Annotated in this window: 52 protein-coding genes (1 of these 52 cut by a window edge); 37 read left to right on the top strand and 15 right to left on the bottom strand. The window is 41.0% G+C overall.

Annotated features, from left to right (window positions below; all coding sequences use genetic code 11):
* Together J690_RS18610 and J690_RS18615 are read right to left on the bottom strand one after the other, a co-directional pair.
* Nucleotides 1–820 carry the 5' portion of an MFS transporter gene (locus J690_RS18610; RefSeq protein WP_005803081.1) on the bottom strand. 566 nt of this gene lie to the left of the window's left edge, so 820 of the gene's 1,386 nt are visible here — the first part of the coding sequence; it begins with the start codon at nucleotides 818–820; its stop codon lies off the left edge, out of view.
* A gap of 172 nt (nucleotides 821–992) precedes the next feature.
* Nucleotides 993–1,937, bottom strand: a complete 945-nt coding sequence (locus J690_RS18615; protein ID WP_032037435.1) for a dihydrodipicolinate synthase family protein — start codon at nucleotides 1,935–1,937, stop codon at nucleotides 993–995.
* A 187-nt stretch (nucleotides 1,938–2,124) separates the two neighbouring features.
* Here J690_RS18615 and J690_RS18620 point away from each other — a divergent pair, with 187 nt between their 5' ends.
* From J690_RS18620 to J690_RS18660, 9 genes are all read left to right on the top strand, one after another.
* Nucleotides 2,125–3,015, top strand: coding sequence for a LysR family transcriptional regulator (locus J690_RS18620; RefSeq protein WP_032037437.1), 891 nt, complete (start codon nucleotides 2,125–2,127; stop codon nucleotides 3,013–3,015).
* A gap of 136 nt (nucleotides 3,016–3,151) precedes the next feature.
* Nucleotides 3,152–3,673, top strand: a complete 522-nt coding sequence (locus J690_RS18625) for a sigma-70 family RNA polymerase sigma factor (protein ID WP_081405242.1) — start codon at nucleotides 3,152–3,154, stop codon at nucleotides 3,671–3,673.
* Nucleotides 3,674–4,690, top strand: coding sequence for a FecR family protein (locus J690_RS18630; protein ID WP_032037440.1), 1,017 nt, complete (start codon nucleotides 3,674–3,676; stop codon nucleotides 4,688–4,690). It abuts the gene before it with no gap.
* Between the two features lie 138 nt (nucleotides 4,691–4,828).
* Nucleotides 4,829–8,002, top strand: coding sequence for a hemophilin receptor HphR (locus tag J690_RS18635; protein ID WP_032037441.1), 3,174 nt, complete (start codon nucleotides 4,829–4,831; stop codon nucleotides 8,000–8,002).
* Nucleotides 8,003–8,193: 191 nt separating this feature from the next.
* Nucleotides 8,194–8,985 (top strand): Slam-dependent surface lipoprotein, encoded by a 792-nt coding sequence (locus J690_RS18640; RefSeq protein WP_032037442.1) that lies wholly within the window; start codon nucleotides 8,194–8,196, stop codon nucleotides 8,983–8,985.
* Between the two features lie 79 nt (nucleotides 8,986–9,064).
* A complete protein-coding gene (locus tag J690_RS18645; protein ID WP_032037444.1) occupies nucleotides 9,065–10,555 on the top strand; it encodes a hemophilin secretion modulator in 1,491 nt (496 codons plus the stop codon).
* A gap of 10 nt (nucleotides 10,556–10,565) precedes the next feature.
* Complete coding sequence (locus tag J690_RS18650; protein WP_032037446.1) at nucleotides 10,566–11,486, top strand: energy transducer TonB; 921 nt, start codon at nucleotides 10,566–10,568, stop codon at nucleotides 11,484–11,486.
* A gap of 32 nt (nucleotides 11,487–11,518) precedes the next feature.
* Nucleotides 11,519–12,118: a biliverdin-producing heme oxygenase gene (locus J690_RS18655; RefSeq protein WP_002062720.1), complete on the top strand. Its 600-nt coding sequence runs from the start codon at nucleotides 11,519–11,521 to the stop codon at nucleotides 12,116–12,118.
* 28 nt (nucleotides 12,119–12,146) lie between these two features.
* Nucleotides 12,147–12,587: a YbaN family protein gene (locus tag J690_RS18660; RefSeq protein ID WP_032037447.1), complete on the top strand. Its 441-nt coding sequence runs from the start codon at nucleotides 12,147–12,149 to the stop codon at nucleotides 12,585–12,587.
* 2 nt (nucleotides 12,588–12,589) lie between these two features.
* Here J690_RS18660 and J690_RS18665 read toward each other — a convergent pair whose 3' ends face one another.
* On the bottom strand, nucleotides 12,590–12,865 hold the full coding sequence (locus J690_RS18665; RefSeq protein WP_000061143.1) for a hypothetical protein: 276 nt from the start codon (nucleotides 12,863–12,865) through the stop codon (nucleotides 12,590–12,592).
* Nucleotides 12,866–13,186: 321 nt separating this feature from the next.
* Here J690_RS18665 and J690_RS18670 point away from each other — a divergent pair, with 321 nt between their 5' ends.
* On the top strand, nucleotides 13,187–13,894 hold the full coding sequence (locus J690_RS18670; protein ID WP_014206013.1) for a YoaK family protein: 708 nt from the start codon (nucleotides 13,187–13,189) through the stop codon (nucleotides 13,892–13,894).
* A 110-nt stretch (nucleotides 13,895–14,004) separates the two neighbouring features.
* Nucleotides 14,005–15,918 (top strand): lipase family alpha/beta hydrolase, encoded by a 1,914-nt coding sequence (locus J690_RS18675; protein ID WP_032037449.1) that lies wholly within the window; start codon nucleotides 14,005–14,007, stop codon nucleotides 15,916–15,918.
* A gap of 55 nt (nucleotides 15,919–15,973) precedes the next feature.
* On the opposite strand, the gene J690_RS18680 is transcribed toward J690_RS18675, so the two are convergent.
* The 7 genes from J690_RS18680 to betI form a co-directional block, all read right to left on the bottom strand.
* Nucleotides 15,974–17,308: a basic amino acid/polyamine antiporter gene (locus tag J690_RS18680; protein ID WP_032037450.1), complete on the bottom strand. Its 1,335-nt coding sequence runs from the start codon at nucleotides 17,306–17,308 to the stop codon at nucleotides 15,974–15,976.
* 5 nt (nucleotides 17,309–17,313) lie between these two features.
* A complete protein-coding gene (locus J690_RS18685) occupies nucleotides 17,314–18,192 on the bottom strand; it encodes a homocysteine S-methyltransferase family protein (protein WP_032037451.1) in 879 nt (292 codons plus the stop codon).
* Nucleotides 18,193–18,408: 216 nt separating this feature from the next.
* The gene (locus J690_RS18690; protein WP_016806446.1) at nucleotides 18,409–18,879 is read right to left on the bottom strand and encodes a hypothetical protein; all 471 of its coding nucleotides are present in this window, start codon (nucleotides 18,877–18,879) and stop codon (nucleotides 18,409–18,411) included.
* Nucleotides 18,880–18,970: 91 nt separating this feature from the next.
* Nucleotides 18,971–20,611: a malate dehydrogenase (quinone) gene (gene mqo, locus J690_RS18695; RefSeq protein ID WP_002117610.1), complete on the bottom strand. Its 1,641-nt coding sequence runs from the start codon at nucleotides 20,609–20,611 to the stop codon at nucleotides 18,971–18,973.
* Nucleotides 20,612–21,121: 510 nt separating this feature from the next.
* Nucleotides 21,122–22,780: a choline dehydrogenase gene (betA, locus tag J690_RS18700; protein WP_017481348.1), complete on the bottom strand. Its 1,659-nt coding sequence runs from the start codon at nucleotides 22,778–22,780 to the stop codon at nucleotides 21,122–21,124.
* Between the two features lie 95 nt (nucleotides 22,781–22,875).
* Nucleotides 22,876–24,348, bottom strand: coding sequence for a betaine-aldehyde dehydrogenase (gene betB, locus J690_RS18705; protein ID WP_032037452.1), 1,473 nt, complete (start codon nucleotides 24,346–24,348; stop codon nucleotides 22,876–22,878).
* Complete coding sequence (gene betI / locus J690_RS18710; RefSeq protein ID WP_005070763.1) at nucleotides 24,341–24,964, bottom strand: transcriptional regulator BetI; 624 nt, start codon at nucleotides 24,962–24,964, stop codon at nucleotides 24,341–24,343. The genes betB and betI overlap by 8 nt, the downstream gene beginning before the upstream one ends.
* A gap of 264 nt (nucleotides 24,965–25,228) precedes the next feature.
* Between betI and J690_RS18715 the strand changes: the two genes are divergently transcribed.
* The 4 genes from J690_RS18715 (at nucleotide 25,229) to J690_RS18730 (ending at nucleotide 30,431) form a co-directional block, all read left to right on the top strand.
* Complete coding sequence (locus J690_RS18715) at nucleotides 25,229–26,851, top strand: BCCT family transporter (protein WP_032037453.1); 1,623 nt, start codon at nucleotides 25,229–25,231, stop codon at nucleotides 26,849–26,851.
* Between the two features lie 121 nt (nucleotides 26,852–26,972).
* Nucleotides 26,973–29,039, top strand: coding sequence for a choline transporter (locus J690_RS18720; RefSeq protein ID WP_032037455.1), 2,067 nt, complete (start codon nucleotides 26,973–26,975; stop codon nucleotides 29,037–29,039).
* Nucleotides 29,040–29,050: 11 nt separating this feature from the next.
* Complete coding sequence (locus tag J690_RS18725; RefSeq protein ID WP_002117499.1) at nucleotides 29,051–29,665, top strand: MarC family protein; 615 nt, start codon at nucleotides 29,051–29,053, stop codon at nucleotides 29,663–29,665.
* A 250-nt stretch (nucleotides 29,666–29,915) separates the two neighbouring features.
* The gene (locus tag J690_RS18730) at nucleotides 29,916–30,431 is read left to right on the top strand and encodes an acyl-CoA thioesterase (RefSeq protein ID WP_005070756.1); all 516 of its coding nucleotides are present in this window, start codon (nucleotides 29,916–29,918) and stop codon (nucleotides 30,429–30,431) included.
* Between the two features lie 131 nt (nucleotides 30,432–30,562).
* Here the strand turns inward: J690_RS18730 and J690_RS18735 are convergent, their stop codons facing one another.
* The gene (locus tag J690_RS18735; RefSeq protein WP_000761577.1) at nucleotides 30,563–30,763 is read right to left on the bottom strand and encodes a hypothetical protein; all 201 of its coding nucleotides are present in this window, start codon (nucleotides 30,761–30,763) and stop codon (nucleotides 30,563–30,565) included.
* A gap of 501 nt (nucleotides 30,764–31,264) precedes the next feature.
* Between J690_RS18735 and J690_RS18740 the strand changes: the two genes are divergently transcribed.
* Nucleotides 31,265–32,263, top strand: a complete 999-nt coding sequence (locus J690_RS18740) for a CobW family GTP-binding protein (RefSeq protein ID WP_032037456.1) — start codon at nucleotides 31,265–31,267, stop codon at nucleotides 32,261–32,263.
* Nucleotides 32,264–32,308: 45 nt separating this feature from the next.
* Here the strand turns inward: J690_RS18740 and dctA are convergent, their stop codons facing one another.
* Nucleotides 32,309–33,571 (bottom strand): C4-dicarboxylate transporter DctA, encoded by a 1,263-nt coding sequence (dctA, locus tag J690_RS18745; protein ID WP_032004182.1) that lies wholly within the window; start codon nucleotides 33,569–33,571, stop codon nucleotides 32,309–32,311.
* 189 nt (nucleotides 33,572–33,760) lie between these two features.
* On the opposite strand from dctA, the gene J690_RS18750 reads away from it, so the two are divergent.
* The 5 genes from J690_RS18750 (at nucleotide 33,761) to pgaD (ending at nucleotide 38,731) form a co-directional block, all read left to right on the top strand.
* On the top strand, nucleotides 33,761–34,291 hold the full coding sequence (locus J690_RS18750) for a YaeQ family protein (protein ID WP_032037457.1): 531 nt from the start codon (nucleotides 33,761–33,763) through the stop codon (nucleotides 34,289–34,291).
* Nucleotides 34,292–34,378: 87 nt separating this feature from the next.
* Nucleotides 34,379–34,717 (top strand): FKBP-type peptidyl-prolyl cis-trans isomerase, encoded by a 339-nt coding sequence (locus J690_RS18755; protein ID WP_002117532.1) that lies wholly within the window; start codon nucleotides 34,379–34,381, stop codon nucleotides 34,715–34,717.
* A gap of 243 nt (nucleotides 34,718–34,960) precedes the next feature.
* Nucleotides 34,961–36,955 (top strand): poly-beta-1,6-N-acetyl-D-glucosamine N-deacetylase PgaB, encoded by a 1,995-nt coding sequence (pgaB, locus tag J690_RS18760; protein ID WP_032037458.1) that lies wholly within the window; start codon nucleotides 34,961–34,963, stop codon nucleotides 36,953–36,955.
* Between the two features lie 13 nt (nucleotides 36,956–36,968).
* Nucleotides 36,969–38,228, top strand: coding sequence for a poly-beta-1,6-N-acetyl-D-glucosamine synthase (gene pgaC / locus J690_RS18765; protein WP_002117710.1), 1,260 nt, complete (start codon nucleotides 36,969–36,971; stop codon nucleotides 38,226–38,228).
* Nucleotides 38,229–38,311: 83 nt separating this feature from the next.
* Nucleotides 38,312–38,731 (top strand): poly-beta-1,6-N-acetyl-D-glucosamine biosynthesis protein PgaD, encoded by a 420-nt coding sequence (gene pgaD, locus J690_RS18770; RefSeq protein ID WP_005075401.1) that lies wholly within the window; start codon nucleotides 38,312–38,314, stop codon nucleotides 38,729–38,731.
* 102 nt (nucleotides 38,732–38,833) lie between these two features.
* Here pgaD and J690_RS18775 read toward each other — a convergent pair whose 3' ends face one another.
* Nucleotides 38,834–39,622, bottom strand: coding sequence for a crotonase/enoyl-CoA hydratase family protein (locus J690_RS18775; protein ID WP_032037459.1), 789 nt, complete (start codon nucleotides 39,620–39,622; stop codon nucleotides 38,834–38,836).
* A gap of 246 nt (nucleotides 39,623–39,868) precedes the next feature.
* Here J690_RS18775 and pnuC point away from each other — a divergent pair, with 246 nt between their 5' ends.
* Together pnuC and J690_RS18785 are read left to right on the top strand one after the other, a co-directional pair.
* The gene (gene pnuC / locus J690_RS18780; RefSeq protein ID WP_005070736.1) at nucleotides 39,869–40,450 is read left to right on the top strand and encodes a nicotinamide riboside transporter PnuC; all 582 of its coding nucleotides are present in this window, start codon (nucleotides 39,869–39,871) and stop codon (nucleotides 40,448–40,450) included.
* A gap of 14 nt (nucleotides 40,451–40,464) precedes the next feature.
* Complete coding sequence (locus J690_RS18785) at nucleotides 40,465–40,764, top strand: hypothetical protein (RefSeq protein ID WP_032037460.1); 300 nt, start codon at nucleotides 40,465–40,467, stop codon at nucleotides 40,762–40,764.
* Nucleotides 40,765–40,808: 44 nt separating this feature from the next.
* Here the strand turns inward: J690_RS18785 and J690_RS18790 are convergent, their stop codons facing one another.
* Nucleotides 40,809–41,621 carry an IclR family transcriptional regulator gene (locus J690_RS18790; RefSeq protein ID WP_017399043.1) on the bottom strand — a complete coding sequence of 271 codons (813 nt, stop codon included), beginning with the start codon at nucleotides 41,619–41,621 and terminating at the stop codon, nucleotides 40,809–40,811.
* Nucleotides 41,622–41,894: 273 nt separating this feature from the next.
* Between J690_RS18790 and J690_RS18795 the strand changes: the two genes are divergently transcribed.
* The 14 genes from J690_RS18795 to J690_RS18860 all read left to right on the top strand — a co-directional run bounded on the left by J690_RS18795 (nucleotide 41,895) and on the right by J690_RS18860 (nucleotide 55,349).
* Nucleotides 41,895–42,200 carry a non-heme iron oxygenase ferredoxin subunit gene (locus J690_RS18795; protein ID WP_002117586.1) on the top strand — a complete coding sequence of 102 codons (306 nt, stop codon included), beginning with the start codon at nucleotides 41,895–41,897 and terminating at the stop codon, nucleotides 42,198–42,200.
* A 27-nt stretch (nucleotides 42,201–42,227) separates the two neighbouring features.
* Nucleotides 42,228–42,527, top strand: coding sequence for a recombinase-like helix-turn-helix domain-containing protein (locus J690_RS18800; protein ID WP_005070730.1), 300 nt, complete (start codon nucleotides 42,228–42,230; stop codon nucleotides 42,525–42,527).
* A gap of 16 nt (nucleotides 42,528–42,543) precedes the next feature.
* A complete protein-coding gene (locus J690_RS18805) occupies nucleotides 42,544–43,611 on the top strand; it encodes an aromatic ring-hydroxylating oxygenase subunit alpha (RefSeq protein WP_032037462.1) in 1,068 nt (355 codons plus the stop codon).
* Complete coding sequence (locus J690_RS18810) at nucleotides 43,604–44,368, top strand: SDR family oxidoreductase (protein WP_005303273.1); 765 nt, start codon at nucleotides 43,604–43,606, stop codon at nucleotides 44,366–44,368. Before J690_RS18805 ends, J690_RS18810 begins: the two co-directional genes overlap by 8 nt.
* 11 nt (nucleotides 44,369–44,379) lie before the next feature.
* Complete coding sequence (locus tag J690_RS18815; protein ID WP_032037464.1) at nucleotides 44,380–45,309, top strand: VOC family protein; 930 nt, start codon at nucleotides 44,380–44,382, stop codon at nucleotides 45,307–45,309.
* A 28-nt stretch (nucleotides 45,310–45,337) separates the two neighbouring features.
* The gene (locus tag J690_RS18820; RefSeq protein ID WP_017387113.1) at nucleotides 45,338–46,549 is read left to right on the top strand and encodes an NAD(P)/FAD-dependent oxidoreductase; all 1,212 of its coding nucleotides are present in this window, start codon (nucleotides 45,338–45,340) and stop codon (nucleotides 46,547–46,549) included.
* 42 nt (nucleotides 46,550–46,591) lie between these two features.
* On the top strand, nucleotides 46,592–47,815 hold the full coding sequence (locus J690_RS18825) for an MFS transporter (RefSeq protein WP_017399048.1): 1,224 nt from the start codon (nucleotides 46,592–46,594) through the stop codon (nucleotides 47,813–47,815).
* A gap of 23 nt (nucleotides 47,816–47,838) precedes the next feature.
* Nucleotides 47,839–48,360, top strand: coding sequence for a cupin domain-containing protein (locus tag J690_RS18830; RefSeq protein WP_002117566.1), 522 nt, complete (start codon nucleotides 47,839–47,841; stop codon nucleotides 48,358–48,360).
* A 36-nt stretch (nucleotides 48,361–48,396) separates the two neighbouring features.
* Nucleotides 48,397–49,221: an alpha/beta fold hydrolase gene (locus J690_RS18835; protein ID WP_032037467.1), complete on the top strand. Its 825-nt coding sequence runs from the start codon at nucleotides 48,397–48,399 to the stop codon at nucleotides 49,219–49,221.
* Between the two features lie 15 nt (nucleotides 49,222–49,236).
* Nucleotides 49,237–50,031, top strand: coding sequence for an SDR family oxidoreductase (locus tag J690_RS18840; RefSeq protein WP_032037469.1), 795 nt, complete (start codon nucleotides 49,237–49,239; stop codon nucleotides 50,029–50,031).
* A gap of 15 nt (nucleotides 50,032–50,046) precedes the next feature.
* Nucleotides 50,047–50,838 (top strand): aspartate dehydrogenase, encoded by a 792-nt coding sequence (locus tag J690_RS18845; RefSeq protein ID WP_032037471.1) that lies wholly within the window; start codon nucleotides 50,047–50,049, stop codon nucleotides 50,836–50,838.
* A gap of 13 nt (nucleotides 50,839–50,851) precedes the next feature.
* Nucleotides 50,852–52,318 carry an aldehyde dehydrogenase gene (locus J690_RS18850; protein ID WP_032037473.1) on the top strand — a complete coding sequence of 489 codons (1,467 nt, stop codon included), beginning with the start codon at nucleotides 50,852–50,854 and terminating at the stop codon, nucleotides 52,316–52,318.
* 38 nt (nucleotides 52,319–52,356) lie between these two features.
* Nucleotides 52,357–53,997: a thiamine pyrophosphate-binding protein gene (locus tag J690_RS18855; protein WP_032037475.1), complete on the top strand. Its 1,641-nt coding sequence runs from the start codon at nucleotides 52,357–52,359 to the stop codon at nucleotides 53,995–53,997.
* 155 nt (nucleotides 53,998–54,152) lie between these two features.
* Nucleotides 54,153–55,349, top strand: a complete 1,197-nt coding sequence (locus J690_RS18860; RefSeq protein WP_032037476.1) for a hypothetical protein — start codon at nucleotides 54,153–54,155, stop codon at nucleotides 55,347–55,349.
* A 61-nt stretch (nucleotides 55,350–55,410) separates the two neighbouring features.
* Here the strand turns inward: J690_RS18860 and J690_RS18865 are convergent.
* Nucleotides 55,411–56,499 (bottom strand): MFS transporter (locus J690_RS18865; RefSeq protein WP_032037477.1); only part of this gene is annotated, 1,089 nt, incomplete at its 5' end.

A 56,499-nucleotide genomic window follows, 5' to 3' on the forward strand; every position in this document is an offset into this window, starting at 1 on the left:
TAAAGGTACGTTTGCGGTAGATGCCACGGAACAGCTCGCGCCAGTCGGTTTTTGCCATGCCTTGCGGGTTAATTTCTTTAACTACTGGTTCAGGCAAAGTTTTACCGCTTTTGATGGCACCGTCTTCAAAGCTTTTGACGACTTGATCGGCTTCTTTAAAACGGCCTTTGGAAGCCAGCCAGCGTGGTGACTCAGGCAAGAAAAACCGTAAAGGAATGACCAGTAAAGATGGAATTAGGCCCACAATAAACATGACTTTCCAGCCGTAAATTGGCATCAGAAAAAATGCCGCCATGCCTGCAAACATAAGACCGAGTGGGAATAAAACTTCATAGAGCAAGAAAAACTTACCGCGCTTTTCTGCACCAATAAACTCGTTAATGTAGGCACTCGCAACAGGCACTTCGCCACCTGTGCCAACACCTTGCAAGAAACGGAAAATTAACAGCGACATTCCGCTCCACGCAAACAGACAGGAAATGTCCATTGCCACAAACAGTAAAATAGTAAACGACAGTACTTTTAAACGGCCGACTTTTTCGGCAAGAGAACCAAAGAAGATTGCACCGACCAGTTGCCCGACATAGCCCGCGGCAATGATCGCACCGACATAGGCGGGCGTCAGGTGCCATTCGGTAATCAGTTGGGGTAAAGCAAAGGCAATCGCAAGAACAGTATAAGCGTCAAAAAAGGTCGCGATACCAATGGTAATACGCATAAATTGCAATCGACCAGTGACGGGTAGCCGTTCAAGTCTTGCAATAATTTCCGCATTTTTTTGATGATGACTAATTTGTTCTACATCCGCTAGATTTGTCATCTTCTATCTCCTTATTACTACATTCCTCGTAGTTTTGTTGTTCTATTTCGCACTACCTGTTCACCACAGTTTGCATGCTTTTTATTATTATTTTTAAGAGACATGCCCGATGTTTGGCCTCAGGCAGCGTACAGGAAAAAAAGGCTAGCGTACATGCTAGCCCGAATAGAATTTAAGCAACGGCTTGGGTTAAGTCGACCTTGCCAATTCCGGCTTGGCGCATCGCATCATGAATTTCTTGCTCAGCACCATCTGCCAGTGGAAGCAGAGGCGAACGCACAGTGGCATGGTCCAAAATTCCGCGAGCAACCAGTGCATGTTTAAGCGCGACCGTACCTTCCATGTGTGAACCGCGGTGATAAACGTTGCGAGTCACTGGTAATAGTTGATCGTGAATAGCACGAGCTTTAGCATAATCTTTGGCTTTACCTGCTTTAATCATTTCAATTAAAAGTTCAGGGGCAATGTTGCCATAGCCAACCAATGCGCCGTCTACATCAAACATGGTGTGAAGCAAATATTCATCGTGGCACGTCAACACCTGTAAGTCTGGGCGTTCACGGCGAATAATCGGAATTTCGACATCCCAGCGGCGCATGTTGCGCACACCATTTTTCATGGCAAATACGCCTGGCTGTGCAGAAATATCGAGTAGAGTTTCAAGGTCGTAAGTGGCCTTCGTTGCATCTGGATATTGGAATAAAATACATGGCAAACCACTTTCTTCATAAATCGCTTTATAGCGGTCTTGTGGCGCGCCTTTTTGATAGCCAAAACGCAACCAGCCATGTGAAGGGTAAATCAAACCTGCCGAAGCACCTGCGCTGACTGCACGTTTTGCTTCTTCTGCTGCAACCGAAGTACCTTCGAGTGTAATCCCTGCGATTACCGGAATTTTGTCATCTACCGATTTAACAAAGCTTTCAATGACCTGCATTTGTTCTTTTTGCGACAAGAATGTTCCTTCACCTGCATGCCCAAGAACAACCAAGCCTTTCACACCATCAATACTGCCTAACCATGAACCTAAACGTTGAATTGCATTATGGTCTACTTGTCCGTCACGGGTAAAAGGAGTCACAGGTGCTGGGGTTAATCCACGTAAATCTAAACTCATAATCGTACTTCCTATACAGTGTAATTAAATATTCTCTGGTTCTTAATCTGATTTAAATCGTGTTGTAGAGAACATGATTGGAGTATAGAAATAGGTGAGCTATGTAGGAATTACCAATTCTTGAATTTCAGTTATACTGAAAATGTATAGCTAAAAATGCTGCCTATTTACGATTTAGGAAGAATCGATGAATTATGAATTATGGAAAATATTTTTAGACGCGGTGGAACTCGGTAGTTTAAGCAAAGTCGCCATGTTGCATAACACCAACCAACCGCAAATCAGTCGGCAAATGAACGAGCTTGAAGCCCAATGTGGTGGTCGTTTATTTAACCGAACTGGACGCGGCGTTGAGTTGACCGATTTAGGTCAGCATTTACTTCCTAAAATTCGTTCATGGCTGAACGTGACCGACCAACTGAATAATGAAATTTTGCACTCGACCGATACGCCGATTGGTACGGTGCGCATTGCCAGTTTGCCGTCTACTGCACATCCCTTGTTATCGACTTTGTATAAAGTGCTTCAAGAGAAATATCCCTTAATTAAACTGTCGGTGCGTGAAGGGCAAGGGGTGCATTTAGAAAAATGGCTCGAAGATGGCAGCGTCGATTTAGCCATACTCTATCGGTTTAACCCAACGCCTAAACAGGGTGATGTTTACCTTACCGAAGCCGATACCTATTTGGTGGGCTGTGAAGGAGATGCACTTACTCAGGCAAATGAAGTCGAATTTAAAGAAGTAAGTGAGTTACCACTGGTCACGTTTTGCAGGCCAAGTAACTGGCGCAATTTTTTAGACCACATGGCTTATGAAAATGGGGTAGACCTGAACATTGTGTTTGAAGCCGACTCGATTAGTTTGCAAACCCATTTGGTTTCCGAATCTCGCATGTACACCATGCTGGGGCCGCAAGCGTTAAAGAAGGCCAGCCAATACACCTCAATTCAATCCGCAAAAATTATTAACCCTGCGCTAAAGCGTTATATTTCTTTGTCTATCTCTAAGCATGGCTATTTAACACCTGCGTGTAAGGCGGTGATGGAAGAAATTAGAAATCTTGCCGATTTGCTTTAAGAGAAGTACCTCAAAGCGAGCGGATAATTAATTCAATTTATTAAACAGTGATTTAAGTTTTACTTGAATTATTGCTTGACTTGTTTAAATGATAATTATTATCATTTGTAAGTTCCTTGTTTTGAGTCCAATTGCTGTGAACAAAACTTCTTTGCTTGTAGATCAGTTATATAGAAGTCACCAAAGCTGGCTTCACCAATGGTTGAGACAAAAATTAGGTAATACTGATCAGGCTGCAGATCTGGTTCAGGACACATTTATTAAACTGCTACAAACGCGTGACGAACTATTCGGCATTAAGGAACCGCGTGCCTATTTAACCTCGATTGCTAAAAACCTGCTCATTGATCAAGTGCGCCGTAAACGCATTGAACAGGCTTATTTAGATGGCTTGAGTCAAATGGAATATATGCTTGATGCGGTGGCTTCACCCGAAGACCAGATGCAAATTATTCAAGCGATTAACCAGCTTTGCAAAGCACTCGAAGGGGTTTCTGAAAAAGCACAGCGAGCTTTTATTTTGCATTACCTCGAAGGCTATACCCATAAAGAAATTGCCGAGCGTTTAAATGTGTCGACCAAAATGATTCAAAAATATTTGGCGAGCTGTTTAATTCAGTGCTACCAAAACCGACAAGACATGGACGCTTACATTTAAATGGCCATGGATAAAAGCAAACATCACCAACTGGTTGAAGAAGCCGCGCATTGGATTGTTCAACTGAGTTCGGATGATGAAAGCTCACGAAAAACCGCCAAACAAAAATTTGAACAGTGGAAAAAAACCAGTGAGCAACACCGCCAAGTGGCTGCCGATATTGAACAGTGTATTGGATCAATTCAAAAACTTTCCCAAACCAGCGGACATAAAAAAGTCACTAAAGTTGCCCTTAAAGCTGGCCTAAGCTCAGGCAAAGCTTATAAACATTTACGTGCAGGAACAGCTTTTGCCGTTGTGTTTGTTGCCATGAGTGGGGCGCTATTTTATTTAACTGACACTACCGTGGCCTATGTGACTGCCGACATTCAAGGACAATCAGGGCAGTGGACCACGCAAACCTTACCAGATGGTTCACGTTTAATTTTACGTGGTAAAAGCGCGGTCAATCTTGATTTTAAAACCAACCAGCGAGTGGTTGAGTTGGTGCAAGGTCAAATTTATGTTGATGTTGCCAAAGATAAGACTAGACCGTTTTTGGTCAAAACCAGTTATGGGCAAATTCAGGCACTCGGCACAGCTTTTAGCGTCAGTTATGACCCTTCGGCAACCGAGCTCAACATGTTGCACTCAAAGGTAAAAGTAGAAGCCACACAGGTTAAAACCATCCAATTGCATGCGACTCGTCAGGCCATTGTTGAAGCAGGGAAAGCCATTAAAATGGACCAAAATGGCGTACAAAAATTGCCTGAACTGAATGTTTATAACGAACAACAAAAATGGCAAAAGCATCAGCTTATGGTAGAAACCCTGCCATTAAATCAAGTGCTACAAGAGCTAGACCGTAACTACAAAGGCAAAATTATTTTTAATGATGCGGCGCTGCAACATGTGCGGGTCAATGCGGTGTTGCCTTTAGACCAAACCACAGAGTCTCTTAAGCTTTTAGCTACGGTTTTTCCAGATCTGAAAATTAAGCAAATCACGCCGTTTGTGGTTATGGTTTCTTTAAAATAATAAAAAATTAAATTTATTTTCGATTTTAGGTTCCACTTTTTTGAAAGTCGTTCGTCATAGTAAGTAGAAGCAATAAATATGGATCATTTTAATTTGTTGTATTGAATGATTCTTATTACGATTTACTGGGGCAGGCAAATGAAAAAAGCAGGAACGGGACAAAAGCGGAATCGATCGATTTTTCGATTCTCAACACTGGCGTTTGCCATACATGCTGTGTCGATGGGTGGGCTTGTTGTGATTCCTATGCAGCAGGCCTATGCAGAAACAGCCAGAGTGAAAAGCTATAACATTCCTGCCGGCCGTCTTGCTAACGTACTCAACCAGTTTGCCGAACAATCGGGTACTTCAATTGCAATGGATGCCCAGCAACTTCAAGGGTTACATAGCCTAGGCTTAAAAGGTAACTTTGCCGTCGAACAAGGTTTTGAGCAGCTTTTAAAAGCAACCGAATTTAATGCTGTAAAAGTTGGGCAGGGCTACACACTCAGCAAAAAATCTACACCACGAGACACTCCCGCTAAGGTTCAGGCCGCTAGCCTGCCGCCAAGTAGTGCCGTAATTGAAGAAGATGCATCGGTACGACTTACGCCAATTGTGGTATACGGCAAAGAAGACCGTGACACAGAAGGCTATAACAAAGTTTATGACGCAAACCGTTCGTCGGTCTATGCGGGCAAAGACTATGTTGAGCGATTTAAAGGAACCACCCCTGCCGATGTTTTACAAGGCATGGTGGGAGTCTATAGCGGCGATGCCCGCAACAGTGGCGCACTCGACCCAAGTGTACGTGGTGTGCAGGGTGTTGGCCGTGTGCCTTTAACCATTGATGGCACCGAGCAGTCGATTGCCGTGTGGCGTGGCTACAACGGGGTAAATAACCGAAACTATATCGACCCCAATCTGATTGCGGGCATTGAAGTCATTAAAGGCCCGTCTTTAGAGCGCAATACCACAACTTCTGTAGGTGGTGGTGTAGTCGTTAAAACGCTAGAGGCCGATGACATTGTTCGTCCGGGTAAGTCTTTTGGTGCCGAGTTAAAAGTAGAAGGCTCAACCAACTCAATCGATCCATCTTTGCCGGACATGAGTAAAGTGGGTCAAAACTACGATGATACAACGCCTTGGATCGACATGAATGGGTCAAAATATGACCCCGATATTTATAAAAAGAACCGTACCAGAAGTGATAACTCTCATTTTTCGGGCGATGACTTAGCGGGCCGACTGGCAATTGCCACCAAGCAAGACAAATTCGATTTACTGGCAGTTTATGCAGTACGTGAGCGCGGCAATTATTTTTCTGGCACACATGGCGCGGGCTACTATAAACGAGCGACGCCAGACAGCAGCCTCGATTTTATTCCTTACTTTGCCTATGCCTATCAGCCGGGCGATGAAGTTCCCAACACTTCAAGTCATATGGAGTCGTGGTTGTTAAAAGGGACCTATCGCCCAACAGATGATCAGACCCTTAAACTGACTTACCGAGATACCAAAAATATTTTTGGTGAAATTATGCCGTCTCGAATTGTTTGGGGTATTACGCCTGACTTGGGTGTTCCGCAGTGGCCTTTAAGCAATATCCACTCTAAAGCTTATAGCCTCGAATATAAATTTAAGCCTGAGAATAATCGCTGGATTGATTTCTATGCCAATATTTGGCAAACCGACACCGAAAGCCAGACATACACACGTGGTGGATGGCCAACCACAATCGATTTTAGAGATAACACCATTATTAATACGGCAATAAGCCATTCTGACAATACGCGTAAGGGTATTACAGTCAGTAATAAAACCCGTTTATTAGACCAGCTTGATTTGACGCTCGGCGGAAGTTTCTTAAAAGAAAAATTAACATCTGACGATGTGTATGGTGAATTTGGCCCAAGTTATTCGCTCTATCAGGCACTGCCACGAGCAGGGCGCCGTGAGGAAAAAACGTTCGACTTTAACTTTAATTATAGACCGCTATCTTGGTTAAGTTTTGATGCGGGCATGCGTTATCGTTCGTATTGGGCTGTTGATGACTTTTTAAATAAGTCTTTGCAAAGCGAGATTGACCCGAGTTTAAATCCGCTATTTACCAAAAAAAGTAGGCTTAAAGAATATACCTTTGAATATCAGACCATGCCTGAGAGTTACACCTCGACTCAGCAGCGTTTAATCAATGTTTTAAAACAGCGCTATGCCACAAAAAATCCTGAGTGGGATGGGCAGCTCGACACTGTACCTGCATCAGAGAGCACGTTGTATAACATGATCTGGTCACAGAAAAATACGCTGAGCTGGAAAGCAGATGCGAATGGACAATTGTCGCTTGCCGATAATCCTTTAAACCAGCTTAATGCCTCTGGACAAAAGTACGTCGTAACTGGTGGGAACTTTATGTCGGTGGTAGACCAAGTTCCGGTTGAGTCTGCCGACAAAGTTAAAGATAGCGGCTGGGCACCGCAGTTAGGTGCCTCAATTCACCTTACGCCAAACAGCAGAATCTATGCACGCTATGCAGAGGAATATCGCTTACCAAGTTTGTTTGAAAGCACTGTCGGTTTTTCTGCCATGTTGCCATATCAAGCAATCAAGCCTGAACACGCTTTTAACTACGAAGTGGGTTATGTCTATGACATGCGCGATTGGTTCAGCACGGCACGCAATGCCGACATTAAGCTCGCCTATTACTACAACAAAACCAAAAATGTGATTGAGCGTGACCAAAACCTTATTTTTACCAATATGGATGAGCAAAAGCTATCAGGTCTAGAGTTACAAAGCCGTTTTGATAATGGCGGTTTCTTCACAGACTTGAGCGTGGCCTATAACTTAAAAAATGAAGTGTGTGACACCAATAGTGCCATTAACAAAATGATTTTAGGCGGCACGGTTCAAACCGAGCAGCGCCTTGAGTTCCGTGAACCGTATCAGCGTTGTGTTGATGATGGTTTTCCAAATGGCTACTTGGTGACTATGGCCACTCCTGAACTGAGTTTTCACGGTTTACTTGGCGCACGCTTTTTTGATGAAAAGTTAGAACTCGGTGCACGTGCAACATTTTATAAAGCTTATGAAAGCCCGCTACGCAAAAACAATGATGCTAGCGTCAATAAAGGCTATTACCTCAATGTGCCTTTGGCTTGGGATGACACGTGGATTTTTGATGCCTATGCACGTTATCAGGTCGATGACTACAACACGGTTGAGTTTGTCGGCAGTAATCTTTCTAACCAGTTTTATATCGATCCTTTAACTCGTAGTGCCATGGCCGCACCCGGCCGAACGATGAAAATTAGTTGGACCACTAAATTTTAAAAAGAATTTGATTCCCTCTATACATACATAAAAGGGGAGTCAGGTAACGGTAAATAATAAGATTGAATGATTATTATTTACAAAAAAGCCGAGTAGGTTTTCAGCTGGGCCTACTCAATAAACTAAAAATAGCGAAATCGTTATTTTAAATTAAACAATAACTTAGTTTTAAAAAGATGGAGTAACAACAAATGAAAATCTCTCAATTGTTCTTGGGTCTCGTTGCTTGTTCAACTGCATTTGCTTATGCAGGAATTGATGGTATTTCGAGTAATGAAAGTAATATCAAAATCGGTGCTGCTGCCAATGCAAGCCATCCGGGTGGTGTAGCAGCGGTGTCGGTTCAAGCTGCGGGTGCGCCATATAACGCTTTTACAGGTTTTAGTTCGTTAAAAGGTTTGGCTCAGGCTTTTGCTGCTCAGGGAACGAGTAACACCAATGTAACGGTTGGCAGCAAAACCTTTAATATTTCGCATATTCCAGTGTCTGCAATGCCACCTTCACACAGTGCATTAGGTAATTTTAACTTTGGTCAGGTGGGCACACAGGAAGTCTATTTTGGTGAATGGTGGAAAGCGGGCGACACGCCGGCAAGCGCGAGCCATACCGTTTACTACGCGGGTGATAACACCAATACTAGTGTTCCAACCGCGGGTACTGCAACCTATACCGTTGCAGGAGTTAACGGCTCTGGAAGCAATCTGTTAAGCGGTACGTTCACCGCAAATTATGGCGCGGGTACACTTGAAGGAACGCTTACAGGAACTGGTACGGCTGTTTCATCATTAAGCCTAGATGGTGTGGCATTTAACCCGGGTACTGCTGCGTTTGCAGGTTTGGCAACGGCTAATGGTACAGCTGGTGTCGACAACTCTGGTGTGGTGCAAGGTCAATTCTTCGGTGCAAATGCTTCGGCTTTAGCGGGTATTGCCCAGTTTGATAACGTGTCTTACAACACTGCATTTGGCGGTGCTAAAAATTAATGAATGCAAAAGGAATCTACATACGTAGGTTCCTTTTGTTTTTTGGGCTTTTGCTTGGTTGCTTCAGGTTTATTGTTTTATGAAACGAACGCTTTTGTGCTGTCTGACATTGTTGAGTTGTCCATTTTTATATGCCGACGAAGACACACAGCTTCGTCTCAATCAAAGCTTGGACCAAACGCTTTTACAAGAACAGCGCCAGTTTCACGAGCAGGGAACCATTCGTAGTACCGAGCAATTACCAAAACTTCAAATTAATGGACAAGAATATAGTGTTGAGCAAAATCCGAATGATCTTGCCAAGGCGTTATATTTGGCAGTCATGCAAAAACAGTGGCTCAAAGCCACGGTTTATTTAGAACATTATAAAAAATATGTTGGCTACGATCGGGCTTTAACCGACTTTGCCGAAGGGGCAGTTGCACGTTCTCAGGGTCAACTGAAATTGGCTGAACAAAAATTTCAAAGCAGCCTAAAACAACAACCTCATAATTTAATTTGTGAACTTGAGTTAGCGCGCGTGCTGTTTGAACAACAGAAGAATAAGGAAGCAGCACTCCTTTTTATTTCCATTCAAGACCAACTGAAACAAAGTGACCCTGCGGTAATCCCGTCTGGTGTTTTAACCACAGTGAATACCTTTGTTCAGGCACTAAAAAAACGAGACTCTTGGCAAGGCTCGGTTTCAGCGGGTTATACCTATGTCAGTAATTTAAATAGTGCGTCTAAACAGACTAAAACTTGGATGTTTTATCAGACAGATAAGGACGGTAATGTTACTGGGGGGCAGGAAGTTACTAGTAAAAAGCAAAAAGCTGAGTCGGCAACGGGATTAGATTACGAAGCCAGTCTTATCAAACGCTATGCCATTGAAGGACATCATGGTGTGGCTTTACGTGCGCTGGCTTTTGGACAGTCCTATAACGACCACGCGACATTTAATGAATCTACCATTAACATTAATGCAGGCTATAGCTACTTTGACTTAAAAAATCAAATAGGGGTGAGTCCACTTTTTGAACATAAACGTTATGGCAATGATGGTCTTTACAATGCGTGGGGTGCGCGTGCCGAGTGGATGCATTTTATCTCGTCAGATAAAGCCTTTAAGCTTGAAGTTGAGAGAAAAGATTTTAATTATCAGAAATATAAAAGCTTTGATGGTATAGAAAATTCAGCTTTTGCTACTTTCTGGAAAATTTTTCCAGACCAATGGACTGTTTTTGGTGGTCTAGATGTAGTTGACCATTCTGCACAAGAAAAATATGTAGCTGCCTACGAACAGCAAGGCGTACGATTAGGCTTAAGCAAATCTTGGAGCACCGGATTTAACACCACTTTGTTAAGTTCTTACCGTTGGCGTCAGTTTGACAAATACGCTGTAAGTTACTTAGCTCGTCGTCATGATTTTGAACAGAACTATACCTTTGTTGTGCAAATGCCGCGCTTTGAGTTTTATGGCATGACGCCTAATTTAACCTATCGTTATAACCAAAATAAAAGCAATGTCGATTGGCTGTATTCCTACGATAAACACAACATTAGTCTCAAGCTTGAGCATCGTTTTTAGGGAATAAGCCATGAAATCAAAATCTTTATTCCCTACACATAAGCCGATGGTTATGTTGCCTTTACCACAAGGGCCGAAGCATTTTTATAAGTGCCTAACCGTAGTGGTGGTGATTGGTCTGCATGTATTTGCTGTCTGGATGCTGGGTCATTTAATTGAACCTTATACTTTTAAAGCAACACCCAAAGTAGATGCCTTAAAAGTAAGTTTTGTGTCATTGGCACCTGCTAAAAAGCCATCGGCTGAAAAGATCGAAAGCCAACCTAAAAAAAGTGTAACGCCTCAATCTACGTTAAGCAGTTCGGTATCTTCAGTACCTGAAGAATCAAAAAACTCGCCTACAAATGTTCAAATATTAGCGTCAAAAACTGCCCCTAAAGAGGTTGTGCAAAATAATTTAAATGACAAACAGCAAGCACAACCAAAAACGACTTTAAACAATTCAGCTTCAATCCAATCAGCGCAGCTTACAGAAAGGCGAGTGGCTCATACCGATAAATCACTCAATTCAACCGCTCTTGAACAAACGCAAACTGAGCAGTTGCCACAAAACACCAATAGCGAAACCAAAAGTGGCGGCGTCAAAACACCCGCAATGCAGCAAGAATATTCCAAAGCACCGAGTACTCAAGTTGAACATGATGATGTTGTTCAGGTGAGTAGCGTGGATATGCTGAGTTTTGGCGGGCTTGACTATGATGACCGCGAGTTAAAACACCAAAATCGTTTGGTTGAGCTTCGTATTCGCATTAATGAAAAAGGGCAGCCCATCAACATCCAATTACGTCAAAGTTCGGGTATTCAAAGCCTTGATGAACGGGTCATGCAAGCTACACGTAAATCCAGATTTAAACCCCACAAAATTAACGGTCGAGCCGTGACTATTGTTGTGGATTTTCCAGTCCAACTCAAACTCAATCGGGGCCGCTAACCGATGAGTAATATCTATTTTGCAGGAGAAAGATGATGAATTCATCTACAGAACAAATCATTAGCAACAGTTTGTCTTTACGTTTGAAACAAGAAACTGCTGCTGAACACGAACGTATGCATCAATTAATGTCAGAGGCAAAGGTGTTTTCAAGTAAAGAAAAATACGCGCAATTTACTTTGTCTCAATATTACTTTCAGCGTGAAATTGAACATCTTTTTGAAAAAGAGGGTGTAGCTGGACTGATTCCGGACTTAGACATTCGTGGCCGCTCAAAACAAGCACTTGCCGATTTAAATGATTTAGGTATTCAACCCAACGGGCAGCAATTACAGAGTGAAAACGTACAGCTACCCGAAGCTTTAGGCTGGATTTATGTGTCTGAAGGTTCAACTTTAGGGGCCGCATTTTTATTTAAAGAAGCTCAAAAGCATTTAGGTTTTTCTGAAACGTTTGCTGCACGTAATTTAGCGGCATATCCCGAAGGGCGCGCGAAAGTCTGGAAACGTTTTGTACAAGCACTGGATGAAGCAGGCTTTGACCAAACCCAGCAAGACCGAGTCGTTCAAGGAGCTTTAGATGCCTTTGGATATTTTGGTCAAGCGCTTGATCAGCTTGATGAATTGAAGTAGTAAAAAGTGGATAAAGGGAATACCCGATATGGATAAACTTAATCAAGTAAATGTCATGGTAAAACATGAGCAGTCGTTAGCACCCGCTCAACCAGTCAGTAAGCTTGCCCGTTCTATGTGGGCACGCTGGGTGTTTATTGGTTTGGCTTGGTTGTGTATTGCGCTTGGCATATTGGGTATTTTTATTCCGGGTTTACCTACCGTTGATTTTATAATTTTGGCGGTTTTCTTTGCGGCTCGAGGGTCTGAAAAACTTCATCAATGGTTTCGAAATCATCGCTATATCGGCCCACTTATTTGTGAGTGGCAAGAACATCGTCGTATTCCCAAAAAGGCAAAATACATCTCGACGTTGAGTATGAGCCTGGCTGCGGGACTGATGATTTGGACCATTCCTCACCCATGGTTTGTCTATCCGGCAATTTTATGTATGGCTGGGGTATTGGCGTGGATGTGGCTTAAAAAATAAAATTATGACTGGCATTTTTGCATGGTACGCATCATGGATTTTACAAAATCACGCGGTATTTCAGGACTTTGTAAACTCAAACTTCCAAGTTTATGCATGAGCTTAGGGGAGTATTGGCGTTCTAAACGATGATAAATGCATGTACAGCTTGCACGGCTATGACCAGCCGCAATACATTTTAGATAGAAATCACGATGAGGACTGTTTTTTTGACCCGCGAAGGCAACAGATACAAATAATAATCCCCCTAAAAAAACTGAAAAATTATAAAGTGACATATATCTACTCGTGATTGTTGTTATTGATTATCCATATTTTGGCATAACTTTTTCAGGTCCAAAACCAGTTGATGTCAACTAGCGGCTTCATCATAGTTAGAACAGTTTTGGAGGTCAAATTGATTTAAGGATGATAACAGTTTAGTGTTTTAAAAATAGTCAATTTTGATTGTTGCCATTTTAAAGACAGTGTTACGACATTACGCACCCTATTTTTTTACATGATTTTTTGTTTTCATAAACGCTTTAGTATTATTCATTTTTAAATCATTTATATACAACTTGCTTACTTTAAAGTTTTAATTTAACAGGATATTTTTTATGACAGATACCCCAATTAAAAAAGACACAGAAAGTACCTGGGCAATATGTCGAGATCCTGTTTTACTCACCATGGTGGGTGGGGCAATTGATACTATTGGCTTTATTGCATTGTTTGGTTTTTTCACCGCGCATGTGACGGGAAACTTAGTGTTGGCAGGGGCAGCATGGGTTAAAGGTGGCTCGGGTTTATGGATTAAGCTCGCAGCAATCCCACTATTTATTTTGACTGTTGTCATTACCAAACTGTTAATTGACCGCAGTCAGGTCAAGCACAAGACGCTGTCTTATTTATTTTTATTTGAAGCTATTTTTCTATGTGCCTTCATGGTGGCAGGACTTTACTTTGAGCCATTTAAAGATCCGGATGCATTAACAGTTGCAGTAACAGGAGGGTTGGGTTTAATTGCTTTGGCTATTCGTAATACTTCAAGCAAAACCCTCATTAAAAATATTAGCCCAAGCACCATGATGACAGGTAACACTACTCAGCTCGGGATTGATATTGCCAACTTACTTAAAAACAATAATGCAGCCAATCGGGCCAGTTTTCTAAAAAGTGCCAGTATTGTAATTGGTTTTGTGATTGGTGCTTTCTTGGGAGCGATCCTCTATGTCTATTTTGATTTCTGGAGTGTAGCGCCGTTTATCTTACCCATTTTGTATTTCTCTTATTTAGCTTCACAGCAAAAGTTCAACCAAGCTTGATTTAAAAAAATAACAAATTAGCCTGAATTAAAATGAGTTCAGGCTTTTTTTTGAAATAAAGGAAGACGAAAGCGGAGTCGAAATTGTTCGTTCACTGCTTTACAGGCATAATGACAAAGTCTTACCATTATTCAATGATAACAATAATGGCTTTGCTCAGTGGTTGTCAGGTCATTCATTTAAAAGAAAGTAATTTAAGCAATGCTTTAAAAAGTAAGAATGAAAGTATTCTGACCGATGGCACCTTAAGCCATCAAACCCAAAACTTACTGTATTTGGTCAAAGAAGATGAAAAAACTTGCCTACAAAATTTTGATGATTGTTTAAATAAGGTTCAGAGCCTGTCCGAAAATAGTAGCCGAGAAGAACGCTATGCTGCGCTGAGTGAAATTTACTTGGCAAAAGCTTTAGATGTCGGGCGTAGTAGCCTGTGTAATGTCATTAATAAAAGTAACAGTTGCGTTGAGCAAGAGTTAGCGCTATTCGATAAAAGCTTACGCTATAGTTATGTCTATTTATTTGACTCTGAAGAGTCGCCGTTCGATCGGGTATTTGACCATCGCCAAAATCAGGTACGTATTTTTTATAACGTCGCCTTATCAAAGCTTATGACCACGTATTTTAATCATTTAAATACACATCGTTTTCCGCCATTGCTGAAAGCAGATGGGCATGAGTACCATGTCAATTTTGACCACGCGTTAGATGTACAAAAAATTGAAGTCGATACTTTTCGCTCCAGCTATAACATGAACTTTTCTGGTTTTAATACCGTCAACCGTAAGGATGGTTTGGGGGCAGAGTTTATTGTTGGGCGTAAAGAAAATGATGTGAATCACGGCTTCATTTTAGACCCCGATAATTTTTATGCTCGCCAAGCCAACCCTAATATTCATTTACCACGCTTCTTTCCAGCCACTGCTATTGCATACCCAAAACAAAAAGCCACAGCCGATCAGGTCATTGCTGGGGCAGAGTTAGAAATTTCAATGTTCGATCCATATCGACAAGACCGTGTAAAAATTGAAGGTGTGGACTATCCACTGACTGCAAACTATTCGGCTCCTTATGGGCTTTGGTTGTCGAAATATAATTTAGGTGCGGCAGGTTATTGGTCTTTAATTAATAAAGAAGCCAATTTAATCATGCCGCATTTATATATGCTGGAGCCCTTTAACCCGAATAAGAAAATTATTGTGTTTGTTCATGGTTTAGCTAGTAGCCCAGAGGCGTGGGTGAGTCTAACCAATGACATTATGGGCGATGCCGAATTAAGGAAAAATTATCAAGTTTGGCAGGTTTTTTATTCAACCAACATGCCAATTTTTGAAAGTCGTTTTCAGATTTATTCTTTGCTGAATCAGGCTTTTCAAAACATTGCCAAAGACAGTTATGCTGCACACGATGCAGTATTAGTTGGGCATAGTATGGGTGGAGTGATTAGCCGTTTACTGGTGAGCAATGCCGATGTTTCAGAGCAAGCCATACAAAAAATGAATGAAGCACAGCTAAACCGTTTAAAAGAAAATCCGGTAATTCAAGAGCGTTTTCAGTTCAAAGCTTTGCCATATTTTAATCGAGTTGTTTTTGTTTCGGCACCACATCATGGTACAGACTACGCTGACCGATGGTTTCCCCAAATTGCCCGCCGTATCATTCGTTTGCCAGCTGATTTTTTTATTGCAGTTGAAATGAGAGACGAGAAAAATACAAAACTCAGAAAAGGTTTAATTGAAAACGGAGCAAGTAATTTAAGTCGCTCTTCTAACTTTATGCAGTTGACTCAAGCCATTCAACCATCGCCACAAGTGGTCTATCACTCAATTATGGGTAATATTAACGGGACAACTGACAAGTTAAAAAGCAGTGATGGAATTGTGCCTTATCAAAGTTCGCATTTAGGTGGGGAGCAGTCGGAGTTGATCATTAAAGGTGGACATTCGATTCAAACTAGCCCTGAGGCAATTTTAGAATTACGCCGTATTTTACGATTGCATTTAAAGCAGTCGCAGCCTTCAAAGTAGAGAGTTTTATTCTTAGAAAACCACTGCTGAACTGGGCCAACAGTGGTTGAAATAATTAATTTAGCTGATTTTGTTTGAGCGATTTTTTATGCTCAAAGTAGCTGATTGAAAAAATAACCAAGCCGACTAAATACAACACACCAGACAACAGCAGTAAGTCTAAACCTGCTGCATAGAGTAACCAAAGCGCATAGATTGAAGCGACACTTGCAATCGTAATATGCGGCATGCGTTTATGGCGAATGGATTCTTTAAGGTAAAAAGCTGACACCAGAAAATAAGGCAGCAAAATCATGACCGATGAAATCAATAAAAGCTGAGTGTAGTTTTTATTGAAAAAATACACGGCAATTAAAGAACCTTGTACCACAAGCGTCGTCAGCCAAAGGGATGAGATTGGTACATTATTTTGATTATTCTTTAAAAATAATTTCGGGAAAGCACCATTTTTTGCAGCTAAAAATGGAATTTCAGTGGCAAATAAAGTCCAACTTAAATAAGAGGATGCAACTGAAATAATCAACCCGATGGTAATAATGATGGTACCCGGCAAGCCGATCAGTTGCTGTAAAATGGTCGCCATTGATGGGTTATGCATGCCTGAAAGCGCTTCACGACTCGCCACACCATAAGCTAATACTGTCACCATCACGTAAAAACTTAATGCCAGCAAAACACCTAAAATAGTTGCTTTACCAATATCATGACGTTTTTTTGCACGCGATGATAAAACTACAGCACCTTCAATACCGGTAAATACCCAAAGAGTAATCAGCATCAGGTCTTTCACTTGCTGCCAAAGTGGAACTTGCAAAGAAAAGTCATTTAAGTTGAGTTTGAACAAATCAAACTTAAAGGCAATAAAGGTAAAGAAGATAAAAACCACCATTGGAATAATTTTGGCAATGGTCGCCAGTAAATTCACAATCGCAGCTTCTTTAATGCCTCGACTCACTAACCAATGCACCATCCACACAAAAATGCTTGAGCCAATCAGTGAGTAGAGCGTATTACCTTCACCAAAAATAATATGGTCTTTGCTGTCGGTAAACATGCCGACGCCTGAAAAGGCAATCACCACATAACCAACAATACCAATGGTAGTACACAACCAATAGCCCCACGCTGAGCAAAACCCGATCAGGTCCCCAAAGCCTTCTCGCGCATAGTTATAAATACCGCCGTCAAGGTCTGGTCGTTGACGCGTTAAATGCAACAATGAGAGGGCCAAGAAAATAATACCGACCCCAGTAATGAGCCATGCGACTAGAAGGGCAGAACCATTGGCAACTTGAGCCATATTTTGGGGGAGGCTAAAGACGCCTGACCCCACCATAGAACTAAAGACCAGCGCTGTAAGAGACAATAATCCGATTTTGGCAGCAGACATGGTATTTATTCTTTAAAAAATTGTGAAAGTTCAGCAATGTGTTCTGGCCCGATACCACAACACCCGCCTACTAAACTTGCACCTGCTTGCTGCCATTGCTTGGCAAACCCAAGATAAGCTGGAGCGTCTAAGTCTTTACGAATTTCATCTAGACCATCGTTGGCAGTAGCGCTTTCATCTTGCGGTGGGAACGCGTTGGCGTAAGCACCAATCTGTACAGACGCAGGAATAAGACCTTTAATTTCATTAATGGCTTGCAAGATCACTTCAGGTTGGCAGCAGTTAAACAACACTGCTTTGGCATTTGATTGTTTGATGAAATCAGCCACTTGCTGCATATTTTCGCCTGAACGCAGTAGGGCTTGTTCTTGTTTAATTTCATCTTGCAGCGTAAATGACACCCAATAGTCTTTACCATCTTGTGGTAATAACGCATGGACTGTTTCGACTTCTTTTAAGCATGATTGGGTTTCTGCTAGCCAAAAATCTACTTCCGGTGCCAATGTTTTAATGATGGGCTCTGCAAGGCTTTTAGCCTGTTCAGGTTGGAACAGGTCGGCACGGTAAGAACCAAATAATGGTGGTAAGCAGCCTGCGATTTTGACATTTTTGCCGCTTTCTTGAACTGCATTTTTTGCTTGTTCAATAGCAACTTTAATTAAACGCACGCCGTCAGTTTCAAAGCGTTCTTGTCCAATATGAAATGGCACAACAGCATAGTTGTTAGTCGTAATGACTTCTGAACCAGCGTTAATAAAATCGAGATGTACTTCTTTTACTGTTTCAGGAGCTTCAATGAGTGCAAGCGCAGACCATTCTGGTTGACGAAATGGAGCGCCACGACGGGCCAATTCACGGCCTAAACCGCCATCTAAAATCTTCATAAATTACAACATAAAGGGAGAAAAATAATTCAGCTAATCTAGCGTGTAGATGAATTGTGTTCAATCGCGAATATGCTCGATATATTTCTAAATAAATTAGATTGTTATGAATATTTTTTCTTAAGAGGATTTCTGTAGACGATGTTCAGTTTTACTGATGAACTTCATGTGAAAAAGATTACGTATTTATTTGAAAATATAGACTAAAAAATAATCTTATAACGCGCCATATTGTTGCCAACTTTCGCCAGTGTGCTGCGTTCTATAATACGCTTTAAGCTGTTCAAGCTGCATAAAGTGTATGCCTGACCAAATTAATAAACTGATGAATATTAAAACTTTAGATAAGCGACGAACTTTTTCTAGGCGAGCAAAAGCTAACAGTACAAAAAATAAGGCAGGTAAAAATATAAAGAATTGAACAGGGGAGAAAAATAAATGAGCAGTACTAAAATATAACGCCACTGCACTCATCAGCACATTTAAAACAGAGCATAGTTTTTGATATTTGCCGAGCTTAAAAGAGTAGGCAGTAATGACAAATAGCAGGGCTGAGCTAACATAAATCGCTGTACCACCAATCATCCACATATAAAACCCGCTCACCAAAAGATAAGCAAGTAGCAAAACAAGCACGAGCTTAAAGCATAATGACAAGAGGTGAGAAGATGAGTTTAAATGGGTCATAGCGAATCTAAATATCTCAAATGAGGGCTTAAAAAACAAAAGGACGAATCGAAATTCATCCTTTTGGTATTTTACTTATATATCGTCAAACTTAGTTTGCTTTTGCAACTGGGGCAGTAGCAGTTTCATCGTTTGCAGCTTTGAACGGAGATGTATAGTTCAAGCCAAGTGTAGAGCTTGTGTACTGACGAACTTTGTCAAGTAACACAGGGTCTTTGCTTAAGTCTTGTTTATAAGAAACCACAATTTCATGAAGCTTCTGGTTCCACTTACCTTCAGTTTGCTGAGGGAAAGCTTTTTCAAGCAAGTTAAGCATGATGTATGGAGAAGTCGAAGCACCCGGAGATGCACCTAACAATGCAGTTACAGCACCATCTTTAGACGCAAAGATTTCTGTACCGAATTGAAGTGTTGCAGGTTTACCCGGTTCTTTTTTGATGATCTGAACACGTTGACCACCTTGGCTTAAACGCCAGTCTTCAGCTTTCGCATCTGGGTAGTACTTACGAAGTTCATTGAGACGATCTTCATCTGACATCATGACTTGGCTCACCAAGTATTTAACAAGATCAAGGTTTTCCAAGCCAACAGTCGTCATTGGTAAAACGTTGTTTTTGTTGGTTGATGCCAGTAAATCAAGCTGAGAACCATTTTTCAGGAACTTGTTTGAATACGTTGCAAATGGCCCAAACAATACATATTTTTTACCGTCGATATAACGTGTATCAATATGTGGTACAGACATTGGAGGCGCACCAAGTTCAGCACGGCCATACACTTTTGCTGTGTGTTCAGCAGTAATTTTTGGATTGTCAGTAATTAAGAACTCACCACCAACAGGGAAGCCAGCATATTGTTTCGCCTCTGGTAAACCAGTAAGTTGCAATAATTTAACTGCTGCACCACCTGCACCGATAAATACAAAACGTGTTTTAACGTGATCTACTTTACCAGTTTTCAAATTTTTGAAAGACACAGTCCAAGTTTTGTCATCATTTTGGCTGATGCCAGTCACTTCAGTTGATGTCTGTAATTTGAAATTCGGGTTTTGATTTAAATGACCTACTAATTGTTTAGTGATTGAACCATAGTTCACGTCAGAGCCAACATCCATACGGGTTGCTGCAACTTTTTGACTAGGGTCTCGGTCATTCATCACTAAAGGTGCCCATTGTTTAATCACAGCTGGGTCTTCAGTAAATTTCATACCTTTGAACAACGGGCTTTGGATCATGGCAGCATAACGTTTTTCTAAGAATTGAACGTTATCGCCCCAAACGAAAGCAATGTGTGGAACTGGATTAATGAATGATTTTGGTTCAGCTAAAACGCCTTGTTTTACCTGATATGACCAGAACTGTTTAGCAACTTCAAATTGAGAAGCAACTTTTTCAGCTTTGGCAATTTCCATCTTACCGTTTTTCTCTTCGGTATAGTTCATTTCCATAAAGCCAGAGTGGCCTGTTCCGGCATTGTTAAAGCCGTTTGAACTTTCTTGAGCAACTTGGTCAAGACGCTCAAACATACGAATTTGCCAGTTTGGTTCAAGCTCAGTGAAATAAGTACCGAGAGTGGCACTCATGATGCCGCCGCCAACAAGAACAGCATCAACAACTGGCTCATCTTTTGCAGTTTCAACTTGTTTTGACGTTGTTGGTCTAAACAAGAATGCAATACCTGCAATTAGAATAAGAATGATTAATACCAGAAGGTATTTCAAAAACTTTTTCATGTAAGGGGGACCTTAAAATAAGTTATTTGAGTCACTTAAGGTGTGAGGAAACCTAGACAGCGTATCCAGACAAAACGGATATAAATGCGAAAGTAAATTCTCAAAATTAGAGAACTTCGAAAAAAATAAAAATTACTTGGGATTATCGCAAACACTCTATATTTTAGACTAATTTTGCATTGACAAGACAATTTTTATAATAAATGGGGTTCATCAAAATCATAAATATGATTTATATTTAATCAAATTGAGCTTTGAAAAGATAATTTAAGCCAAATATTTTTATTTAAATATTTGAAATCAAATTAATAATTTTAATTTGATTAAAGTTAAATCATTTGAAGAATATTTGCCTATAAAAATCGATTAATTTTTATTTCATATCATATTTATGTAAATAAGCTGCTCGTAAGCGCTCATTTTCTGTCATACATTGTTCTTATTAATATTGGTTATATAAAGATTAAATTAAGGGCATATCTCTGCATAAGAAATATGCCCTTTCAGATTTTATGATGCTACATAGAATGGTGCAGTTGAACGTGGTAACGCTTCACGTCCACGAATTTGGTCTGCAATTTTCTCGGCAATCATGATGGTGGTTGCATTTAAGTTACCGGTAATAATGAGCGGCATGATAGAGGCATCGACAACACGTAAACCACGCATACCGTGTACACGACCTTGACCATCTACAACAGCCATTTCATCTTCACCCATCTTGCAGCTACAAGATGGATGGTAAGCTGTTTCTGCATGGTTACGAACAAAGTCATCAAGCTCTGCATCGGTTTGCAAATGTTTGCCCGGACTAATTTCTTCACCACGATATGGGTCAAGTGCAGGTTGCTGCATGATTTCACGAGTAATACGAATTGCATCGCGGAACTCGCGCCAGTCTTGTTCAGTCGACATGTAGTTAAACAAGATACTTGGATGCTCAAACGGATCCTTCGATTTAAGTTTGATACGGCCACGTGAAGGCGAACGCATTGAACCGACGTGAGCTTGGAAACCATGTTCTTTCACTGCATTACTACCGTTGTAGTTAATGGCAACTGGCAAGAAATGGTACTGGATATTTGGCCATGTAAACTCATCCGAACTACGGATAAATCCGCCTGCTTCAAACTGGTTACTTGCACCAATACCTGTACCGTTAAATAACCACTCGGCACCAATCGCAGGTTGATTATACCATTTCAAGGCAGGGTATAAAGAAACGGGTTGTTTACATTTATACTGTAAGTACATTTCTAAATGGTCTTGCAGGTTTTCACCTACTCCCGGCAAATCATGAACCACATCAATGTCCATTGATTTTAAGAAGGTACTTTGACCCACACCTGAACGCTGTAAAATTTGTGGTGACGCAATTGCGCCTGCACACAGTAAGACTTCGCGTTTAACCAATGCGCGTTGCAAGTTGTTTTGGTCAGCACCAATAATGTATTCAACACCAATGGCTTGCTTTTGATTAAACAAGATTTTATTGGTTGTAGCGTGAGTCAGAATGGTCAGGTTTGGACGACCTTTTGCCATATCCAAATAACCACGTGCAGTGCTTGAACGGCGACCTTTTGGGGTAACTGTACGGTCCATTGGACCAAAGCCTTCTTGCTGGTAACCGTTTAAGTCATCAGTACGCGGGTAACCGGCTTGTACACCAGCTTCAACCATGGCATGGAACAACACATTGTTGCCATTTTTAGGAGTAGCAACGGACACAGGACCATTGCCGCCATGGTAGTCATTTTCACCAATGTCACGGGTTTCGGCTTTTTTGTAGTATGGCAAACAGTCGGCATAAGACCAGTTTTCAAGGCCTTTATGTGTTGCCCATTGTTCTAAATCCATTGCATTACCGCGGATATAGCACATGCCGTTAATTAAAGATGAACCACCTAAACCTTTACCACGACCACATTCCATACGACGGTTGTTCATGTGTGGTTCAGGGTCGGTTAAATAAGCCCAGTTATAGCGACGACCTTGAAGAGGGTAGGCCAAAGCTGCCGGCATTTGTGTACGGAAATCCAAGCGATAATCTGGTCCACCCGCTTCTAATAATAAAACGGTGGTATCTTTGTCTTCAGTAAGACGCGCAGCGAGTACATTTCCGGCAGATCCTGCGCCAATAATAATGTAATCATATTCTTTAATATTCATAACTATCCTTTTTTTACTAACAGTTTGCCTGAGCAATCTATAAAGACTGCTCGGCATATGTGATTTAGGTTGAAGTGTTTAAAGCGATGGAGGCATTAAAAAATGCTTTGATAATCGCCAAGTTCAACTTGAATAGATTTGATACGGGTATAGTGCCCAAGCGTAGTTAAGCCATTTTCGCGGCCTACACCAGATTGTTTATAGCCACCGACTGGCATCTCGGCAGGCGATTCACCCCACGTGTTAATCCAGCAAATACCTGCTTCAATCTGGTGAATAATGCGATGAGCACGGCTGATGTCTTTAGTAACAACGCCAGCAGCTAAACCAAAGGTGGTGTCGTTAGCACGACGGATGACTTCTTCTTCAGTTTCATAGCTTAAGATGCTCATGACAGGTCCAAAAATCTCTTCTTGAACAATAGCCATCTGGTCAGTGCAGTCGCTAAATACTGTAGGTAGTACATAAGCGCCTTTTGCAAGTTCGCCTTCTGTTGCGCGGTCACCGCCAATTAACACTTTAGCGCCTTGTTGTTTGCCTGACTCAATGAAAGACAACACTTTTTCCATATGAGGGAAGCTAGTGAGTGGACCGAAGTTTGTGTCTTCAGCCATTGGATCGCCAATGCGAATACGTTTTACACGCTCTACAACCGCTTTTTCAAAGTCAGCTAAAAGTGATTTTGGAACAAATACGCGTGTACCGTTAGTACATACCTGACCTGAGCTAAAGAAGTTTGCCATAACGGCAATATCTGCGGCACGGTTGAGGTCGGCATCTTCACAAATAATCAGTGGAGATTTACCACCGAGTTCCATGGTCACTTCTTTTAGCGTAGAGCCAGCAGCACTTGCCATGACTTTTTTGCCAGTTTCCACACCACCAGTAAATGAGATTTTTTCAATCACAGGATGTTCAGTGAGCCACTGACCAATTTCACGGCCAGCACCTTGCACCACGTTAAATACGCCGTCTGGAACGCCTGCTTCTGTATAGATTTCTGCAAGTTTAAATGCAGTGAGGGGAGTGGTTTCACTTGGTTTGAAAATCATGGCATTACCCGCAGCAAGGGCAGGGGCAGATTTCCATAAAGCAATTTGAATTGGATAGTTCCAAGCACCAATACCAGCAACTACACCTAACGGTTCACGGCGTGTATAAAAGAAACTTGATTCGCGAAGTGGAACTTGTTCACCTTGAATGGCTGTTGCAAGTCCTGCGTAGTATTCAAGTACATCTGCGCCAGTCACAATATCGACTGTAGATGTTTCGCTAAAAGCTTTACCTGTGTCGAGTGTTTCAAGACGGGCAAGCTCATCATTACGTTCACGAAGAATGTCGACAGCACGACGTAAAATACGTGAACGCTCCATGGCAGTCATGGCAGCCCAGATTTTTTGTCCTTGTTGGGCACTTTGTACAGCAGCTTCAATATCTTGTTCAGAAGCTTGCTGAAGAGTCGCGATTGTCTCGCCGTTGGCAGGGTTAATACTATTAAATGTTTTACCACTGGTTGCTTTAACATAGCGTCCATGGATATACAATTGATGAACTTGTACATCACTCATTTTGTCTCTCCTGCAAAGGCTTGTTCGCAAATTGCAATTGCGTTTGTACATAATCGTAAGCAATGGAACGAGCAAGGTTGCTGTCAAATTCGTTATGACGGCTTAAACTGCCTCGTAACCATAATCCATCAATCAATGCTGCCAAACCTCTAGCGGCAACACTGGCCTGTTGTTCATCCATTAACTTAAGAAAATAAAATTTCAAGTTGGAGTACAGGCGTTGATCATTAATCTTTTGTAAGCGGCTTAAGTCTGGTACATGCATACTTGCTGACCAAAAGTCCAACCAGACCCGCATTGCTTTTTCATTGACCTGACTAATGTCAAAGTTAGAGTCGATAATGGCCTTAATTTGGCTCTCTGGATGCGAATCTGCTTCTGCTCTGTACTGTTCGGTTTTACGACGCAGAACATTTAACATTTCTTGCATACAGGTATTTATCAACCCTTGTTTGTCGCCAAAATAATGGCTGACAATGCCGGTCGACAGCTCGGCTTTTTTTGCAATTTGTGCAATGGTGGTATTGGATAACCCCACTTCATAAATTACGTCGAGTGCAGCGTTCATGATTTCTTCACGTCGCACATGTTCTGGTTTTACTCTGCGTTTTGTCATGGTTGTCCACATCAGCACTTTTAGTGGTGCTTAAAATTCAACATGTTAACTTGCAGAGCATGATAGCACTTTTTTATCATACTTGTTATTGATTGAACGTTCAATCAATAACAAGTATGATATGTAAAAATCAATGAATTTTTGAACAAGCTTCTAAAAATAAAGAGGTGAAATCAAAGGTTCTTAAGGATAGGATGATGCGCATAAGTACATTACTTATCACGTTATTTTGAGAAAAATACACCGATTGCAAGGAGCAATAAGATGGTGTTGAAAAGTGATGGATATTCTTCAGACCATATTCGGTTAAATCGTTTCGTATTTTGGAGTTCAGCAATCAGTATCGGTATTTTTGGCCTACTTTTTGTGCTGTTTCCAGAAAAAAGTCAGTTTTGGCTGACCTATGTACAAGAGCAAGTAAATCACTTTTTTGGGTGGTATTACATGCTGGTTATTGTGCTGTGTCTGGGTTTTGTTGGTTGGCTCGCTTTTTCAAAAGTAGGGCAGATTCCTTTGGGAAAAGATGACGACAAACCAGAGTTTAGTTATTTGGCTTGGACTTCAATGCTGTTTTCGGCAGGGATTGGTATTGCGCTACTTTATTATGGTGTGGCCGAACCGGTTGACCATTTTTTAAGACCGCCAGAAGGTGAGGCAGGAACGATTCAGGCAGCCCGTAATGCGATGACTTATAGCTTTTTGCATTGGGGGATTCATGGCTGGGTACTTTATGCATTGCTTGGAGTTACTTTAGGCTACTTTGCTTTTAGACAAAACTTACCATTAGCACTGCGTTCAGCGCTTTACCCAATTTTTGGAGAGCGAGTGCATGGCTTGGTGGGCGATTTTGTCGATGGCTTTGGGATTTTAGCGACTGTTATTTCCTTGGTTACCAACTTGGGAATCGGAGCGTTAGTGCTTGTATCGGGCATTTGTTATTTACTTCCGCAAATTCCGGATAACTCTGCGACCTTAATTACTGCCGTGCTCATCATGATGTTCGTTGCGACGATTACGACAGTGGTGGGTATTGAAAAAGGTTTGGCGTGGTTGTCGCGTATTAATTTACGTTTGCTGTATGCATTACTTTTATTTGTATTTTTAACAGGTCCGACCAACCATTTATTAAATGGTCTGGTACAAAATACTGGCGATTACCTCAATAATTTTATTGGTAAAAGTTTTGATATGTATTTGTACAATCAAAAAGCCAGTGGCTGGTTGGGTTCGTGGACTGTATTTTATTGGGCTTGGGGGATTGCATGGGCGCCTTTTGTCGGTATGTTTATTGCCCGCATTTCAAAAGGACGCACCATTCGTGAAGTAGTATTGGGTGTATGCCTGATTCCACTCGGCTTTACACTGGCTTGGATTTCGGTTTTTGGAAACACTGCAATTTATTTTATCTTGCAGCAAAAACAGAAAGTATTAGGTGATATGGTCTTAACTGATCCAGCATTATCTTTATTTAAATTACTCGAATATCTGCCGTTTAATCCTTACGTTGCGGGTATTGTTGTTGTAATTTGTTTCGTTTTATTTTTGACACCAGTTGGTTCTGGTACACTAATGATTGCTAATTTGTCCTCAAAAGGGGGCACCAATGATAGTGATTCACCGATCTGGTTACGCGTCTTTTGGTCTGTGGTAATTACCATTGTAAGTATTGGCTTGCTTTTAGCCGGTAGTTTTAACTCCATGCAAAGTGCTGTGGTGTTATGTGGTTTACCATTTTCAGTCATTATTTTGCTCTATATGTTTGGTTTAGCTAAAGCATTAAAGCAAGATGATTTTGACCCTCAATTAGTGAAAAAACAGTTAGCTGTTTCAAAAGACATTTCAGTCCCATCGAATTGTGACCAGAATAAAGTGACCGAGGTTTTATAACCTCAATCGATCACATCTATATATTATTTTTTTGCGTTTAAAGTCGTCTTTTCATTGTTTTAAATAAGAGTGAAAAGACGAAATTAAATATTTTGTTTTTATTTTATTCCTTGAGGATTGTATGGCAACAGATAATCCAAGAGCAGTTGATGATTTAACATTATCTAAATCTAAAAAAGACCCGCTCAACCGTGTGGTTTTTTATTTTTCAGCTGTACTTATTTTAATTTTTTCTCTCGTCACGTTTTTGTTCAACGATTTTGCAAATCGAGTCATGAATGCTGTGCTTCAGTGGGTAACTTCAACTTTTGGTTGGTATTATCTGCTTGCCGCAACACTATATATGGCCTTCGTGATTTTTATTGCCTGCTCAAGATATGGCAGTATCAAATTAGGCCCTAAGCATTCAAAGCCTGAGTTTAGTTTACTCAGTTGGTCTGCCATGCTGTTCTCTGCTGGTATTGGTATCGACCTCATGTTCTTCTCGGTCGCTGAACCACTATCTCATTACATGCAACCTCCGGTTGGAGTAGGTCAAACCTATGAAGCAGCACGCCAAAGTATGGTTTGGACCTTATTCCACTATGGCTTAACTGGTTGGTGTATGTATGCCTTGATTGGTATGTCATTGGGATATTTCAGCTATCGTTATAATTTGCCGCTTACCATTCGTTCTGCACTTTACCCAATTTTCGGGAACAGAATTAATGGTGCGATTGGGCATAGTGTTGATACAGCTGCCGTGATCGGGACAATTTTTGGTATTGCGACGACCTGCGGGATTGGAGTAGTACAGCTGAATTACGGCCTACATGTGTTATTGGGATTACCAGAAAATATCTGGATGCAATTTATACTGATTGCTGTTGCGGTGGGTATTAGTATTATTTCAGTGACATCCGGGGTCAATAAAGGCCTGCGGATTTTATCTGAAATCAATATTTATGTTTCGGTCGGGTTATTGCTGTTTATTTTATTCTTGGGAAATACCGAGTTTTTACTTAATGCCCTTGTCCAAAATATTGGTGACTATTTAACTCGTTTCCCTGCTTTAGCATTACAAAGTTTTGCTTTTGAACAGCCTAAAGAATGGATGAGTAGTTGGACTTTCTTCTTCTGGGCGTGGTGGATTGCTTGGTCTCCATTTGTAGGACTCTTTTTGGCACGTATCTCAAGAGGGCGTACCATTCGTGAGTTTGTATGCGGTACCTTAATTATTCCACTTCTATTTACACTTACGTGGTTATCTATTTTTGGTAATAGCGCACTGCACAGTGTTATTTTTGAAGGCAACCAAACCTTAGCAGCGACGGTGTTAGCTAATCCGGCTCATGGTTTCTACGACCTGTTAGCGCAATATCCGGGCTTTACCTTTATTGCTTCAATTGCCACCGTAACAGGGCTTTTGTTTTACGTGACTTCTGCCGATTCGGGAGCACTGGTTTTAGGTAACTTCACGACTAAACTCACTAATATCGATAATGATGCCCCACGTTGGTTAAGCGTGTTTTGGGCTGTAGCGATTGGTTTACTCACATTAGCCATGCTCATGACCAACGGCATTACTGCCTTGCAAAACGCAACTATCATTATGGGATTGCCGTTTAGTTTTGTGATGTTTCTTGTGATGGCAGGGCTTTATAAGTCGCTCAGACTTGAAGATTACAGGCATGCTAGTCTCAGTATGAATGCAGCGCCAGTGGTAGGGAACGTGGATATTCTGAACTGGAAACAGCGTTTAACTCGAGTCATGCATCATCCAGGAACTACTGAAACACAGCGCATGCTAGATATGGTGTGTTTGCCAGCTGTTCAGGCTGTTGCTGATGAGTTGATTAAGCAGGGCATGAATGTGGACGTGCAGCAAACCCCGCTTGAAGATGAAGATACGCTTTACCATCTAGATCTGACTATCCATTTGGAAGAAGAGCAAAACTTTGTTTATCAGATTTGGCCTGTACGTTATAGCGCGCCTAACTTTAGCCAGCGTGTAAAACGAGGCAAGCAGTTCTATTTCCGACTTGAAACCTATCTTTATGACGGCTCGCAAGATAACGATCTGGTCGGTTACAGTAAAGAACAGGTCATTAACGATATTTTAGATAAATATGAAAGACATATGACGTTCTTACATATTAATCGTATTAGTCCCGGGAATCGTCCATTGTTCCCAGATCCACAAGCTTAAGAGGAAAATGCATGGCTTCTCCTTATCTACATTCTTTTGCTTTATTTTTCTCGTTGCTCAATCCATTTTTAATGAGCATTTATATGATTGGCCTGATCCGCCATTCAGAAGCCAAGGTGTTTAATAAAGCACTGATTCAGGGAAGTTTGATTGCTTTTGTCGTGTTCATGCTATTTGCATGGGGCGGCGAAACAATTTTTAGTAAATATCTGAATGTACGTTTTGAAGCCTTTCAGATTTTTGGAGGTCTTATCTTTTTGGTGATTGGCTACCGCTATGTGTTTCAGGGGGCCGACACCATTGGAGAAATGCGTGGTGCTCCAGAACATCTGGCTGGCACCATTGCCATGCCGTTTATGATCGGCCCAGGGACTATTAGCGCTGCGGTAGTCACAGGGATTGAAATGTCAATTGGTGAGGCAGCCCTAGTGATTGCCTTCACCTTGTTTTTAACTTGCAGTATTTTGATTTTGATGAAATTTTCACATGATCATTTACGCTATAAACATGCCAAACACATTGACCGCTATTTTGACATTGTCGGGCGTTTATCCGCTTTATTAATTGGTACGATCGCCATTGATATGATCATTAATGGTGTAACAGGCGTCATTAATAAAGTTTAGCAAGTCACTCATAAGAACCTGCTATGCCATTGAACATGGAATAAAATGGCATAGCATCTTCTAAAAAATTCTAAGATAAATAGAACAGCTTTAAAAAATAACTTTAAAAATAGTGCCTTAAAAAATTAAATTTTTAAAAACAATCAAAGATATTAAAAAATACGATGCTATGTTATGGATTTAAGCATGTTTTTTTTGTGAATTATCAACCATAATGTTGACTGAGCTTGTTTTAAGACAGAGTTGAGCTATGCCTACATTAGATGAAATGACCACAGCAACTGATGATCAGTCTGAATTGACGATGTCAGTTTTGATGACGCCTGATATGGCAAATTTTTCAGGTAATGTTCATGGTGGTACGATTCTAAAACTACTAGACCAAGTCGCTTATGCTTGCGCAAGTCGTTATTCGGGTGGCTACGTGGTGACTTTATCTGTAGATAAAGTAAATTTTAAAGAACCTATTTATGTAGGTGAGTTGGTAACCTTCTTGGCAAGTGTGAACCATGTAGGTCGTACTTCAATGGAAGTCGGTATCCGTGTTGAAGCGCAAAATATCCAGAAGCGGACAGTGCGCCATACCAATAGCTGTTATTTCACGATGGTTGCTGTTGATGAACAGGGCAAGCCATGTGAAGTACCTCAATTAAATCTCAATACAGAATGGAAGCGTTGCCGCTTTGAAGCTGCTGAGCATCGTAAGGTTTTACGTCTTCAAGAAAACCACAACCCATCTTGTAGCATGTATAAGAAAACTTCTTAAAAAAATAGATCAAATTAAAAAAGGATCGAACCGCAGCATGGTTCGATCCTTTTTCTTCTTTACCAAAATTCAGCGTCCATTTTTCATTTCAGTAAAATTATCTCTGAGCTTGGAGGAGAATGCTGAGAGAATTAACGAGTTGCAGGAGCAGCTTCAGAAGCAGAACCTACAGCATCAGATGCAGCATTTGCAGTGTTTGCTTGTTCTTGAGTTGAAACAACAACTTTTTCTTCACCAGCAGTGTTATGTGCTTGGTCGTGCTTAGAAGCAGCAAAAGTTGAAGCAGCAGTTAAAGCAAGTGTAGTAGCGAGTAAAGTTTTAGCTAATTTCATTTTATGGCATCCTTAAATTTCATTTAAAAATAAATTAAACCTAATCGTTCATACCTACCTGAAACCTGTATGGCTGAATGACTAAGCTAGGACACATGCTAAGCCGAGCTTGGTATTACATCAATTAACTTAACAATCTATTACGGCTATCTTAACAATATGAAATATACGGGTCATTTATGTGAGCAATCTGTAAAATAAAAGGGCTTAAATACACCTTAAAATGTGAAAAAATATTTCTTATCGAGTAAAAAAAAGCCAACTGTGTTACGTAAACCTAACACTCTGGCATGAATTGTGAATGCGCCTAAATAGAATATTCCGTTTGAATTATAATTATCCAGAGTTAATATAGATTTTAAATGAGATGTATGTCACATATTAACTATTTTGGCCTGATAATTGAAAAGTATATCTTCAAAGTGAAAAATCATTTTCATGCTACTTAAACAGTGATATATCTTTCTTAGTTTTTTTAAACCTTGTTGATTTGAGCCGCTTGTGAAACTGATTGCCCAAAAAACTGTTCCCACCCATATTATTTCTGGTTTTTTAGGGGCAGGAAAAACCACATTATTACAGCATTTATTAAGTCAGAAACCTAAAGATGAGGTGTGGGCTGTATTAATGAATGAATTTGGGCAAATTGGAGTAGACCAACAACTCTTACCCCAAGATGAGGGATATGCAGTCAAAGAACTATTAGGTGGTTGTTTATGTTGTAGCAGTCAATTACCTATGCATATTGCTTTAGCACGGCTATTGAGTGAACAAAAGCCAGATCGACTCTTTATTGAGCCGACTGGACTTGGGCATCCTTCTCAGTTATTTGACCAACTGACTGAACCTCATTGGCAAAGTAGTTTAGCCATGCGAGCGTTGATTACGGTGGTCGATGGTAGTCGTTTGCATGATACTAATTGGGTTAAACAAAACCTTTATGAAGATCAGTTAAAAGCTGCCCAAATTGTGGTGGTGTCACATACTGATGTGATGACTTTTGAAGATGATCAGGCGCTTGAGTTATTAAAAGACGAATACCAGCCTTATCACCAAGAGTGGATTAAAATTGAAAATGGTCAGTTAGCGTTAAATAAAATTGATGTAGCTGCTCGTTTAACTGAGCGATCTATACAACCTTTACTTAAACTTCAAAAGCAAATGACTGAAACCGAAGTCGTAAAGGAAATTAATCAATTACCTTATCATTATGTCGAGTCGGCACAAGGTTATATTGTGGCAGGTTGGAAGTTGCCTAAACGCTGGAAATTCGAATTTTATGCTTTGCTAGATTTATTATGTGCACAGCAAGACTGGCTTCGAATTAAGGGAATTTTTAACACAGATCAAGGGTGGAAAGTTTTTAACTTTAATCCTGATCAGTTTAATTATAAGTCTGGTGAAGAGGGCATTGATAACCGTATTGAAATCATTAGCGAACATAATCATGATTGGTTGGCTTTTGAAACAGCATTACTTGCCTGTCAGCTTGAAGAATAGAGAACATTAAACCAAAGATGATTTAATGTTCTCTGAAGAGTGGGATTAAGGTTTGCTATCTAAGACAGCTTTAGCTTGCGCATGGTCAATATCTTTTTCCCAGTGAGCAATCACTACGGTTGCGACACAGTTACCAATTAAGTTGGTACAGGCACGAATAATTCCAATAAACCAGTCGACTGAAAGTAGAAGCACTAAGCCAATTGCAGGGAGACTTGGTATCACTGAAAGTGTGGCTGCAAGAATAACTAAAGCCGACCCGGGAATACCGTGAGCACCTTTAGAAGTAATGAGCGAAACCAGCAAAATAGCCAGTAAGTCATGCATAGACAAATCAATATTGCAGGCCTGTGCAATAAAGATCACGCCTAAAGTTAAGTAAATTGAAAAGCCATCTAAATTAAATGAATAGCCAGTTGGAATAACCAAACCGACAGTTGAATCTTTAATTCCCAAATTTTTGAGTTTTTTCATAATTTGAGGAAGAACAGAGTCAGAAGAAGCGGTACCTAAAACAATAGCGAGTTCATCTTTAAAATAGCCCACAAATTTGAAAATGTTGAGACCGGCAAGTTTTAAAATCGAACCTAAAACAATAACGACAAATAAAATGCAGGTTGCATAAAACAGTAAAACTAAATAACCCAATTGTAAGAGTGAATCTAAACCAAATTTAGCAGTGGTATAGGCGACTGAACCGAATACACCAATTGGAGCTAAACGAATAATAAGTCCCATAATTTTAAAGAAGACTTCCGAAAAAGCTTCAAGCGCTTGACGTACTAACTCTGCTAAATGTTTAGGAATTAAAAGTAGGGAAACACCAAATAAAATAGCGATCAATAAAACCTGTAAAATATCGCCGTTTGCAAAAGCAGCAGTAAAGGTCTTCGGAATAATATTGAGTAGAAATTCCGAACCCGTATGCATCTCGTGGGCACGTTCGGTATAGGTACTTAAATCTTTTGCATCTAAATGGCTAATATCGATATTCATACCGACGCCCGGTTTAAATACATAGGCCACAATAATGCCTAAAATTAAGGCAATACTGGTGACCACTTCAAAATAGAGAATGGTTTTTGCACCGACTTTGCCCATTTTTTTAATGTCATTTGCACCATAGATTCCCAGTACAACCACACAAAACACAATCGGTGCAATCAGCATCTTAATTAAAGAAATAAAACCATCACCTAATGGCTTTAGAGATAGGGAGAAATCATGAAAGCCGATTCCAACTGCAACCCCAAGAAAGAGCGCACAAAGAACCTGTAAAAATAAACTACGCTTGAGCTTTAGCCACATAAGTCATCAATTTTAGCAAGAGGAAAATATATCTCTCTAAAGCAAAAAGTCGGCCAACTATAAAATAAGCTGAGCGTTTTGGAAGAATATGCAAATTTCACATGACTATGCTTTGTATTGTTCAGTTTTTTTATAATTTTTTACCTAAAATCGAGTATCCTTAGCGCCAAATTTTTGGACATATTAATCATGGCGCTTAAAGCAACAATTTATAAGGCAGACTTGAATATTGCCAATATGGATGATCATATTTATGGTGATTATCAACTGACGCTTGCCTTGCATCCTTCGGAAACTTTAGAACGCTTAATGGTTCGTTTGATGGCTTTTGCCCGTTTCGCAAGTGATGAGCTTGAGTTTACTAAAGACCTTTTTGAAACTGATGAGCCAGCATTATGGCAAAAAGATTTAACGGGTCAGTTAGAGACATGGATCGAAGTTGGTTTACCGTCTGAAGATAAAGTCAAAAAAGCCAGTGCTCGCTGTAAAACAGTTGCGCTTGTTGTGTATGGCACACAAGTCGAAGACTGGTGGAAACGAAACAGTAAGATTAAAACGTTAAGTAACGTTCAAGTGTGGCAAATTGCCCCTCAAAGTACAGCAGAGCTTGAACAACTCTGTGAACGTACAATGCAGCTTCAATTAAATGTCATGGACAACGAGTGGACGCTTTTAGATGAAAAGGGTCAGGCAAGTGTTGTGTGGACACAGTTACAGTAACATAGAAAAGCGCAACAAATTCTACAGATTCAGTTGGTACACTAAGTACCAATTGCGATTTTAAAGATTCAGATTAAGGGGTAAACCATGTCAAATGAATTAGAAATTATCGATTTAAAAGTAGGTGAAGGCAAAGAAGCGGTTAAAGGTGCTTTGATTACAACTCACTATACAGGTTGGTTAGAAGACGGCACAAAATTTGATTCTTCAATTGATCGCGGTAATTATTTTGAATGTGTGATTGGAACAGGCCGTGTAATTAAAGGTTGGGACCAAGGCATTATGGGAATGAAAGTTGGCGGTAAGCGTAAATTAATCGTACCTGCTCATTTAGCTTATGGTGAGCGTAAAATGGGTAAGATTATTCCTGCTAATTCTAATTTAATTTTTGAAATTGAATTATTCGATGTCAAAACTCGTGACTAGTGAAAATTTAAAGCCCTTTAGGGGGCTTTCTTGTTTATATGAGCTTTAAATATAAATACATTATTAATTTATATTTTAGCTTTTTTAATATTTAAGATTATTTTCAGATTATTTGATTATAAATGCTGACTGAGAAACTGTTCATTTATGGGCAGGCTGACATTAAGACCAAATTCCAAAAAGTTTGCGTCTTAAAATCAAACTTCGCATAAATAATCTATATTGTTATTGAGACGCTATTTCATGATTATCCGCTTTGCATCTCCTTTGTTGAACATATCACTTGGCTTAGCTTTGGCAGGCTTGTCAGGCATGGCATTAGCCAAACCACCTAAACTGGACGCGTCAACACTTACGGTGATTGGTTATCATGAAATTACCGATACTAAAAATGCGTTAATTCCTCAATATGCAGTGACGACTCAACAATTTACACAGCATGTTGAATGGCTGCAAAAAAATGGATTCCATTTTATTACGGTTGATCAGTTGATCCGTGCTCATCAAGGTAAATTTCAATTACCTACAAAACCTGTTCTATTAACTGTAGACGATGGTTATCAATCTTTTTATCAAAATGCTTATCCTGTTATTAAAGCTAAAAAAATCCCTGTAGTACTTGCAGTAGTAGGTTCATGGTTAGAGCCAAAAGCAGGGCAGAAAGTCGATTTTTCAGGGGAAGAAATTCCACGCGATAAAATCTTAAGCTGGGGTGAGCTGAAAGAGATGCAAGATAGTGGCTTTGTAGAAATTGCAAACCATAGCTATCATTTGCACCGTGGCATTACAGGCAACCCACAAGGCAACTCTGAACCTGCTGCAACTACTCGTTTTTATGATGTAAAAACTCAAACTTACGAGAACGATGCACAATATCAGTCACGTATTTATAACGACTTAAAGAAAAATAACGAACTACTCAAAGCACATGGCTTACGTTCACCACGTATTATGGTATGGCCTTATGGTCGCTATAATATGCAAACTGTTCAAATTGCTAAAAAGCTTGGTATGCCAATTACCATTACACTTGATGATGGGGCAGACCACGCAAAACAATCTCTCCAAAATATGAGTCGTATTTTGGTAGAAGGCGATATGACGACTGATGATTTGGCTCAAGAAATTAAAAATCGTGAATTGAATTTAACGGATAACAATCGTCCGCAAAAAATTATGCATATTGATCTGGACTATATTTATGATCCAGACCCGAAACAGCAAGAGCGTAATTTAGGTCACTTGTTAGACCGAATTAATGCGATGGGCGTAAATACCGTTTATTTACAAGCTTTTTCAGATCCAGATGCGAATGGCTCTGCTGATATGGTGTATTTCCCGAACCGTCACCTTCCAATGCGTGCCGACTTATTTAACCGTGTAGCATGGCAAATTCAAACCCGTACGCCTGTAAGTCGTATTTACGCGTGGATGCCTTTATTGGCATGGGAACTACCAAAAACTGATCCTGTTTCTAAGGATTTGGTGGTAACAGAGCAAGCAAAAGCTGGTGAACACCTCAACATGGGGTATATCCGTTTAAGTCCATTCTCAGCCGATGCACGTCAAACTATTCGTGAGATTTATCAAGATTTGGCTAAGTCATCTTCATTTAACGGAATTTTATTCCATGATGATGTCACCTTATCTGACTATGAAGACGCAAGCCCAGATGCCTTAAAAGCCTATGCAAAACAAGGTTTACCGACAGATTTGGCAAAAATTCGTGATAACGATCAAGATTTGCAAAAATGGACGGCATATAAGACAAAATATCTAGATGATTTTGCAATGCAACTTGTTGATGACGTGCGACAATATGAACCGTTCTTACTTACCGCACGTAACTTATACGCGCAAGTTGCTTTAAAACCATATGCAGAAAACTGGTATTCACAATCGCTTGAAGAGTCATTAAAACGCTATGACTTTACGGCTATTATGGCAATGCCTTATATGGAACAGGTCGATAACTCTGATCAATTCTATAAAGACATGATTGATCGCGTGAAACAATATCCAAATGGCATTAAGAAAACCGTTTTTGAATTACAGGCAACCGACTGGCGTAAAAACGAAAAGGTACCTTCAACTGAAATGGCCGCAACAATTCATTCTCTTTATCAGCAAGGTGTAATGCATGTCGGATATTACCCAGATGACCCAATTAAAGATCATCCGGATGTTGATGTGATGCGTAAAGCATTTGCTGAAAAATCATCTCGTCTTGTGCCGTAGTTGAGGCTAAAACATGACAATCTTTGCTGCAATATGGTCGCATGCCTTAAAATTCGTTTTCTATTATCCATTATTCATGTCGTATTTATGGATGATTGGCGCGATCATTTTCTATTGGAAAGAACGTCAGGCCCCGCCTTACGATCAACCAGCTCCATTAGAGAGTTATCCAAAAGTCGCTGTGTTAATTCCTTGTTTTAATGAAGGGGATAATGCAGAAGAAACCATTAGCCATGCATTAAAACTGGACTATCCTCATTTTGAAGTGATTGCGATTAATGATGGTAGCTCGGACAATACAGGAGAGGTACTCGACCGTTTAGCAGCACAACATGAAAAACTCCGTGTTGTTCATTTGGCGCAAAACCAAGGTAAAGCCATGGGGTTGCAAGCCGGAAGCTTAATGACCGACGCCGAGTTTTTAATTGGTATTGATGGCGATGCTTTACTTGATCCTCATGCAGCAAAGTGGATGATTCGTCATTTTCAGGAAAATCCAACAGTTGCAGCTGTGACGGGTAACCCGCGTATCCGTACTCGCTCAACTTTATTAGGACGTATTCAGGTCGGTGAGTTTTCTTCGATTGTCGGCATGATTAAACGTGCACAACGTACTTTTGGGCGCTTATTTACCGTCTCTGGTGTGATTACCGCTTTTCGTAAGAGCGCTGTTCACCAAGTCGATTATTGGTCACCAAATATGTTGACTGAAGATATCGATATTACTTGGAAATTGCAGCGTGCAGGTTGGGACATTCGTTTTGAACCGAATGCCTTAGTCTGGATTTTAATGCCTGAAACTTTAAATGGTTTGTGGAAACAACGTTTACGTTGGGCTATGGGCGGGGCACAGGTATTAATTAAAAATATTGATGTGTTCACCAAACCAAAATTAAATTTTTTATGGCCTTTAATGTTTGAGCTTTGCTTAACCTTAGTTTGGTCATATTTAATGCTGGCGATGGCTTTATTATGGTTGGTACATTTTATTTTACCGGTCCCTGCTTTAGCCGTTGTGAGCTCTCCATTTTTACCGTATGGTAGCGGTATTTTATTGGGGGCAACCTGTCTCATTCAGTTTGCTTTAAGCAAATGGATGGATAGTCGTTATGAACCGCATCTAGGAAAAAACTATTTCTGGATGATCTGGTATCCATTGGTCTTTTGGCTAATCACCATCTCGGCAACTATTGTGGCATTTCCAAAAGTTTTGAAACGTGGAGATGAGAAACGTGCGCGTTGGGTGAGCCCGGATCGGGGCATTCGTGGATGAAATGCAAGAGTCATGAGATTTTAAAGATCGTGCTGTATTGATGTCTGGGGAAAACCACAGCACTTCGTTAGGTAAAGAGAGAAATGAAGACAAATTCGTTGATTATTGATTTACGCCGTCAATTACCATGGCATAAACGCTATGCTTCTACAACAAGCACAGCCATGATGTGGGCGGTTTGGTTGTTGCTGTGGCGTCCATTTGTACTGATCTGGGTTTTAGCTGAGCTCCAAAAAACACATTTGGTTCACCGTTTGTTTAGTGCGTTTGGTTTAGGCATTGAACATGGTATTACTGCGTTAATTGCTTGTGCAATTTGCTTATTATTGTGGAGTCATGTGCTGCCTGAGCATCGTGTTGGCGGTAATGCGCTTAAAGCAAAACAGACAGAGGATTATGCGCGCTATTTTGATTTACCTGAACATGAAATTGAACAGGGACGTAGTCAGAAAATTACAGTCGTTCACCATGATGAGCTAGGTAAAATCGTTAGAGTTGAATAAAGCCGATTAATAAAAAAAGCCCGCATCATGTGGGCTTTTTCTTACGCTAATTTCAGTATATCCATAAGCTTTAAACTATAGAGTGCAGTGCTTGTGCAGGTATTATTTACCTTTGAAAACAGGCGGTCTTTTTTGCAACATGGCAAACACACCTTCTTGAACATCTTCTGTGGTGAGCAATGGTTGAAGATGAGTTTGCAGTTGCTTAAAGGCAACCCCGTAACCTTCGTTAATAGCTTCACGCGCAGAGGCGAGAGTCGCTTTTACAGCAAGAGGAGCAGCTTGCGAAACATGTTCAGCAAGTTCTATGGCACGGCTGAGCTGAGAACCATCTGGGCATATTTCGGTAATCAGGTTCATGTCAAATGCTGCTTGGGCATCGAAAGAGTCACCAGTGAGTAAATAACGCATGGCTTTGGCCCAACCGGCAGCTTGAGTAAATCGTGCTGTAGCTCCACCAAAAGGTAAGATGCCACGTTGAACTTCCATTTGAGCAAATTGTGTATTTTCACTCGCAATCGTAATATCTGCGTTGAGGAATAGTTCTATACCAGCTGTATAACAATAACCCTGTACTGCCACTATCAAAGGTTTACTCAGTTTCCGGCCTATTGTGCCCCAAGGGTTAATTTCATTTTCACTAAAATCAAAAACACCTGTAGCGAGTTTAGGTTGTAACTCAACTAGGTCTAAACCAGCTGTAAAATGATCCCCATGAGCAAAGATAACCGCACAGCGCAGGGCATCATTATTTTCATATCCGGTGAGCGCTAGTGATAAGTCTTTGATCATGTGACTATCAAAAGCATTACGTTTTGCTGCCCGATCTAGACCAATTAAAAAAATATGTCCACGAGTTTCACGGCTGACTTTTCCTGCTTGATTTGACATATTGTCACGCTCTTTATTTGTCTTTAATCATGTTTTAAACAATCGTTTAAAAACTAGCAAATATAATTTGTTCGCGACTCGATCGGTATTTCTTTTATCTGTGCATTGAAATAAATCGATGACATTAGAAAAGAGTAAAACCTCAGACAACCTTAATTTCCATAATTTATTTAAATTAGCAGTTTGCTTCGCTTTATATTTTTCTCATAATACTTCGTCAAATTGATCTCAATAAGCAGCTGTTTTATGTCACCTCTAGAAATCTTTGCGGTCTTGATTAGCCTGATTGGAGTCGGATTAACGGTAATCCGTAATATGTGGTGTTGGCTGTTTAATTTCTTTGCCTTTGTTTTATATGCGTATTTGTTTTACGAATTTAAGCTATATGGCGAAACGATTTTGCAGTTCTTTTTTATGGTGGTAAATTTTTATGGCTTTTACTACTGGCTTAAAGGAAAGCAGCAAGATCACGATATTCGAATTGAACCGATTGCAGTTCAAACCGCTATCATCCAAATGATCATTGCCGCGGTAGGTGGCTTGCTTTTTGGCTTAATTCTTAAAAACTTTACTGATGCAGCAGTTCCTATGCTCGACTCACAACTTGCCGCATTTAGTTTACTTGCAACGTATTGGACCAGCCGAAAACATATTGCGACTTGGATACTTTGGGTATTTGTCGATATTATTTATGTCGGTATGTTCATCTATAAAGATTTATTTTTAACAGCCGCTTTGTATGCAGCATTTGTTTTGATGGCAGCTTATGGTTGGTATCAATGGGAAAAGGTTAAAAAGAAACAGCTTTTAGCCTCAAACCAGCTTTAATTTGGAGAGCGATCATGTTGTTGAGCTTAGAGGTTTATAAACAACAACAGTTTGATCAAATGGCTGCAAAAATAATGGCAGAGCCAAAAGAATATTGTGAATTTAATTCTGTATCAGATTTTTATAATGCTGCATGGCTTAAGAAATTTCCACAAGGCAGCCAGATTTCTGCGACAGGTTTAGATGATGGTGCCGAAGAGTTTTATGCAATTATTCAGTTTAAAGAGCAGTATTTAAAATTTGATATTAAAGAAAATAATTCGACAATTATCTTTAAAGATATGAATGAGAACGTTTTAAAAAGTAATTTTTAATTTATGAAATAAAATCTAAAAAAAGCGACTTAACGTCGCTTTTTTTAATAAATAAATTTGGAAATTTTATTCGCTGTTTCAACAACTAAACTTGCGATATCTTCTTTAAATGTTCTTTCATCGTAAGTTGTAATTGGACAACTCACAGAGATAACAGCGACCATTTTCCCGTTTGACTGTTTAAAAATAGGTGCCGCACAGGCTGCCATATCATGATTGTAATGACCCCAGCTCACCATGGTTTTTTGAGTTTTTACGTAAGAGAGTCTTTGCAATAAAGCTTTTAAATTGGTTGGCGTCAGTTCAGAGAAACTGTCCCAATCGCTAAAATTGCGGTAACGCTGACGTACTTCCGTTTCAGGTAAATCAGATAAAAGCATTTGACCAATGACGGTTGCATGAGCAGGCCAGCGAGTTCCTAAACTAATGTTGCTCGTAAAGGTTCCCATCGACTGGATATTATTTACAAAGACAATATGAGTGCCTTCTAAAATTGAAAGATGTACCGCGAGTTTGGTTTGGTCACGTAGTTCTTTCATTAAAGGTGTCGATAAATCGAGTAATGAAAGTTTAGATAAACTGTTAAAACCAAGTTCCATAACTTTTGAATCGAGAGCGTAAGTTTTTTGAGATGCTTTTCTTAAATAGCCACAAGATTCGAGTGTATAGATCAGACGAAATGCACTAGAACGGTTCACTTCTAAAATTTCAGCAATTTCTGTAATGGTCATTTCTTGCGCTTGTTGGTTAAATGCTTGCAAGATAGCTAAACCCCGTACAAGACCGGGAACTAAATATCGATCATCATTTTTTGTTGTTTCCGATTCTTGCGAATCTTCATCAATTGCTATGCTCATTCGTGTCATTTTCCTATAAATAAAACATGATTCAATTTGGGGCATGCTGCTTTATTTTATAACTATTGTAATTGTTAAAAATGCATAAAACAATTTTTATATTTAAAACTTTGTTTCCTTCTTGAAACGTAACAAAATATTTAAAAATTAATAAGACAATGAATTTTATATTTATTTTTACTTTGACAAAAAATGATCAAGGGGATTATGCTTAGCTTGTGTTTTGAAAATCAAATTATGTTTTGTATATAAAACAAAATGAGGACGCAAGGTATGAGTTGGATCTCAGTTTGTCAGCAGGGTGACGTTAGCGAAGATGAGCCGAAAGCCATCGAAATTGAAGGGAAAAAAATAGGCGTATTTTTCGTCGATGAAAATTACTTTGCTATCGAAAATGTTTGCCCTCATGCGTATGCCTTATTAACCGAAGGATTTATCGAAGATCAGACTGTTGAATGCCCATTGCACGAAGCAATTTTTGACATTCAAACAGGTGAGCTAAAAAGTGGGCCAGGGTGTAGAAACCTATGTACGTACCCAGTTCGTGTTGAAGGACAGGATATTCAAATTCAACTCTAGTCCTCACATGTACAAGGAAGCAGAACAATGAAGACATTTAATGAAAAGTTGGCAAGCTGGATTCATGCAACGCCGGCAACCGAAGCAGGTATCAACAATATTCAAATTCCAGGTCAATCTGAATTGTTGGTTTGGCAGACACGTTATAAAGAACCAACGCTCTATGAACAGGATTTTGTAAAAAACTTGATTCAGGCATTTTCTGCGGGCGCAACAGAGTTAGATGACGTTGTTTCTGCACTTAATCAACAGGGTTTCCGCTGTGAATCTGGTGATGAATGGACTTCTGCAAGCTTTACAGAAGAAATGCAACGTTTAGGTTATTGATTCAGGGAAGAATAAAATGAACGCAATCGTATCAACTTCACAAAGCGCTGAAGAATATTTAGAACTTGGTTTACGTGACCAATGGCATCCGGTTTTGGCAAGTTGGGAAGTCGCTGCTAATCCGGTCGGAATTACCCGTTTAGGCGAAAATATTGTGGTTTGGCGTGATGCCGAAGGTCAGGTCCATGCACTTGAAGATCGCTGTCCACACCGCGGTGCTCGTCTTTCCCTTGGTTGGAATTTAGGTGATCGAGTTGCTTGCTGGTATCACGGTGTTGAAGTTCGTGCTGATGGTGTAGTTGCCGATGTGCCAGCAGTTCATGAATGTCCAATGACCGGAACTAAATGTTTAAAGAACTATCCTGTAATTGAGCAACATGGCGCAATCTTTATCTGGTTTGGCATCGATGCAAATGAACAACCAGCACCGCTTGAGTTCCCAGAGCAACTTGCAAGTGAAGAGTGGAGTGCATTCCTTTGCCAAGCAGACTGGAAAGTAAACCATCAATACGCGATTGATAATGTGATGGACCCAATGCATGGGACCTATTTACACGCGACATCGCACTCGATGGCAGATGGTGAACGTACTGCAGAGATGAAGCACCGCACGACCGATAATGGTTTTATTTTTGAAAAAGAAGGTCAAACAGGTGTGAACTTTGACTGGGTTGAATATGGTTCAACAGGGGCAAGCTGGTTACGTCTTTCAATTCCATACCGCAAACAATTTGGCCCAGGTGGCGAATTCTGGATTGTGGGTTATGCAACGCCAATTGATGCCAATAATACTCGCGTATTTTTCTGGCGCTGTCGTAAGGTAAGTGGCTGGCAACGTAATGTATGGCGTTTCTTATATCGCAATCATTTAGAACAGTTGCACTGGGATGTATTGGAACAAGACCGAATTATTTTAGAAAACCTTGCACCAAATGCGCGTGAAAAAGAGTTCCTCTATCAACACGATGTTGGTCTTGCACGTTTACGCCGTTTAATGAAAAAAGAAGCTGAAAAGCAATTAAAGAAAATTGCTGCACTAAATGCATCAAACCGTATCGAGATGCAGGAACAAGCTCATGGCTAATGTAGCGTTGTTGCAAGGCAAAAAAGTTTTAGTGACTGGTGCTGCACGTGGTTTAGGCCGAGATTTCGCTCAAGCCATTGCCGAGGCAGGTGCTGAAGTTGTGATGGCAGATATTTTGTCTGACTTGGTGCAACAAGAAGCACAAGCTTTACAGAAACAAGGGCTAAACGTTCATGCTGTCACCGTTGACCTTGCCAATGCAGACTCTATTGAAAATGCGGTTGCAAAAAGCGTGGAAGTATTACAAGGACTAGACGGACTTGTGAACTGTGCGGCACTGGCAACCAATGTCGGTGGAAAAAATATGATTGATTACGATCCTGAACTTTGGGATCGGGTCATGAATATTAATGTGAAAGGCACATGGCTGATCAGTAAGGCCTGCGTTCCCCATTTAAAGCAATCGGCTGCTGGCAAAATTATTAATGTTGCTTCCGATACGGCACTTTGGGGCGCACCGAACCTAATGGCTTATGTGGCAAGTAAAGGTGCAATTGTTGCCATGACGCGTTCAATGGCAAGAGAGTTGGGACAATCTAATATTTGTGTCAACACATTGTCACCGGGTTTAACTCTGGTTGAAGCAACCGAGTATGTGCCCCAAGAACGTCACGATTTATATGTCAACGGAAGAGCGATTCAACGTCAGCAACTTCCACAAGATTTAAATGGAACAGCATTGTATCTACTGTCGGATTTGTCCTCTTTTGTGACAGGTCAAAATATTCCGGTCAATGGCGGTTTTGTCTTTAACTAAGGAGTAGTCAAATGATTACAGGGATCGAGATTTTAAAGTTTGGAGTTGAAGATAGAGCCGCTTCAAACAAGTTTTTGGCAGATTTTGGTTTAAGCCAAAGTACTTCAGATATTGAAGGCACAGATTTATACCAAACCCAAAATGGCAGTAAGATTTATCTATTTAATTGTGATGATGAGCGTTTGCCGACTGCAATTGAGCAAGGTTCAACTTTACGTGAAGTGACTTGGGGTGTTGATCATGCTCAAGACCTTGAAGAATTGGCAGCTCGTTTGGCCGATGTAGAAGGTTTTAAACGTTCTGAAAATACAGTTCAGTGTCTTGACCCAAATGGCATGACCATTCGTTTTGAACAAAGCTTTGTTAAAGAAGTACCTGAACTTAAAACGGAAGGCATTAACCAATACGGCAACATTCAACGTGTGAATGCCGCAAGTCCAGTCTATGAAAAAGGTCAGCCTGTTGCAATTGGACACGTGGTGTTTTTCACACCGGATTTGGCAACAACTGAAAACTTCTATATCGAGAAAGTAGGTTTCCATTTATCGGATGCCTATAAAAATCGCGGTGCATTCTTACGTTGTCGTGGAGAAGGTTATCACCACGATTTATTCTTGCTCAGTGTTCCAAATAAACCTGCTGGCTTAAATCACGTTGCGTTTGTAGTACGTGATATCCATGAGGTGATTGGGGGCGGTCTAAATATGAATCGTTCGGAGTGGTCAACCTTTATTGGACCAGGACGTCACCCAATTTCTTCTGCTTATTTCTGGTACGTCAACTCACCATTAGGTGGTGCATTTGAATATTACACCAACGATGATTATTTGACAGAAGAATGGCAACCACGTGTAGAAGAACATCGTCTAGAGCTTTTCACTGAATGGGCGATTGAAGGTGGTCTTGATGACACACCCCGCCGTCAGGTGAAGCCTGTTTAACAGGTATTGCTTTACAAGGAAGATGGCTATGGAAAAGATCGTAATTGTAGGTGCCGGACAGGCAGCGGGTTGGGCAGTAAGTACCTTGCGTCAAAATGGGTATGTGGGTGAAATTCACGTGGTTTCAAATGAAGATCAAGTGTTTTATGAACGTCCGCCACTGTCTAAGCAAGTACTTTCAAAAGAAGCAACTTATGAAAGTTTGAATCTGTTCTCACCTGAACAGGTTCAAGAGTTCAACGTTCAATGGCATAAACCGGAAATTGCAACAAAAGTCGATCGTGAGCAAAAACAGGTTCATTTAGAAAGCGGTCAGATTTTGCCGTATGACAAATTGCTGATTGCAACTGGAAGCCGTGCGCGTGTACCCGTCAATACATGGCAGTTCATTCCAAATGTTGTGACTTTACGCAATGTGCATGATTGTGAACGTTTGGCTGAAATTTTAAAGAATGCAAAAAATGTCGCTGTGATTGGCGGTGGCTGGATTGGTTTAGAAATTGCTGCAACTGCGCGTAAGCAAGGTAAAGATGTTCATATATTTGAATATGGCGACCGCTTATGTGCAAGAAGTGTGAGTCCGGAAGTGTCTGCATTTTTAAAAAATATGCATGAAACCCAAGGCACAAAAATTCATTTAGACAGCAAGAGCCTTCATTTGGTTGAAGCACCTAATCAGAAAGTTGAAGTGGTGAACCATCCTCAAAATAGTCAGTTATTTGACTGTGTCGTGGTAGGTGCAGGCGCCGAGATTGCCAAAGAGTTAGGTGTACATGCTGGTCTCGATGTGAAAGATGGCATTGTAGTGAATTGTTTTGGGCAAACTTCAGATCAAAACATTTATGCCGCAGGTGATGTCGCGATTCATCCTGGTTTGGGTTATTGCATTCAGTCTTGGGCAAATGCACAAAATCAGGCAATTGCAGCAGCAAAGTCGATGCTCGGCATTGAAACTGAATATAGCGATATTCCATGGCTTTGGTCAGATCAATATCACTTTAATATCCAGATTTTAGGTACGTATCAACCTGAAAAAACGAAGGAAGTAGTCATTCGCCAAGGCGGTGAAGATCAGGTGAGCTATTTATATCTGGACCATGAAAATCGTTTGCTCAACATGATTGCCATTAATGATTCTAAACTGGTCAAACTGGCAAAACGTTGGATGCAAGCCAACACCGTTTTAGATCCAAAACTATTAGCAGATGCTGAATTTAATGTCATGAAGTTAAAACCGTAAACATTAAATCTGGTTCTCATTACCAAATCGAAGGAATGACACATGAGTAATGAAGAAAAAAGTGGATTGAAGCATTGGGTACCTGCTTTTGTCCTTATGGTATGTGTGGTACTGGCGTTTTTCGACAAGATTAGTATTGCGGTTTTATTTTCAGATCCTCATTTTCAAAGTGCAATGGGAATTGCTGAAGATAAGGCCAAGCTCGGATGGCTCATGACAAGTTTTTTACTTGCTTATGGTTTTTCATCAGTCTTTCTCAGCTTTTTGGGTGACATCTTTAACCCAAAGAAAATGCTGTTCTGGAGCGTAACGTCGTGGGGCGTACTCATGTTCTGTATGGGGTTCACCACCAGTTATTCAGGCATGTTGATTTTACGTGTACTGCTTGGTTTAGCAGAAGGCCCGTTATTTGCCTTGGCATATACCATTGTTAAGCAGACTTATACGGACCGTCAGCAGGCACGTGCTTCTACTATGTTCTTACTTGGAACACCGATAGGTGCATTCCTTGGGTTCCCAATCACGGCAAATGTTTTAGCTCACCACGACTGGCACACCACTTTTTTTGTGATGGCTGCGCTAACCCTGATTGCGATTTTTAGCATTGTTTTTGGTCTGCGTAACTTACAGCTCAAGAAAACTGTCGAAATTGAGGGCGAGAGTAAACGCACTAATTTCAAAGGTCACATTACTAATACTAAATTGCTGCTCAGCAACAGCGCATTCTGGTTGGTTTGTCTCTTTAACATTGCGTTGATGACTTATTTGTGGGGCTTAAACAGCTGGGTTCCTTCTTACTTAATGCAAGACAAAGGATTCAATCTCAAAGAGTTTGGGATGTATTCAAGCTTTCCGTTCATTGCCATGTTAATTGGCGAAATTATCGGTGCGTTTTTATCTGACAAGTTAGGCCGCCGCGCAATTCAAGTATTTAGCGGTTTATTACTCGCGGGCATCTTCATGTATGTGATGGTCATTATGACTGAGCCTCTATTGATTATTGCTGCCATGTCTTTAAGTGCTATGGCATGGGGTTTTGGGGTCGCAGCTGTATTTGCTCTGCTTGCAAGAGTAACGACCTCAAATGTAGGGGCGACTGCGGGTGGAATATTTAACGGTTTAGGTAATTTTGCAAGTGCAATTGCGCCTGTTCTTATCGGTTACATCGTGATGCAAACACACAGTTTTAATTTAGGAATTACCTTCTTGGCTGCTGTCGCTGTCATTGGGTCGTTGTTCTTGGTTCCTCTTTTAAAACGTTATTAATTCACTGTATAGGAGTTTAAAAAATGACTACACAACAATTCGAATCGTGGGCACAACCAGAGGGTGCTTCTTTAGAAGATTGGTTAAACACACGTATTGCTCGCTTTGAGACACGTAAATATGACTTCGATGCTTTGAAGTTCCAAGCAGATTACGACCCGAAATATCGCCGTGCACAAATGCGTTATATGGGTACGGGTGCAACAGGTGTTGCAAATGACGGTAACACTGTACCAGCAGAAAACTTCACGTTTTCAACCATGGTTCTGCCACCACAGTGTGAAGGTCCTTTGCACATTCACCACGATGTTGAAGAAGTGTTCTTTATGCTTCGCGGCGAAATTGATTTGTTCATTGAGCATAACGGCGAAAAATTTGAAACCCGTTTAAAAGAGCGTGACCTGATTTCAATTCCACCGGGTATTTACCGTGGTTTGTTTAACCCAGGTCAAGAAGATGCCTTGATGTGTGTGATGTTGGGAACAGGTAAACCAACCATTCCGAACTATCCACCAGAGCATCCGTTGTCTCAAATCAAACGTTAATTGTTTGATGAAGTGAATGAAAGGAACGAATTGAAAATGATGACACTCATTGAAAAGTTAGCAGAATTTCCGGTGAAAACCGTTACTGTTCAAGGCCAGCAGCAAGCCTATCGGGAAGCCGGTCAGGGCGAGTACCTTGTGCTGTTGCATGGCATTAGTTCAGGTTCTGCTTCATGGGTAAACCAACTTGAAGTGTTGTCTCATCATTTTCATGTCATTGCCTGGGATGCACCGGGCTATGGCAAATCAGCTGAACTTTTAACGGATCAGCCCAATGCTACCGACTACGCAAAGCGTTTGGCAGCGTTGTTTGATGTTTTAAAAATTGAAAAAGCGATTGTGGTCGGACACTCATTAGGCGCCTTACAGGCGAGTGCATTTGCTGCACTTTATCCAGAGCGAGTGAAACACTTGGTTGTAGCTAATTTGGCGCAAGGCTACCAACGCCACGATGAACAAACACAAATTCAGATTTTTGAAAAAAGACCAAAAATGTTGAAAGAACTCGGTGCTAAAGGAATGGCCGAAAGCCGTGGACCTCATTTGATTTATAGACAAGAGCCACAAGCCTTAGCTTTAGTTTCAGAGGTGATGCAGCAGTTGACCTTACAAGGTTTCACACATGCATCGTACTTACTTGCATATGACGAAATACGTAATTACTTAACCGATTTAAAAGTCCCATGCACAGTGATTGTAGGGCAGCAAGATCAAATCACTCCTGCGTTAGGTATACAAGAGCTTGCTCAGGAATTGCAGTTGGAACAGCGCTTCGTCATAGAAGATGCAGGACATTTAAGTTATGTCGACCAACCGCAAGCATTTAACCAAATTATGTTGATGATTCAGGAACAATCGTAAGAGAGATTAAGGATTATGAGCTTCCAAGTTGAAGGAAAAGTTGCAGTTGTTACCGGTGGCTCATCTGGGATTGGGCTGGCTGCTGTTGAAATACTGGTTGCAGAGGGTGCAAAAGTTGCTTGGTGTGGTCGCGATGAAGAACGTTTAAATGCTTCTAAGCACTATATTTTAGAAAAATATCCGCATGCCAATATTTTTACCAAAGCATGCAATGTATTGAAAAAAGAAGAAGTTCAGCAATTTGCCAAAGAGGTCAAACTCAATTTGGGCAATGTGGACATGCTCATTAACAATGCTGGGCAAGGCCGTGTTTCAAATTTTGAAAACACACAAGATGAAGACTGGATGAAAGAAATCGAGCTGAAATATTTCAGTGTTTTACATCCGGTACGGGCTTTTCTTGACGACTTAAAACAGTCGGCAAATGCCTCAATTACCAATGTGAACTCGTTACTGGCATTGCAACCGGAACCGCACATGATTGCGACTTCATCTGCACGCGCTGCACTGTTGAATTTAACCCATTCATTGGCGCATGAGTTTACTCAATATGGCGTTCGTGTGAACTCGATTTTACTCGGAATGGTCGAGTCTGCGCAGTGGAAACGCCGTTATGAAACCCGTTCAGATTTGAATCTGTCATGGGAAGAGTGGACAGGCAATATCGCAAAAAATCGCGGTATTCCTATGCAGCGTTTAGGCCGTCCAGAAGAGCCTGCACGTGCTTTAGTTTTCTTGGCATCACCATTGGCATCTTACACCACAGGTTCGGCAATAGATGTCTCAGGTGGTTTTAACAAACATTTATAAATATCAGGTGCTGTCATGAAAAAGTTGATGATGATTGGTTTTGGCGCAATGGCAGCAGAAGTGTATGCCCACTTGCCTCAAGATCTGCAACTCAAATGGATTGTAGTGCCATCTCGCAGTATTGAAAAAGTGCAGTCACAAGTCTCTTCCGAGATTCAGGTGATTTCAGATATTGAGCAATGCGATGGTACGCCAGACTATGTCATTGAGGTGGCAGGTCAAGCAGCAGTGAAAGAGCATGCTCAAAAAGTTTTAGCGAAAGGCTGGACCATTGGTCTGATTTCGGTGGGTACTTTGGCTGATAGCGAGTTTCTGGTTCAGCTTAAGCAAACTGCCGAAAAAAATGATGCACATCTGCATTTACTTGCAGGGGCTATCGCAGGCATTGACGGTATTTCTGCTGCTAAAGAAGGTGGTTTGCAAAAAGTCACTTACAAAGGCTGCAAAAGTCCAAAAAGCTGGAAGGGCAGTTATGCAGAGCAATTGGTCGATTTAGACCATGTTGTTGAAGCTACAGTCTTTTTCACTGGAACTGCCCGTGAAGCTGCGACCAAATTTCCAGCCAATGCCAATGTTGCAGCAACTATTGCACTTGCAGGACTTGGTATGGATGAAACCATGGTTGAGTTAACTGTTGATCCAACCATCAACAAAAACAAACACACCATTGTGGCAGAAGGTGGCTTTGGACAAATGACTATTGAACTGGTGGGCGTGCCGTTGCCAAGTAACCCAAAAACATCAACTTTGGCTGCGCTTAGCGTGATTCGTGCTTGTCGCAACAGTGTAGAAGCAATACAAATTTAAGAAGGATTTGATCATGGCAAAGGAAATTTATATTGCGGGTGAATGGCGATTAGGCAGTGGTGCAGTCATTCAAAGCCTTTTTCCGGCAGATCAGTCGGTAAACGCTGAGCTTTCAACGGCAACGCTTGAAGACGTAAATGAGGCAATTGAAAAAGCAGATCAGGCTTGGCGTCAACCGAGCTGGAGAAACAGCTTGCCGCATGAGCGCGCACGTATTCTCTACAAGGTCGCAGACATTATTGAAGCGCGTGTAGACGAATTAGCGAAATTACAAACCCGCGATAATGGGAAGCCTTTAACCGAAACTCGCGGTTTGGTGATGAGCGCTGCGGCGACTGCACGTTATGTTGCAGCAGCATGTGAAACAATGAATGACGAGCTCACCACTCAACGTGCTCCAGATTTTATGACCATGAGCGTGCATGAACCTGTCGGCGTGGTAGCAGCAATTACTCCTTGGAACTCTCCAATTGCGAGTGAGGTTCAAAAACTTGCTCCAGCTTTGGCAGCAGGAAATGCCGTGGTTTTAAAACCAGCAGAAGCAACTTCACTGATTGCTTTAGAGCTTGCCAAAATTTTTGAAGAGGCTGGTTTACCAAAAGGCTTACTCAGTGTGTTAGTGGGGCGCGGTTCTGTGATTGGTGATGCAATTGCTCAACACCCATTGGTTCGTAAAATTTCTTTTACAGGTGGAACAACCACAGGACGTCATTTGGCACATATTGCCGCAGACAAACTGATTACCACTTCGCTTGAGTTAGGTGGTAAGTCACCAACCATCGTTTTACCAGATGCAGATGTCGAACTGGCTGCTAAAGGTGTAGCGTACGGAATTTTTAGCTCGGCAGGCCAAGCGTGTATCGCAGGTTCTCGCTTGTTTATTCATAGCAGTCTTTACGATCAGTTTTTAATGCGTTTGGTTGAAATCACCAAAGGCTTACGTGTGGGCCATCCAGAACAGGCGGGGGTGCATTTAGGACCACTGGTCAATGACAAACATTTGCAGTCAGTTGATCGCTATGTGCAACTTGCTAAAAGCGAAGGTGGTCAGGTTCTGATTGGTGGTGAGGCACTTACGACTGGTGACTATGCCAAAGGAAGCTATTACTTACCAACCATTATCACAGGCTTAAATAACAGTGCTCAAACCTGTCAGGAAGAAATTTTTGGCCCTGTTTTAGTCGTTATGAAATATGACAACGAGCAAGATTTAATTGCCCAAGCCAATGACAGCTGTTTTGGTCTTGCCGCAGGTATCTGGACTGAAAGCTATCGCAAAGCTTGGCGTATTGCACGTGCATTAGAAGTGGGAACGGTATGGATTAATACCTACAAAAAATTCTCGATTAGTGCGCCGTTTGGTGGCTTTAAAGACAGTGGTATCGGGCGCGAAAAAGGCCGTTTGGGCATTTTATCGTACATGCAACAAAAGAGTATTTATATGGGGCTGAATGAACAGCCTAACCCTTGGTGCGATTAATAAATTCAAGGACTGAAAATAAATTTTGAGGAACAGACATGACTGAACGTGTAAATGTAGGCGAAGCAATCGCAAGAGTTTTAGAAGCGCACCAAGTTGATAGTATTTATGGTGTTATTTCCATCCACAATTTACCTATTGCCGATGCAGTAGGGCGCCGTGAAAGAATGCGCTTTGTTGCAGCCCGTGGTGAGGCTGGCGCAGTTACCATGGCAGATGCACACTCACGCTTTAAAGGCCTAGGTGTAGCGTTGACCAGTACAGGTGCTGGGGCAGGTAATGCCGTAGGTTCACTGATTGAAGCAATGAATGCGGGTAGCCCTGTATTGCATTTAACGGGTCAAGTTGAGCGTGAATATCTCGACCGTGATGCAAGCTTCATCCATGAAACCAAAGACCAACTTACATTCTTGCGTGCATCGAGCAAAGCGGCGTTCCGTATTACCAGCCCAGACAATGCTGTTGGTGTAATACGTGAAGCAATCCGTGTAGCAACTACAGTTCCAATGGGACCGGTTAGTGTTGAGTTACCAATTGATGTACAAGCAGCAGAAATTGATTTGCCACTTAACTTAGGGCCAGTCAAAGCACTTGAGTTACCACAGGCAGAGCAAGCAGAAATTGACCATCTTGTCAGTGAAATCAAAAAAGCAAAACGTCCGATTTTCTGGATTGGCGGTGGAACTTTAAATAGCGTTGCCGAAGTTAAAGCAATTGCAGATTTAGGTATTCCTGTTGTGTCATCTACACATGGTCGTGGGGTGTTGGCAGATGACCACCCACGTAGTTTGGGTGCTTTCCATAACTCGGCGGGTGTTGAGCAGTTATTAAAAGATGCCGACTTGATGGTTGTGGTGGGTTCTCGTTTACGTAGTAATGAAACTAAAACTTATTCGGTTGAATTCCCTGAAAACATTATTCAGGTGGATGCCAACCCAGTGGCTCAGCAACGTAATTACAAAATCCGCAACTTCATTTGTGGCGATGCCAAAGATGTCTTAACACGTGTGTTGGAACAGCTTCAGGGGACTTCAAAAGTTGATGCCGATTACGATGCTGCTGTAGTGGCTGCTAAACAGGCTGCAATTGATGCACTGCGTAAACAAATCGATCAGTACGCATTAATTTGTGATCACTTGCGCGCAGCTTTACCTCAAGACGGCATTTTTGTACGTGACATCACCATGTCGGGTAGTACATGGGGCAGTCGTTTATTCCCTGTACAAGCACCAAACCAAAACATCCACTCACTCGCGGGTGCAATTGGTTTAGGCCTTGCAACAGCAATCGGTGCTTCAGTTGCTAACCCTGATAAAAAAGTAATTGGTTTGGTCGGCGATGGTGGCTTAATGCTTGGCATTGGCGAAATTGCAACCATGGTGCAAGAAAACACCAACATGGTCTTAATGATTATGAACGATGGTGGCTATGGCGTAATGCGTGGCATTCAAAATAACTACTTTGGTGGTCGTCAGTATTTCAATGAGTTGCATACACCAGACTACAAACTTCTTGGCGAATCTATGGGTGTGAAGAGCTGGAAAGTCGGTAGTGCAGATGAGTTTAAAACGGTTATTCAAGAGGCAGTCGCTTTTGAAGGGCCAACCGTGATTGAGCTCGATATGAACTCGATTGGACCATTAAACTTCGCGGGTCCACCGCAAAAGAAACTGTATTAACCAGTTTGGATGGTTTAGTACATATGCGATGGGAGCTGCTAAGCCATCCTTTTTTTAGATAAATTTTTTTATCTAAAAAACAATAAAAACGAAGTTTTACAGGTAAAACAAATAAAGTTCCAGCAGGACGCTGGAACTCAATCAAGGATGTAGAGATGAAAAAGACTTCATTGATCATGGCATTCATTGCACCGCTTACGCTGGGGGTAAGCGTCAATGCATTTGCAAAAGATTCATTGCTTGAATGGAAAAGTGATGATGGCACCGACTCATTAAAGTTAGGTGGGGTGGTTCGGTTAAATCAACGCTATGAAGATTGGGAAGGGCCAAACCGTGGTTTTGGTAAGCTCCATTTTGATATTTTCAGGGTTGATCTCAAAGGTAAATTTGATGATGCTTACATCAATGCCAGTTATATGGTTCAAGACCAACAGAAAACGTCCATTGAGAAAGCATATGTTGGCTATAACTTAGATGCCAATAACAGCATTGAAGCAGGTTTAGTTTATAAGCCTTTTACGATTTATCCTTACCCGCAAAATGGCTGGACCTACCACATCCCATTCTTTTTAGGTTATGGCAACAATATTGCGCCAGGGATTAACTGGAATTATCACGACAAAGATTGGGATGTAAAACTCGGTTATTACCCGCAAATGTTAGAGACGAACCTGCGCTACTCACCAGAAAGTGCAACTTACGATGACTTGGCAGGAAATGCATTTCCATCTCAAAAAGCCTATCAAAATGAAAAGCGCAATCAGGTGAATACCCGCATTGTTCGCAAGTTAGAAACTGATTTCGGTAAGCAAGAGTTTGGTGTATCGGGTGCAATTGCCCAGCTACATAATGATATTACCGATAAAGACGGCAAATATTATGCAGTCGGTTTGCACACTGAAAACAACTACAAACGCTTTAATTTACAAAGTTCGGTCATTCACTATCAATACGATGCTAAAAATCCGGATGGTGTAAATAGTGATATGACTTTAATGGGGGCAAATGGTCTTACGCCAGCCTATTTCATTGCTTCGGAAGGTACGATTGCCAGTTTAAACCTTGCCTATACGTTGCCTGTGACCAATATGGGCAAGCTAAAAGCCATTAAGTTTTATAATGACTATAGTTATCTCGATAAAAAACGTGATGATTGGTCAGATTCGCAAATGAACACTACAGGGATGATGTTTATTGCTTCACCATTTATGGTTTGGGCGGATTATACGTGGGGTAAAAACTCCAACATTATTGGTGGCTCGACCAATTCAACAGGATATACCTCTGCTACGTCGCCAAACAGTGATAAATGGCTATACCGTATTAACTTTAATATTGGCTTTACTTTCTAAAGTAAGCAGCAATAAAAAACCACGCAATCGGCGTGGTTTTTTATTTAATAAGTGAAAATTTTTAATATCTGTTTTTTTCAAACTTATTCCAAAATACAAAGGCAGTCACAAAAGCCAAAATGGTGAGCGCGAAAATATAATACATCGCACCAATATCACTATATTGACTGAGCCAATGCACTAAAGGCAGCGTCATACCGCCAACAATTGCATAAGACAAATTATAAGAAAATGAAATGCCCGAGAAACGCACAGGCGCGGGGAACATTTTAACCATACTGCTCGACACCATGCCGACAGTACCAGAGCATAAACCCAACAACATATATAAACCAAAAATGGTTGAATGTGCCGCGTGCCCCAAACTGTTATAAAAAACTGCCGCTGTAAGTGCCACAGCAAGCGCACCGACCATCATGACTTTGCCACAGCCAAAACGGTCAGCAAAATAGCCTGCTAAAATACAGCCGACCATTTGCATGACAATAGCTGCACTTTGCATTTCAAAAGTCTGTGCGCGCTCAAAGCCAAACGTACCAGTTAATAAATTTGGCATGGCTAAAATCACCACCACCACGCAGCCCGTTAAAAACCACGTAAATAACATACCAATCGCAACGGCTGTTTTATGCGTTTTTAAGACTTGTTTTACGGGCATTTCTTTTGAGATTTCTTTACGAGCCTGCATGGCTTTAAACACAGGCGTTTCTTTTAAATAAGTTCGTAAATAAAGTGCAACCAAACCAAAAATACCACCTGCAATGAAAGGAATACGCCATGCCCAGTCATGGATTTGTCCTTCACTAAAATTCAGTGAAATCCATAAAGACATGAGCGCGCCTAGTAAAATTCCTAAAGACAGCCCAGCGGTGAGTAACCCATTTGCCAGTCCGATTTTTCTTTCAGGTACATGTTCAGACACAAAGGTCCATGCGGCTGGAATTTCCCCCCCAATTGCAATACCTTGTACTACACGCATGAGTAATAAAAGTAGCGGTGCCAAATACCCAATATTTTCAAAAGTTGGCAAAATCCCGATAAACAAGGTAGGCAGTGCCATCAGTAAAATAGAAAGCGAAAATAGTTTTTTACGCCCGACCAAGTCACCAAAATGGGCCATGACGACCCCGCCTAAGGGCCTAAAAAAGTA

The sequence above is a fragment of the Acinetobacter sp. 742879 genome, assembly GCF_000588535.1.
Taxonomy (GTDB): Bacteria; Pseudomonadota; Gammaproteobacteria; order Pseudomonadales; family Moraxellaceae; genus Acinetobacter; species Acinetobacter pittii.

Coding starts and splice junctions, on each gene's coding strand:
- J690_RS18720 (WP_032037455.1), top strand. CDS start 26,973: ATGGCAACAGATAATCCAAGAGCAGTTGATGATTTAACATTATCTAAA.
- pgaC (WP_002117710.1), top strand. CDS start 36,969: ATGACAATCTTTGCTGCAATATGGTCGCATGCCTTAAAATTCGTTTTC.
- J690_RS18830 (WP_002117566.1), top strand. CDS start 47,839: ATGACTACACAACAATTCGAATCGTGGGCACAACCAGAGGGTGCTTCT.
- pgaD (WP_005075401.1), top strand. CDS start 38,312: ATGAAGACAAATTCGTTGATTATTGATTTACGCCGTCAATTACCATGG.
- J690_RS18685 (WP_032037451.1), bottom strand. CDS start 18,192: ATGAAGATTTTAGATGGCGGTTTAGGCCGTGAATTGGCCCGTCGTGGC.
- J690_RS18795 (WP_002117586.1), top strand. CDS start 41,895: ATGAGTTGGATCTCAGTTTGTCAGCAGGGTGACGTTAGCGAAGATGAG.
- J690_RS18785 (WP_032037460.1), top strand. CDS start 40,465: ATGTTGTTGAGCTTAGAGGTTTATAAACAACAACAGTTTGATCAAATG.
- J690_RS18670 (WP_014206013.1), top strand. CDS start 13,187: ATGACAGATACCCCAATTAAAAAAGACACAGAAAGTACCTGGGCAATA.
- betI (WP_005070763.1), bottom strand. CDS start 24,964: ATGACAAAACGCAGAGTAAAACCAGAACATGTGCGACGTGAAGAAATC.
- J690_RS18800 (WP_005070730.1), top strand. CDS start 42,228: ATGAAGACATTTAATGAAAAGTTGGCAAGCTGGATTCATGCAACGCCG.
- J690_RS18820 (WP_017387113.1), top strand. CDS start 45,338: ATGGAAAAGATCGTAATTGTAGGTGCCGGACAGGCAGCGGGTTGGGCA.
- J690_RS18615 (WP_032037435.1), bottom strand. CDS start 1,937: ATGAGTTTAGATTTACGTGGATTAACCCCAGCACCTGTGACTCCTTTT.
- dctA (WP_032004182.1), bottom strand. CDS start 33,571: ATGTGGCTAAAGCTCAAGCGTAGTTTATTTTTACAGGTTCTTTGTGCG.
- J690_RS18845 (WP_032037471.1), top strand. CDS start 50,047: ATGAAAAAGTTGATGATGATTGGTTTTGGCGCAATGGCAGCAGAAGTG.
- J690_RS18660 (WP_032037447.1), top strand. CDS start 12,147: ATGGATAAACTTAATCAAGTAAATGTCATGGTAAAACATGAGCAGTCG.
- J690_RS18840 (WP_032037469.1), top strand. CDS start 49,237: ATGAGCTTCCAAGTTGAAGGAAAAGTTGCAGTTGTTACCGGTGGCTCA.
- J690_RS18860 (WP_032037476.1), top strand. CDS start 54,153: ATGAAAAAGACTTCATTGATCATGGCATTCATTGCACCGCTTACGCTG.
- J690_RS18825 (WP_017399048.1), top strand. CDS start 46,592: ATGAGTAATGAAGAAAAAAGTGGATTGAAGCATTGGGTACCTGCTTTT.
- J690_RS18855 (WP_032037475.1), top strand. CDS start 52,357: ATGACTGAACGTGTAAATGTAGGCGAAGCAATCGCAAGAGTTTTAGAA.
- J690_RS18850 (WP_032037473.1), top strand. CDS start 50,852: ATGGCAAAGGAAATTTATATTGCGGGTGAATGGCGATTAGGCAGTGGT.
- J690_RS18715 (WP_032037453.1), top strand. CDS start 25,229: ATGGTGTTGAAAAGTGATGGATATTCTTCAGACCATATTCGGTTAAAT.
- J690_RS18635 (WP_032037441.1), top strand. CDS start 4,829: ATGAAAAAAGCAGGAACGGGACAAAAGCGGAATCGATCGATTTTTCGA.
- J690_RS18630 (WP_032037440.1), top strand. CDS start 3,674: ATGGCCATGGATAAAAGCAAACATCACCAACTGGTTGAAGAAGCCGCG.
- J690_RS18655 (WP_002062720.1), top strand. CDS start 11,519: ATGATGAATTCATCTACAGAACAAATCATTAGCAACAGTTTGTCTTTA.
- J690_RS18645 (WP_032037444.1), top strand. CDS start 9,065: ATGAAACGAACGCTTTTGTGCTGTCTGACATTGTTGAGTTGTCCATTT.
- J690_RS18835 (WP_032037467.1), top strand. CDS start 48,397: ATGATGACACTCATTGAAAAGTTAGCAGAATTTCCGGTGAAAACCGTT.
- J690_RS18755 (WP_002117532.1), top strand. CDS start 34,379: ATGTCAAATGAATTAGAAATTATCGATTTAAAAGTAGGTGAAGGCAAA.
- betB (WP_032037452.1), bottom strand. CDS start 24,348: ATGAGTGATGTACAAGTTCATCAATTGTATATCCATGGACGCTATGTT.
- J690_RS18675 (WP_032037449.1), top strand. CDS start 14,005: ATGACAAAGTCTTACCATTATTCAATGATAACAATAATGGCTTTGCTC.
- pnuC (WP_005070736.1), top strand. CDS start 39,869: ATGTCACCTCTAGAAATCTTTGCGGTCTTGATTAGCCTGATTGGAGTC.
- J690_RS18815 (WP_032037464.1), top strand. CDS start 44,380: ATGATTACAGGGATCGAGATTTTAAAGTTTGGAGTTGAAGATAGAGCC.
- J690_RS18640 (WP_032037442.1), top strand. CDS start 8,194: ATGAAAATCTCTCAATTGTTCTTGGGTCTCGTTGCTTGTTCAACTGCA.
- betA (WP_017481348.1), bottom strand. CDS start 22,780: ATGAATATTAAAGAATATGATTACATTATTATTGGCGCAGGATCTGCC.
- J690_RS18650 (WP_032037446.1), top strand. CDS start 10,566: ATGAAATCAAAATCTTTATTCCCTACACATAAGCCGATGGTTATGTTG.
- J690_RS18680 (WP_032037450.1), bottom strand. CDS start 17,308: ATGTCTGCTGCCAAAATCGGATTATTGTCTCTTACAGCGCTGGTCTTT.
- J690_RS18775 (WP_032037459.1), bottom strand. CDS start 39,622: ATGTCAAATCAAGCAGGAAAAGTCAGCCGTGAAACTCGTGGACATATT.
- J690_RS18620 (WP_032037437.1), top strand. CDS start 2,125: ATGAATTATGAATTATGGAAAATATTTTTAGACGCGGTGGAACTCGGT.
- mqo (WP_002117610.1), bottom strand. CDS start 20,611: ATGAAAAAGTTTTTGAAATACCTTCTGGTATTAATCATTCTTATTCTA.
- J690_RS18730 (WP_005070756.1), top strand. CDS start 29,916: ATGCCTACATTAGATGAAATGACCACAGCAACTGATGATCAGTCTGAA.
- J690_RS18665 (WP_000061143.1), bottom strand. CDS start 12,865: ATGTCACTTTATAATTTTTCAGTTTTTTTAGGGGGATTATTATTTGTA.
- J690_RS18790 (WP_017399043.1), bottom strand. CDS start 41,621: ATGAGCATAGCAATTGATGAAGATTCGCAAGAATCGGAAACAACAAAA.
- J690_RS18735 (WP_000761577.1), bottom strand. CDS start 30,763: ATGAAATTAGCTAAAACTTTACTCGCTACTACACTTGCTTTAACTGCT.
- J690_RS18805 (WP_032037462.1), top strand. CDS start 42,544: ATGAACGCAATCGTATCAACTTCACAAAGCGCTGAAGAATATTTAGAA.
- J690_RS18750 (WP_032037457.1), top strand. CDS start 33,761: ATGGCGCTTAAAGCAACAATTTATAAGGCAGACTTGAATATTGCCAAT.
- pgaB (WP_032037458.1), top strand. CDS start 34,961: ATGATTATCCGCTTTGCATCTCCTTTGTTGAACATATCACTTGGCTTA.
- J690_RS18690 (WP_016806446.1), bottom strand. CDS start 18,879: ATGACCCATTTAAACTCATCTTCTCACCTCTTGTCATTATGCTTTAAG.
- J690_RS18725 (WP_002117499.1), top strand. CDS start 29,051: ATGGCTTCTCCTTATCTACATTCTTTTGCTTTATTTTTCTCGTTGCTC.
- J690_RS18810 (WP_005303273.1), top strand. CDS start 43,604: ATGGCTAATGTAGCGTTGTTGCAAGGCAAAAAAGTTTTAGTGACTGGT.